This is a genomic window from Niallia sp. FSL W8-1348, from assembly GCF_038006745.1.
GTDB lineage: Bacteria > Bacillota > Bacilli > Bacillales > Cytobacillaceae > Niallia > Niallia alba.
This window is the reverse complement of sequence record NZ_JBBOVV010000002.1, coordinates 634387-692057: the sequence shown is the minus strand read 5'-3', so window position 1 is coordinate 692057 and position 57671 is coordinate 634387. Positions and strand designations below refer to the sequence as shown.

Annotated in this window: 56 protein-coding genes and 1 pseudogene (1 of these 57 running past the window's edge); 52 read left to right on the top strand and 5 right to left on the bottom strand. The window is 35.2% G+C overall.

The genetic code is table 11. The annotated features are described in order from the left end of the window. From cotJC to NST60_RS21840, 3 genes and pseudogenes are all read right to left on the bottom strand, one after another. Positions 1-24 (bottom strand): annotated as a pseudogene (gene cotJC / locus NST60_RS21850) (spore coat protein CotJC) (its annotated part extends 216 nt beyond the left edge of the window); the annotation flags it as partial. Positions 25-65: 41 nt separating this feature from the next. Next, on the bottom strand, positions 66-326 hold the full coding sequence (locus NST60_RS21845; RefSeq protein WP_016203149.1) for a spore coat protein CotJB: 261 nt from the start codon (positions 324-326) through the stop codon (positions 66-68). Positions 327-340: 14 nt separating this feature from the next. Continuing rightward, positions 341-556: a spore coat associated protein CotJA gene (locus NST60_RS21840; RefSeq protein WP_016203148.1), complete on the bottom strand. Its 216-nt coding sequence runs from the start codon at positions 554-556 to the stop codon at positions 341-343. 296 nt (positions 557-852) lie between these two features. Here NST60_RS21840 and NST60_RS21835 point away from each other — a divergent pair, with 296 nt between their 5' ends. From NST60_RS21835 to rpsA, 11 genes are all read left to right on the top strand, one after another. Beyond that, the gene (locus NST60_RS21835) at positions 853-1641 is read left to right on the top strand and encodes a metallophosphoesterase (RefSeq protein WP_169188787.1); all 789 of its coding nucleotides are present in this window, start codon (positions 853-855) and stop codon (positions 1639-1641) included. A 157-nt stretch (positions 1642-1798) separates the two neighbouring features. Further along, positions 1799-2380: an adaptor protein MecA gene (locus NST60_RS21830; protein ID WP_169188786.1), complete on the top strand. Its 582-nt coding sequence runs from the start codon at positions 1799-1801 to the stop codon at positions 2378-2380. A gap of 781 nt (positions 2381-3161) precedes the next feature. Continuing rightward, a complete protein-coding gene (locus NST60_RS21825) occupies positions 3162-4439 on the top strand; it encodes a Glu/Leu/Phe/Val family dehydrogenase (RefSeq protein WP_169188785.1) in 1278 nt (425 codons plus the stop codon). 286 nt (positions 4440-4725) lie between these two features. Continuing rightward, a complete protein-coding gene (locus tag NST60_RS21820) occupies positions 4726-5694 on the top strand; it encodes a YpdA family putative bacillithiol disulfide reductase (protein ID WP_016203143.1) in 969 nt (322 codons plus the stop codon). 36 nt (positions 5695-5730) lie between these two features. Next, positions 5731-6399 (top strand): glutamic-type intramembrane protease PrsW, encoded by a 669-nt coding sequence (prsW, locus tag NST60_RS21815; RefSeq protein ID WP_016203142.1) that lies wholly within the window; start codon positions 5731-5733, stop codon positions 6397-6399. Between the two features lie 200 nt (positions 6400-6599). Beyond that, entirely contained in the window at positions 6600-7658 is a 1059-nt protein-coding gene (gene sleB / locus NST60_RS21810; RefSeq protein ID WP_445304418.1) for a spore cortex-lytic enzyme, read from the top strand. Between the two features lie 12 nt (positions 7659-7670). Further along, positions 7671-9017: a germination protein YpeB gene (ypeB, locus tag NST60_RS21805; protein WP_101730951.1), complete on the top strand. Its 1347-nt coding sequence runs from the start codon at positions 7671-7673 to the stop codon at positions 9015-9017. Positions 9018-9473: 456 nt separating this feature from the next. Beyond that, positions 9474-10145: a flagellar brake protein gene (locus NST60_RS21800; protein ID WP_016203023.1), complete on the top strand. Its 672-nt coding sequence runs from the start codon at positions 9474-9476 to the stop codon at positions 10143-10145. A gap of 115 nt (positions 10146-10260) precedes the next feature. Further along, complete coding sequence (locus NST60_RS21795; protein ID WP_212120128.1) at positions 10261-10434, top strand: DUF5359 family protein; 174 nt, start codon at positions 10261-10263, stop codon at positions 10432-10434. Positions 10435-10704: 270 nt separating this feature from the next. Next, positions 10705-11382, top strand: a complete 678-nt coding sequence (gene cmk, locus NST60_RS21790; protein ID WP_016203024.1) for a (d)CMP kinase — start codon at positions 10705-10707, stop codon at positions 11380-11382. Between the two features lie 190 nt (positions 11383-11572). Next, positions 11573-12712, top strand: coding sequence for a 30S ribosomal protein S1 (gene rpsA, locus NST60_RS21785; RefSeq protein WP_016203025.1), 1140 nt, complete (start codon positions 11573-11575; stop codon positions 12710-12712). Between the two features lie 71 nt (positions 12713-12783). Here rpsA and NST60_RS21780 read toward each other — a convergent pair whose 3' ends face one another. Continuing rightward, entirely contained in the window at positions 12784-12921 is a 138-nt protein-coding gene (locus tag NST60_RS21780) for a YpzI family protein (protein ID WP_341100123.1), read from the bottom strand. 205 nt (positions 12922-13126) lie between these two features. Here NST60_RS21780 and NST60_RS21775 point away from each other — a divergent pair, with 205 nt between their 5' ends. The 26 genes from NST60_RS21775 (at position 13127) to NST60_RS21650 (ending at position 39688) form a co-directional block, all read left to right on the top strand. Continuing rightward, a complete protein-coding gene (locus NST60_RS21775; RefSeq protein ID WP_101730953.1) occupies positions 13127-13738 on the top strand; it encodes a YphA family membrane protein in 612 nt (203 codons plus the stop codon). Further along, positions 13735-14625 (top strand): YIEGIA family protein, encoded by an 891-nt coding sequence (locus NST60_RS21770; RefSeq protein ID WP_016203028.1) that lies wholly within the window; start codon positions 13735-13737, stop codon positions 14623-14625. Before NST60_RS21775 ends, NST60_RS21770 begins: the two co-directional genes overlap by 4 nt. Beyond that, a complete protein-coding gene (locus NST60_RS21765) occupies positions 14622-14807 on the top strand; it encodes a capping complex subunit for YIEGIA (protein ID WP_016203029.1) in 186 nt (61 codons plus the stop codon). Before NST60_RS21770 ends, NST60_RS21765 begins: the two co-directional genes overlap by 4 nt. Positions 14808-15202: 395 nt before the next feature. Then, entirely contained in the window at positions 15203-16513 is a 1311-nt protein-coding gene (der, locus tag NST60_RS21760) for a ribosome biogenesis GTPase Der (protein ID WP_101731380.1), read from the top strand. Positions 16514-16523: 10 nt separating this feature from the next. After that, entirely contained in the window at positions 16524-17576 is a 1053-nt protein-coding gene (locus NST60_RS21755) for an NAD(P)H-dependent glycerol-3-phosphate dehydrogenase (protein WP_040343296.1), read from the top strand. 777 nt (positions 17577-18353) lie between these two features. After that, positions 18354-19832: a stage IV sporulation protein A gene (spoIVA, locus tag NST60_RS21750; RefSeq protein WP_016203033.1), complete on the top strand. Its 1479-nt coding sequence runs from the start codon at positions 18354-18356 to the stop codon at positions 19830-19832. Between the two features lie 479 nt (positions 19833-20311). Further along, the gene (locus tag NST60_RS21745; protein ID WP_016203034.1) at positions 20312-20584 is read left to right on the top strand and encodes an HU family DNA-binding protein; all 273 of its coding nucleotides are present in this window, start codon (positions 20312-20314) and stop codon (positions 20582-20584) included. A 394-nt stretch (positions 20585-20978) separates the two neighbouring features. Continuing rightward, on the top strand, positions 20979-21770 hold the full coding sequence (locus NST60_RS21740; RefSeq protein ID WP_016203035.1) for a heptaprenyl diphosphate synthase component 1: 792 nt from the start codon (positions 20979-20981) through the stop codon (positions 21768-21770). A 4-nt stretch (positions 21771-21774) separates the two neighbouring features. Continuing rightward, a complete protein-coding gene (locus tag NST60_RS21735; protein WP_101730955.1) occupies positions 21775-22476 on the top strand; it encodes a demethylmenaquinone methyltransferase in 702 nt (233 codons plus the stop codon). Positions 22477-22709: 233 nt separating this feature from the next. Further along, positions 22710-23672 (top strand): heptaprenyl diphosphate synthase component II, encoded by a 963-nt coding sequence (hepT, locus tag NST60_RS21730; RefSeq protein ID WP_016203038.1) that lies wholly within the window; start codon positions 22710-22712, stop codon positions 23670-23672. Between the two features lie 137 nt (positions 23673-23809). Next, positions 23810-24256 carry a nucleoside-diphosphate kinase gene (ndk, locus tag NST60_RS21725; protein ID WP_016203039.1) on the top strand — a complete coding sequence of 149 codons (447 nt, stop codon included), beginning with the start codon at positions 23810-23812 and terminating at the stop codon, positions 24254-24256. 211 nt (positions 24257-24467) lie between these two features. Further along, positions 24468-25241, top strand: a complete 774-nt coding sequence (locus NST60_RS21720) for a CheR family methyltransferase (RefSeq protein ID WP_016203040.1) — start codon at positions 24468-24470, stop codon at positions 25239-25241. A gap of 339 nt (positions 25242-25580) precedes the next feature. Then, positions 25581-26753: a chorismate synthase gene (gene aroC, locus NST60_RS21715; protein ID WP_016203041.1), complete on the top strand. Its 1173-nt coding sequence runs from the start codon at positions 25581-25583 to the stop codon at positions 26751-26753. After that, entirely contained in the window at positions 26753-27835 is a 1083-nt protein-coding gene (aroB, locus tag NST60_RS21710) for a 3-dehydroquinate synthase (protein ID WP_169188774.1), read from the top strand. Before aroC ends, aroB begins: the two co-directional genes overlap by 1 nt. After that, positions 27836-28201 (top strand): chorismate mutase, encoded by a 366-nt coding sequence (aroH, locus tag NST60_RS21705; protein ID WP_016203043.1) that lies wholly within the window; start codon positions 27836-27838, stop codon positions 28199-28201. Positions 28202-28221: 20 nt separating this feature from the next. After that, positions 28222-29325 (top strand): histidinol-phosphate transaminase, encoded by a 1104-nt coding sequence (hisC, locus tag NST60_RS21700; protein WP_341100122.1) that lies wholly within the window; start codon positions 28222-28224, stop codon positions 29323-29325. A 26-nt stretch (positions 29326-29351) separates the two neighbouring features. Next, complete coding sequence (locus NST60_RS21695; RefSeq protein WP_016203045.1) at positions 29352-30455, top strand: prephenate dehydrogenase; 1104 nt, start codon at positions 29352-29354, stop codon at positions 30453-30455. 16 nt (positions 30456-30471) lie between these two features. Next, positions 30472-31761 (top strand): 3-phosphoshikimate 1-carboxyvinyltransferase, encoded by a 1290-nt coding sequence (gene aroA / locus NST60_RS21690; protein WP_016203046.1) that lies wholly within the window; start codon positions 30472-30474, stop codon positions 31759-31761. Between the two features lie 135 nt (positions 31762-31896). Continuing rightward, entirely contained in the window at positions 31897-32796 is a 900-nt protein-coding gene (locus tag NST60_RS21685; RefSeq protein ID WP_016203047.1) for a hypothetical protein, read from the top strand. Between the two features lie 23 nt (positions 32797-32819). Continuing rightward, positions 32820-34082: a tetratricopeptide repeat protein gene (locus NST60_RS21680; RefSeq protein ID WP_016203048.1), complete on the top strand. Its 1263-nt coding sequence runs from the start codon at positions 32820-32822 to the stop codon at positions 34080-34082. A gap of 140 nt (positions 34083-34222) precedes the next feature. Next, positions 34223-34768 carry a ReoY family proteolytic degradation factor gene (locus NST60_RS21675; protein WP_101730957.1) on the top strand — a complete coding sequence of 182 codons (546 nt, stop codon included), beginning with the start codon at positions 34223-34225 and terminating at the stop codon, positions 34766-34768. A gap of 133 nt (positions 34769-34901) precedes the next feature. Next, positions 34902-35495: a DUF1405 domain-containing protein gene (locus NST60_RS21670; RefSeq protein WP_016203051.1), complete on the top strand. Its 594-nt coding sequence runs from the start codon at positions 34902-34904 to the stop codon at positions 35493-35495. 72 nt (positions 35496-35567) lie between these two features. After that, positions 35568-36380 (top strand): sporulation protein YpjB, encoded by an 813-nt coding sequence (ypjB, locus tag NST60_RS21665; RefSeq protein ID WP_212120145.1) that lies wholly within the window; start codon positions 35568-35570, stop codon positions 36378-36380. A 60-nt stretch (positions 36381-36440) separates the two neighbouring features. Next, the gene (locus tag NST60_RS21660) at positions 36441-37115 is read left to right on the top strand and encodes a zinc metallopeptidase (protein WP_016203053.1); all 675 of its coding nucleotides are present in this window, start codon (positions 36441-36443) and stop codon (positions 37113-37115) included. Positions 37116-37282: 167 nt separating this feature from the next. Then, the gene (locus NST60_RS21655; protein WP_224427804.1) at positions 37283-38509 is read left to right on the top strand and encodes an MFS transporter; all 1227 of its coding nucleotides are present in this window, start codon (positions 37283-37285) and stop codon (positions 38507-38509) included. 153 nt (positions 38510-38662) lie between these two features. Continuing rightward, positions 38663-39688: a serine hydrolase domain-containing protein gene (locus tag NST60_RS21650; RefSeq protein WP_445304421.1), complete on the top strand. Its 1026-nt coding sequence runs from the start codon at positions 38663-38665 to the stop codon at positions 39686-39688. 73 nt (positions 39689-39761) lie between these two features. Here the strand turns inward: NST60_RS21650 and NST60_RS21645 are convergent, their stop codons facing one another. Next, the gene (locus NST60_RS21645) at positions 39762-40640 is read right to left on the bottom strand and encodes a YitT family protein (RefSeq protein ID WP_101730958.1); all 879 of its coding nucleotides are present in this window, start codon (positions 40638-40640) and stop codon (positions 39762-39764) included. 697 nt (positions 40641-41337) lie between these two features. On the opposite strand from NST60_RS21645, the gene NST60_RS21640 reads away from it, so the two are divergent. The 15 genes from NST60_RS21640 to NST60_RS21570 all read left to right on the top strand — a co-directional run bounded on the left by NST60_RS21640 (position 41338) and on the right by NST60_RS21570 (position 57405). After that, positions 41338-41670 (top strand): nucleotide pyrophosphohydrolase, encoded by a 333-nt coding sequence (locus NST60_RS21640; RefSeq protein ID WP_016203057.1) that lies wholly within the window; start codon positions 41338-41340, stop codon positions 41668-41670. A 224-nt stretch (positions 41671-41894) separates the two neighbouring features. After that, positions 41895-42695, top strand: a complete 801-nt coding sequence (gene dapB, locus NST60_RS21635; protein ID WP_169188771.1) for a 4-hydroxy-tetrahydrodipicolinate reductase — start codon at positions 41895-41897, stop codon at positions 42693-42695. Between the two features lie 13 nt (positions 42696-42708). Then, positions 42709-43155, top strand: a complete 447-nt coding sequence (gene mgsA, locus NST60_RS21630) for a methylglyoxal synthase (RefSeq protein WP_169188770.1) — start codon at positions 42709-42711, stop codon at positions 43153-43155. Beyond that, on the top strand, positions 43145-43858 hold the full coding sequence (bshB1, locus tag NST60_RS21625; RefSeq protein WP_169188769.1) for a bacillithiol biosynthesis deacetylase BshB1: 714 nt from the start codon (positions 43145-43147) through the stop codon (positions 43856-43858). The genes mgsA and bshB1 overlap by 11 nt, the downstream gene beginning before the upstream one ends. Beyond that, complete coding sequence (gene bshA, locus NST60_RS21620) at positions 43855-45009, top strand: N-acetyl-alpha-D-glucosaminyl L-malate synthase BshA (RefSeq protein ID WP_169188768.1); 1155 nt, start codon at positions 43855-43857, stop codon at positions 45007-45009. Before bshB1 ends, bshA begins: the two co-directional genes overlap by 4 nt. Next, entirely contained in the window at positions 44993-46198 is a 1206-nt protein-coding gene (locus NST60_RS21615; protein WP_169188767.1) for a CCA tRNA nucleotidyltransferase, read from the top strand. Before bshA ends, NST60_RS21615 begins: the two co-directional genes overlap by 17 nt. Continuing rightward, positions 46183-47166 (top strand): biotin--[acetyl-CoA-carboxylase] ligase, encoded by a 984-nt coding sequence (locus NST60_RS21610; RefSeq protein WP_169188766.1) that lies wholly within the window; start codon positions 46183-46185, stop codon positions 47164-47166. Before NST60_RS21615 ends, NST60_RS21610 begins: the two co-directional genes overlap by 16 nt. Before the next feature lie 456 nt (positions 47167-47622). Next, positions 47623-48459 carry a 3-methyl-2-oxobutanoate hydroxymethyltransferase gene (gene panB, locus NST60_RS21605; RefSeq protein ID WP_169188765.1) on the top strand — a complete coding sequence of 279 codons (837 nt, stop codon included), beginning with the start codon at positions 47623-47625 and terminating at the stop codon, positions 48457-48459. Further along, positions 48459-49319, top strand: coding sequence for a pantoate--beta-alanine ligase (gene panC / locus NST60_RS21600; protein ID WP_016203065.1), 861 nt, complete (start codon positions 48459-48461; stop codon positions 49317-49319). The genes panB and panC overlap by 1 nt, the downstream gene beginning before the upstream one ends. A gap of 29 nt (positions 49320-49348) precedes the next feature. Next, positions 49349-49732, top strand: coding sequence for an aspartate 1-decarboxylase (gene panD, locus NST60_RS21595; RefSeq protein ID WP_016203066.1), 384 nt, complete (start codon positions 49349-49351; stop codon positions 49730-49732). A gap of 231 nt (positions 49733-49963) precedes the next feature. Then, complete coding sequence (gene dinG / locus NST60_RS21590; protein WP_101730966.1) at positions 49964-52744, top strand: ATP-dependent DNA helicase DinG; 2781 nt, start codon at positions 49964-49966, stop codon at positions 52742-52744. A gap of 369 nt (positions 52745-53113) precedes the next feature. Continuing rightward, positions 53114-53587, top strand: coding sequence for a cell wall elongation regulator TseB-like domain-containing protein (locus NST60_RS21585; protein WP_016203068.1), 474 nt, complete (start codon positions 53114-53116; stop codon positions 53585-53587). Positions 53588-53609: 22 nt separating this feature from the next. Continuing rightward, a complete protein-coding gene (locus NST60_RS21580; protein WP_101730968.1) occupies positions 53610-54809 on the top strand; it encodes an aminotransferase class I/II-fold pyridoxal phosphate-dependent enzyme in 1200 nt (399 codons plus the stop codon). Positions 54810-55158: 349 nt separating this feature from the next. Next, positions 55159-56454: an asparagine--tRNA ligase gene (gene asnS / locus NST60_RS21575; protein WP_016203070.1), complete on the top strand. Its 1296-nt coding sequence runs from the start codon at positions 55159-55161 to the stop codon at positions 56452-56454. A 240-nt stretch (positions 56455-56694) separates the two neighbouring features. Continuing rightward, positions 56695-57405: a DnaD domain-containing protein gene (locus NST60_RS21570; RefSeq protein ID WP_016203071.1), complete on the top strand. Its 711-nt coding sequence runs from the start codon at positions 56695-56697 to the stop codon at positions 57403-57405. The last annotated feature ends 266 nt before the right edge of the window (positions 57406-57671 follow it).

Genomic DNA, 57671 nt, shown 5'->3' with positions numbered 1-57671 from the left:
TAATTTTTTTTCATATAACCACATAAGATTCCATTCTCCTTTATCGCAAAATTAAATTTTTGACATCATACTTGCCAAGGCCAAGGGGCAGAATCCCAATCCCATGGTGAACCAGATGGGCTGTTTCCATATTGCAATAAAGGACCATAGTTACTTTCATATAATTTTTTGAACTTTTCACGTTCTTTCACATAATGATTAAATTGATTAATGGCATCTTGATCATAATGGTGGGTATCTAAGTATAAGGTGAGTTCAACTAGTACAAAATCGATTGCTTGGAGTTGTTCTAATAATTGATAGTATTCCGGTGGAAGCTGCTTCATTCAATATCACTCCCTTAGCTCTTTTTTTCGTTAGGACCGTAGTAAGGATCGTAAAATGTTTTCCATAAGGTTCCTGCTTTTAATGCTTCCATTGGACTAAACTGAGGAAGATGTGGTGGCTGAAAACCTAAGTATAAATTCGGCGGGGTTGAATATACTTTTGTTTTTATTGGTGGACAAGGATCAAATGGGCTGATATAAGGGTGATATTCTTTGTAGAATGACGGCATAGAATTCCCTCCTTTTCTGGGGTTTACTTTACATCCTATGATAAAATTTTTATTTCCATGCTTGCTTTTAAAAAAGCTTCAACTACCCTTGTTGTTTTAGTAAAAAACATTTAAAAGGTAAAAAAAAGCGGGCAACTTTATATTTTGCCGATAAATATTCAGCAATCGTAATAAAAGAACTTAAACAGTGGTATATAAAGGGGAGAAGATTTTTCTTAAAAATGGTAATTCATGTAGAAGGTGTATTAAAATATAAGAATCATTCAATGAAAAAAGAGGAATTTTAGGGGGACTTTATGATATTCTTACTTGTTACTTTCATTTTACTTGTTTTTTTAGGGGTGGCTTTATTAATATATATGAGAAAAATTGCAAATGAGAATAATGTAAAATATGAGATTTTTTATTTTCCAAACTTTCCATCTTCAATCCGAGAAATTACCCTTTTCTTTATTTCAGATATTCATCGAAGAACTGTTGATGATACCATCATTAATGAAGCAATCAATGTTGCGGAGATTGTCATAATAGGAGGAGATCTTTTAGAAAAGGGTGTAAAGTTGGAAAAAACCCGGGAGAATCTACGGAAGTTAAAAAAAATTGGTCCTGTTTATTTTGTTTGGGGGAATAATGATTACGAAATTGATCGAGATGTTTTAGAAACTTTATTGAAAGAAGAGGACATTATCTTATTGGATAATAAAGCAATTTCTTTCCAATCAGATAAAGAAGAAAGTTGGTCCTTAATTGGGATTGAAGATTATTCTTTAGAGCATGATGATTTAGAAAAAGCGTTAGAGCAAACAAATGCCAATGATTTTAAACTCTTAGTGAGCCATAATCCGAAAATAATAGAAAAAATGAATGAGGTAGAACAGATTCCCCTCATATTAAGCGGGCATACTCATGGAGGGCAAATACGAATATTTGGTTTCGGACCATATGAATTAGGTGGAGCAAAAGTAATTGAAAATACGACTGTATTTGTTAGTAATGGGTATGGAACAACTAGTATTCCGTTAAGATTAGGAGCAAAGCCAGAAACACATATTATAAGTATTAAACATAAACAAAATGATGAATGAATTAAGATGTTTGTAGTAAGTACAATCAACCGTTCTTAGCGAAATATTGGCTTTTCAAGCAAAGCCTGAACCACTTTGGAATATTACTCACCGATTACTCCTTCCTTTCATAAACTGCAGTAAGAGTTTTTTCAAGGAGCAGGCAGGAGGCGTAGTCATGCGTTTGGAGAGATTAAATAGCAACAGAATTAAAATCCATCTGACCACCGATGATTTGTATGAACGTGGATTGACAAAGGAAGATATATGGAAAGACTCGATAAAGTGGCAGTATTTTTTTCATGAAATGCTTGAAGAAGCCAATGATTTATTTGACATGGAGATACACGGATCGGTAGCTGTTGAGATATTTTCAATGAAAGCTCAAGGCATGGTTATGATTTTAACAATAAGTGAAAGTGAATTGGATACGGAAGAATTATTATCTGAAGGTTTCTTAGAGATGCAAGTAACAGTAGAAGAAACAGTGGATATATTATATGAGTTTAAGGATATAGAAGATGTAATAAATGCCGCAAAGCAGTTAGTGCAAAATGCCTTTTATGGCGGTTCTTTATATCATTTTAATGGAATGTATTATTTATGCTTTGTTGATATTTCTTCGTTTAAAGAGGAACAAATTATTGCCATCCTAAGCGAGTATGGAGAAGTAAGTTTAAAGAGCATATACATCATTGAAGAATATGGAAATATAATAAAAAAAGAGAATGCATTGGAGACATTGGTGCATTATTTTTAATCCTCCATAAAGTAGATAGAATGATTCCATTTTTTTGAAGTTGTTCTCGGAGACACGAGATATGGAAACTTCAGCAGTTTATTGGAATTGTCTATCTTTTTTATGTGTTTAAAAGAACTTTAATACATAAAAATTTAAAACTTGATGATTGGTAAAACTTGTTGAAAGTGTTAAAATGAAATAGGGAAGATACATAAGATTATTCCCATCCTTTCATCTTTTTTGTTTAGCCACAAGTATTTTTATCGTATAAGGAAATAAGTTTTAGAGACTAATGAATTGATGATAATTAAATGAGGGTGAGGTAGGACAAAGAATCGTTTAATTGAATATACTGATATTAGAACAAGGAATAAAAAACAGTTATCCACAGTGAAAAAATGATATTTGTAGACCTTCCGTAACGAATAATCGCAAGATGATAGTGGAACTAACAAGTTCCTGAATAATTATGTTATTTCAATTGTATAATTTTGCTTGCATCTTGCAGGTAAAGGTGTATACTATGCTTTGAATTAGCTATTAAGCCCAAAATTATGTTTTCCATTTATCCCACTCTTAACGGACAGTAAGACTCCCCCCTCAAGGTTTTGAGAATACGAGGAAGATAGGTGGGAGATCAACTGTCCGTAAAGGTCCGATTGGTTCAACTAACCATCAGTGGGGGAGGAAGGAAAACCCCCGCTGATAGAAGTTTCACTTTATTAAAAATGCTAAATAATTATTCTTATAAAGAAGAACTACGGTTTATAAACTAGTAGTTTTTTAGGAGGATTTATTAATGGTAGCCAAAAAATCTAATGAGAAGAATCATGTAGAAGAGCAACACGATGTTTTGAAATCAACACAAACAGTAATTCATAAGGCTTTAAACAAACTTGGTTATTCAGATGAAGTTTATGAATTATTAAAAGAGCCGATTCGAATGATGACAGTTAAAATTCCTGTGAGAATGGATGATGGAACTGTAAAAATCTTCACAGGCTACCGTGCTCAACATAATGATGCAGTTGGTCCAACAAAGGGTGGTATTCGTTTTCATCCTAATGTTACCGAAACAGAAGTGAAAGCACTCTCTATCTGGATGAGTTTAAAATGTGGCATTGTCGACCTTCCTTATGGTGGCGGAAAAGGAGGAATTGTTTGTGATCCTCGTGATATGTCTTTTAGAGAATTAGAAAGATTAAGTAGAGGCTATGTACGAGCAATTAGTCAGATCGTCGGCCCAACAAAAGATATTCCTGCTCCAGATGTTTTTACTAATTCGCAGATAATGGCATGGATGATGGACGAGTATAGCCGAATTGATGAATTTAACTCTCCAGGTTTTATAACAGGTAAGCCACTTGTATTAGGTGGATCACAAGGACGAGAAACAGCTACTGCAAAAGGTGTAACCATTTGTATTCGTGAAGCAGCAAAAAGAAGAGGCATTTCCATTGAAGGAGCACGAGTAGTTGTCCAAGGATTTGGAAATGCAGGGAGTTTTCTAGCAAAATTCATGTATGATGCGGGTGCAAAGATAATTGGAATTTCTGATGCGTATGGAGCATTGCATGATCCTGAAGGGTTAGATATAGATTATTTATTGGATAGAAGAGACAGCTTTGGTACTGTTACAAACTTATTTAACAATACCATTTCGAATAAAGAATTATTAGAATTAGATTGCGATATCTTGGTTCCAGCAGCAATTGAAAACCAAATAACAGAACAAAATGCGCCGAATATTAAAGCAAGCATTGTTGTGGAAGCTGCTAATGGACCGACAACATTAGAAGCTACTCGTATTTTAACAGAAAGAGGAATTTTATTAGTTCCAGATGTATTAGCTTCAGCTGGCGGGGTAACTGTTTCTTATTTCGAATGGGTTCAAAATAATCAAGGATACTACTGGACAGAAGAAGAAGTGGAAGAAAGATTAGAAAAAGTAATGAGCAAATCATTTAAAAATATTTATGATACTGCTGAAATACGTCGTGTCGATATGAGACTAGCAGCATATATGGTGGGAGTTAGAAAAATGGCGGAAGCATCTAGATTCCGCGGTTGGATATAAATTTAACTAAACCTATTGCTGATTTTTTATTTTGGAGCTTTTTGGGGAAAACTTTAATCTTATTTATCCCACTCTTAACGGACAGTAAGACTCCCCCCTCAAGCATATGAGAATACAAGGAAGATAGGTGGGAGATCAACTGTCCGTAAAGGTCCGATTGGTTCAACTAACCATCAGTGGGGGATGAAGGAAAACCCCCACTGATGGCAGTTTCACTTTATAATTTTGTTAAAGGTTTAAAGGGGAAGTAATCCCGTTTTTTGTAAAAGGTTAGGAGTGAACGGTTTTGAAAAGAGAACAAGCAATTATCATTGGTGCAGGTCCATGCGGTCTTGCAGCAGCGATCGCTTTAAAGGAAATAAATATAAATCCACTAATTATTGAAAAAGGAAATGTCGTAAATGCGATACATGGTTATCCTACACATCAGACATTTTTCAGTACAAGTGAAAAATTAGAAATTGGCGATGTCGCTTTCTTAACAGAACAATATAAGCCTAATCGCAATCAAGCGCTCGTTTATTATCGAGAAGTAGTAAAAAGAAAAGAACTTCGTATAAATGCATATGAAGAAGTAATAGAAGTACAAAAAACAGAGGAACAGGATTTTATTGTAAAAACGAAAAAGTCCGAATACTTAGCTCCATATATTATTGTTGCAACTGGTTATTATGATCATCCGAACTATATGAATATTCCGGGCGAAGAATCGGCTAAGGTAATGCATTATTTTAAAGAAGCACATCCTTATTTTAACCATGATGTAACAGTAATCGGCGGGAAAAATTCAAGCGTGGATGCTGCGATTGAACTTGTGAAAGCCGGAGCAAGAGTAACGGTTTTATACAGGGGCAGCGAATATTCTTCTAGTATCAAGCCTTGGATTTTACCAGAATTTGAGTCCTTAGTGCGAAAAGGAACTATTAAAATGGAATTCCAAGCAAGTGTTGTAGAAATAAAAGAAACCTCTCTTTTATATGAAGTAAATGGAAAGCTTCATGAAATTAAAAATGATTTTGTGTTTGCGATGACAGGATATCATCCTGATCACGAATTTCTGAAAAAAATGGGAGTGGAAATCGAAAAGGAAACGGGGAGACCTGTGTTTGATCCAGAAACAATGGAAACAAATGTGAATGGTATATTTATTGCTGGGGTAATTGCAGCAGGAAATAACGCAAATGAAATCTTTATTGAAAATGGAAGGTTTCATGGTGTGCAAATTGCGAATGCTATTCTAGAAAAAACTAGATAGTCGAACACTCAGAAACAGGGGAAAAGGGGAAATGAAATGTTGGCGATTTTTTCAGCCGGAATAGCACCTGGTTTAGCATTGTTAAGCTATTTCTATTTAAAAGACCAATACGATTCCGAGCCAATATCGCTTGTCATGCGGTCTTTTATAACAGGTGCACTTCTTGTTTTTCCAATCATGTTTATTCAATACGTTTTTCAAGCAGAGAATGTCATTCCAGAAGGGATTTGGAGTGCTCTACTTACAACCAGTTTATTAGAAGAATTTTTTAAATGGTTTATTCTTTTTTATACGGCAGTAAAGCATGCTGATTTTGATGAGCCTTATGATGGAATAGTATATGGCGTTGCAGTGTCATTAGGGTTTGCAACCATGGAAAATATTCTATATTTAGTGGCAAATGGACTGGAGTATGCGATTGGAAGAGCTTTGCTTCCTGTATCAAGTCATGCCCTTTTTGGGGTTATAATGGGTTATTATTTTGGAAAGGGTAAATTTATTGTGCCTAGAGGGAAATGGCTTGTTTATTCCCTGCTTGTTCCTTTTCTGCTTCACGCTGTGTATGATTATATTGTATCTTTAGAGAAAAATTGGCTGATCTTGATTACCCCATTTATGTTTTATTTATGGTGGTTAGGCCTTAGAAAAGTAAAAAGCGCAAGAGAACTAAGTAATGAACCTATTCAAAAAATGACAGGAACTTAACGTTAAAAAGGCTAAAGGGTAATATTTACCACCTGGTAAAAGGAAGTTTCACAATCCTCTTTGGAATAGGATTGTGAAGCATATAGTATGTAAGAAAGTAGAGTGGAGTACATCCCTCTACTTTTTTTTTTGTATAAAAAACCAATTGCTACAAAAAATACAGTTAATGTTAATAGTAATTAGTTATGGGGGTAATAAGCATGAATAAAAAGTTTTTACTCACAAAAATAGCGATCATCTTTTTTGTTATGACAGGATTACTAGCTGTTCCTTTACATGAACAAAAAGTACATGCTTTTTCCGATCAAGTTATTCAGCATGGAGCGGTAGGGGATGACGTTATTGAATTACAAGCTAGACTACAATATGTAGGATTTTATAATGGGAAAATTGATGGTGTATTTGGTTGGCAAACCTATTGGGCATTAAGGCACTTTCAATATGAATTTGGATTGCCGATTGATGGTTTAGCTGGCGCGAAAACGAAAGATAAGTTAGCTCGCGCAACTAAATACAATGAGCAATTTGTAAAAGAACAAATAAATCGTGGGAAAAAGTTCTCCCATTATGGAGGGGTTGATTTAAATAAACAAAAGACTCCTTCTCCTAAAAAAGGAACAACACAAAATCAAGGAAAAAAACAAACGAATAACACAGCAAAAAAACCAAGCAATAACAAAACAAAAAAACCAAATACTACTGCGCAAAAAAAGAAAAATCAAAATGGTGCTGCACAAAAGCAAACAAATAATGCAGCAAAACCAAAAAACGCAACAGAAAACAAATCTGGTCAGACAGGAACAAATAATAATAACACTCCTGCACCGCAAAATACTGCCAATACGAATGGCGGCGAAAACACAACTGGGAAAAAAGTAACTGCAGCAAATGTTCCGAATGGGTTCTCGCAAAATGATATTCAATTAATGGCAAATGCAGTATATGGTGAAGCAAGAGGAGAGCCATATGTAGGTCAAGTAGCTGTTGCAGCAGTTATTCTCAACCGAGTTAACAGTCCAACATTTCCAAATACGGTTTCAGGAGTTATTTTTGAACCACGCGCATTCACTGCTGTTGCTGACGGACAAATTTGGTTAACTCCAAATGAAAGGGCAAAAGAAGCAGTATTAGATGCTATTAATGGATGGGATCCTACTGGACATGCTTTGTATTATTTTAATCCGGATACCGCAACAAGCGGATGGATTTGGGGTCGACCACAAATTAAACAAATAGGAAAGCATATATTCTGTAAATAGTGGGGTGAGACGATGTTAAGAGGAATATTAATAGGAGTATTAACACTCGGGATCGCAGGGGTAGCCTTTTGGGGCTATCAGGAGCACAAAGAGAAAAATGCAGTTTTATTAAACGCAGAGAATAACTATCAAAGGGCTTTCCATGATTTAACGTATCAAGTAGATTTGCTACATGATCAGATTGGTACAACTTTAGCAATGAATTCACAGGAATCCCTATCTCCTGCGTTGGCAGAAGTATGGCGAATTACTTCAGAAGCACATTCAGATGTAGGTCAACTACCATTGACACTGCTCCCGTTTAATAAAACAGAGGAATTTTTAGCGAACATTGGTGATTTTAGTTATCGGACAGCGGTGAGAGACTTAAATAAAGAGCCATTATCGGAAGATGAGTATAAAACGTTAAAGAAATTGTATAAAGAAGCTGCAGATATCCAAGACGAATTACGCAATGTTCAGCATTTAGTGCTGGAAAACAATCTCCGTTGGATGGATGTTGAAATGGCATTGGCAACAGATAAGCAATTAGATAATACCATTATTGACGGTTTGAAAACAGTAGAAGATAAAGTAAAAGGATATCAGGAAACTAGCTTTGGCGTTACAAGTGTAAATATGGAAAAGAAAGATGAAAACTTTAAAAATTTAAAGGGAAAGACAATATCAGAAAAAGAAGCAGAAAAAATCGCGAAAGAATTTGCGGAATTTAAAAATCCAGTTGAAGTGAAAATTATGGAAAATGGAAAAGGATCAAATTATGGCTTTTATAGTGTTACATTAAAAGAAGAGGGAACAGATGTAGAAGCAAGCATGGATATCACAAAAAAAGGAGGATATCCAATCTGGTCCATCGTATCCCGAGAAGTGAAAGAAGATAAGATAAGCCTTAATGAAGCGAATAATCAAGCAGTTAAGTTTTTAAAAGATCATGATTTTAAAAACTTAGCACTATTTGAGAGTATGCAATATGAAAATATGGGTGTATTTAATTTTGTTACCGAGATTGATGGGGTAAAAATTTATCCAGATAGTATTAAAATGAAAGTGGCCCTAGATAATGGAAATGTTATTGGGTTTGCTGCAGAAGATTACTTGATGGCAAATACAGAAAGAGAAATCAAAGATCCAGCGATTTCTAAAGAGGAAGCATTAAAGAAAATCAACAAACAGGTCGATATTATGGATGATGGTTTAGCAATAATCCTAAATGATCTGAATGAAGAAGTTTTATGTTATGAATTTATTGGAACATTAGGGGAAGATACCTATCGGATTTATATTAATGCCGATAATGGAATCGAGGAAAAGGTAGAGAAATTAAAGAATGCTGAACCAGTTTATGAAGAAGTAGTTTAAAGAAAAAAAGCTGTCGACATACTCTAATACGAGAATGTTGGCAGTTTTTTTATCCTTCAAATCAAGTGGAAAGACCTGCATGGATAGAAGTTTGACTTTCTGAATGGGTAGTATTGCCAAATATAAAACATTCATGCAATAATGATACTTAAATATAGGTATTTTGTTATAGTTATAAAAAATATGTGAGTCTTAATGACTATTATTAAGATATCGGTTTATTAAGTGATTGTGATAATTTACTCGTTTTTTAAAGAGGGGTAAGACTCAACCGCAAGCTGAGGAGAATCGAATCGAGGAAGCTAGCTTCTGTAAACGTCCGATAAACGCAATTAGCCATCAGGAAAGGGGCAGGAAAAACCCCACTGATGGAACTTGTATTTATATAAACATAAATACATCATAGATAAAAAATCTTAAGGTATTCATACCGTTAAAAAGAAAGTGTGAGAAAAAGTGATTTTTATTGGAGATACATTAATTATTGAACCGATTCATGGGGAATCAAACGGTGAACAATATAAAAGTCGTGTATTAGGTAAAGCAGAAAAATCGATATACATAGAGTATCCTATTCATCTTGTAACAAATAAACTGCTTTTTCTTATGAATGGTGCTCAATTGAGGGTTAATTTTGTGACAAGTGAAGGGATTGCTTATTTATTTCATTCCGAAGTGATTGGAAGGAAAAAGGATAATAATGTACCAATGCTTATTCTTTCATTGCCTGCAGAAAATCAAATGGTTAAAATTCAGCGTAGACAATTTGTAAGAATTGAAACGAGTGTTGATATCGCAATCCATCCATATGAGAAGGACGGTCAATTTGAACCATTTACAACCGTTTCTTTAGATTTTAGTGCCGGTGGGGCTGCTGTTATTGTGCCTAAGCATATAAGCTTACAGGAAAATAGTAAATTAAAAGTTTCATTAGTTCTGCCTTTGCAAAATGGAGAGTATAATTATTTGCATTTGTTGGCAGAAAGCAAAAAAATCTTTGATTATAATGAACATAGCAATAAAATGACGATTGAATTTTTAGAAGTTGATCCTGCGGATCGCCAATCAATGTTAAGGTTTAGCTTTGACCGTCAACTTTCCTTGAAAAAGAAAGGGATTGAAATCTGAATAAAGGCTTATAAATACTCCGATACTAGTCATATAAACTAAAAACGAAAAAGCAAAATAGCTAAGTTTTTAAGTATATGAAAGCTTTTTGGAAAGCAAAAAGGAGTTGCGTAAAGTGAAAACGGTGGAAAGAATTATAATGAAGATTATCATGTTTCAAATCGTTTTTTTTATGGTTGGTCAAATGCTTCATCAGTGGGATTTTATCCCGGAAATAAGAACAATCACTCAATATGAAGGTGTTATGGATTCTAATTTTATTTCCTTTCTCGAGACATTCGGAAGATAATAGCGATGTTTATTTTTTGTTGTCATATAGAAGAGATACATAAAAGAGAAGATATTTTTAATAAAAAAGTCTAGAGATTATGGTAAAATAAAAGATAAGTAAGCCATTTAAAAATAAGGGCTAGGCTTGTACTCCACATTAAAAATCATGTTTGGATGTAAAAATGCTACAAGCATAATAAATGCCTACTATACTTTAGGAGGCATTAATAGTGTAGAGTGAATATTATAAGAGAATTGGTATAATTGAGCCAGTAGTTCAGGAGGATTTATGGAAAAGAAAATTAGCATTGCAATAGATGGACCAGCAGCAGCAGGGAAAAGTACTGTTGCAAAGATTGTTGCCGAACAATTAGGATACATTTATATTGATACAGGAGCGATGTATAGAGCTTTAACCTATAAAGCAATAAACCATAACTTAAATTTAGAAGATGAAAAAAGTTTAATAAATATGTTAAATGAAACAGTTATTGAATTGTTCCCAGGTGAACAAGGTCAATTAATTTTTCTAGATAACAAAGATGTTACAAAGGAAATTCGTTCAAGTGAAGTGACGAACTCGGTTTCTATCGTTTCCAAGCATAAACTTGTTAGGGAAGAAATGGTAAGAAGACAACAAATGTTTGCAGTAAACGGTGGTGTGGTAATGGATGGTAGGGATATTGGTACCCATGTGATTCCAACCGCTGAAGTAAAAATATTTCTTTTAGCTTCTGTAGATGAAAGAGCAATTAGAAGACATAAAGAGAATGTACTAAAAGGTTATGAATCCGATTTAGAACAATTGAAACAAGAAATTGCTGCCCGGGATAAATTAGATTCAGAGCGTGAAATTGCTCCGTTAAAGAAGGCGGATGATGCAATTGAAATGGATACGACTTCACTATCTATAAATGATGTAGTTGAAAAAATCATGGAGCTAACACGAGAAAAAATTAGTAATTGATCTTTAACATATGCAAGCTTCAGGTAATCTTATAAACTAGTCTAGTAGTTCTTACTTGACAAAAAAACAAGTTTGTAAGAACTTTAAAGAGAAGGATTATAAAAATCGTATGCATGATTAATTTATTTTAAGCTGCATGTTCATTTTCGAAAGAGAGTGCATGCAGCATAGAGTCGAAGGAGGAGTACATATGTCTGAGGAATTAAATGATGTAGTTGTAAATAATTATACTGTTGGAGACGTAGTAAATGGTCAGATCACGAAGGTGGAAGAAAAACAGGTAATTGTTGCAATTACGGACAGTAAACTCGATGGGATTATACCAATAAGTGAATTATCTAGCTTGCACATTGAAAAGGCAAGTGATGTTGTTTCAGAAGGGGATCAGCTTGAATTAGAAGTGATAAAAGTAGAAGAAGATGCTCTTGTTTTATCCAAAAGAAAAGTTGATGCAGAAAAAGCTTGGGATCAACTTGAAGAGAAATTTAAAGCAGGCGAAGTTTTTGAAGCAGAAGTAAAAGACGTTGTAAAAGGCGGACTTGTTGTTGATCTTGGTGTAAGAGGCTTTGTACCTGCCTCCTTAGTAGAAGCTCATTATGTAGAAGATTTTTCTGATTACAAGGGTAAAACAATTTCTTTTAAAATTGTGGAATTGGAGAAAGATAAAAGTCGTCTTATTTTATCCCATCGTGCCGTTGTAGAGGAAGAGAAAAGCAAACAAAAGCAAAATCTCCTAGACTCAATAGAAGTTGGACAAACCCTAACAGGAACTGTTCAAAGAATCACGGATTTTGGTGCATTTGTTGATTTAGGGGGCATTGATGGATTAGTCCATATTTCTCAATTGTCATATGATCACATTTCTAGTCCAACAGATGTCGTTCAAGAAGGGCAAGAAGTAAAAGTAAAGGTGTTAAGTGTAGACCGTAATAATGATCGCATCTCTTTATCTATTAAAGAAACACAACCTGGACCTTGGGCGAACATTGCAGAACGTGCAGAAAAAGGTAGTGTACTAGATGGAACAGTCAAACGTATTGTTTCCTATGGTGCGTTTGTTGAAGTGTTCCCAGGTGTCGAAGGACTTGTTCATATATCCCAAATTGCACATAAGCATATTGGAACACCTCATGAAGTGTTGAAAGAGGGGCAAGAAGTCCAAGTAAAAGTATTAGATGTAAATGAAGCGGAACAGCGTCTTTCTTTAAGCATTAAAGAACTAACAGAAAAAGAAGTAGACGAGGAAGAAGTCTATGAACTTCCAGAAGAGTCAAAAGGATTCCAATTAGGTGATATGATTGGGGAACAATTGAAGAAATTGAAAAACTAATCATTTCTTACTCTTAATCCGAAAAGAAATTTGTAGGGGTGGCCATTGAGGTCACCCTTATTGTGTGTTTTCTACTTATTATCGTTTAATAATCTGCCTTCTTCTGGACTTTGTAATCTAGTTGCGCCATTGTAATGAAGTGCTTGATCACGGTCTGATTCAACTCTGTTGCTTTTTTTAAATTTTTTTTCCTGTCTATCCTTACCCATAAAAAAACTCCTCCTACCAATAATAAATTTAAAACGTTCGACTTCCTTTACAGAAGTTTAATTTTATTATTCTACATCGTGCAGAAAACTACTTAATGAAAAAAATTCCTACATAAATATACAAATACAGTTCCATTTATTACTTCTATCTTTTTCGTTTAAATTACATACTTCCGAGACATAATGGAAAAATAGGAGAGTGAGAATGATGGCAGGATCAATTTTTTTATTTTGTACCTGGTTTCTTTGGATATTTACGACTTTTTTTATGGATAAAAGGAACCAAAAGCGAACGGAATATTCCATTTATTTATTATTAGCGATTATTTTAAGTGAGTTGAATTGGGAGTGGCAACATGTGCGTTTTTCGATTTTACCCCTAGTTGTATTGGTCATTTCATTTTTTTATACAAGTCGTCTACACTGGAAAAAATCTATGTACTGTATAGTTTCGTCTTTTTTTGTGATGTTAGCTTATATTACATATGAGCTAATGGCGATTATTGATCCGATATGGGTATTTATCCCGGGAGTATGGCTTAAGGCAAGTATATTATTTATACTAGTCATCCTTTTACATAGAAATATCGTTTGTCAAATCCTTATTCTGTCAATCGGAAGTATGATGGGGGATATAGTATTAAGTTTTGTTTTAAGGAGCTATCAGATGAATTATTCGATTGGCTCTATTCATTTTTTTGATTCTTTTATGCTTGGTATGCTGGGAATGATATCTCTTTTTTATCTAAAAATGACGCTTGCAAGATGGGAACAGTATGTATTTATGCTTGAAAAGGAGAGACAAAAAAACGTATGAGTAATTTCGCTTATCCAATTCTATTTGGGGTAATTGTCGGGACACTATTAAGGATATATATGCTTCGAACTGATTATAGACAATATCCTACTTATTTACATGGAAAAATAATTCACATTGCCTTAGGCTTTATCGCTGCTGGTTTAGGTTCAGTAGCTATTCCATCTATTTTAAACAAAGACTTTACGGCAGTAACATTCTTAACTGTTGCTGCTTCCCAATTTCGTGAAGTTAGGAACATGGAAAGAAATACACTTACTGAATTAGATAGTTTTGAGATGGTTCCAAGAGGAAAAACATATATTGAAGGAATAGCCATTGCTTTTGAAAGTCGAAATTATTTAGTGATGTTTGCAGGTCTAGTCAGTACATTTGGCTATATTGCTTTCAACATCTGGACAGGAATCCTCGCAGCTATTTTCTCGGCAGTGGTAGCAAAAAAACTAATGTCTGGTGGACATTTAAAAGATATAGTAGATATTGAATATGTACAACCAACGTTTGCAGGTGCTGGTTTACATGTTGATACAATTTATATCATGAACATTGGTTTACCAGAGCGACAGAAGGAAGTATTAAAATATGGAATGGGGTTTATTTTAACCCCTAAGAATTTTAATGCAAGAGCGACTATTGCAAACTTAGGTCAAAGACAAGCTATTCTTTATGATGTTACTACAGCACTAGGCGTTTACCGCGACTCAGGAACACCTGCGTTAGTACCGCTAGCTAAAAGAGATCTGGAAGATGGGAGAGTAGCAATTTTCGTATTACCACAAATACAAAATGAAAAGAAAGCCATTCGAATTATCGGTGCAGTCCCAACATTAGAAAATGCTATTCGAATGCCAAGTAAGCGTGAAGAAAGAGAGGAAGAGTTAGAATGAATGTAGAAAAATACATTTTAGCCTCCATAACTACGAATCCTAATAAAGTTGCACCAGGCAGTGGTGTGTTTTATTGTGAAGATACAAAGGAACTGGAAACAATAGCGACTAATTTAGAAGCTATACTAGATGGGATTGCGCATAAAATCAGTGAAGAAGTCTTTATAATTGTTAAGCATTAATATCGAAACAACGCTATATAAATGATTGTTATGGAAAGAAATGCAGTTTTATGTTGCTAGGATAACTTCTCTTTGATAAAATGTTTTAGTTAGGGGTCTACCTTACAGTTTTCGGGTTAGCCCCTATTTTACTATTTTTTGTTAAAGGGTATTACTTGAACAGTCGATTATTGGTTTCGTTCTTGATAGAATTTAGGAATAAGTTTAAATAATTTCTACTAAAAAACGGAGCTGTAAAAACGGAAACTACTAAAAAAATTAGTAGTTACGTTCATAAAAGCAAGAAATAATCTAAGAATGTTCTTTAACATCGTGATTACCTTACGCTTGAAAGCATTTAATCGTAGGAATCATGTTGCATGGATAGAATGATTATGTATGAAGGGATGATAGCGATGGCTAAACCAGTTATTGCAATAGTTGGACGACCGAATGTCGGTAAATCAACTATTTTTAATCGGATAGTAGGAGAACGTATCTCCATTGTAGAAGATATACCAGGAGTAACAAGAGATCGTATCTATAGCTCAGCAGAATGGTTGAATCATGATTTTAACCTTATTGATACAGGTGGAATTGATATTGGAGATGAACCTTTTTTAGATCAAATACGTATGCAAGCGGAAATTGCAATTGAGGAAGCGGATGTAATCATCTTTATAACAAATGGTCGTGAAGGCGTTACAGCTGCAGATGAAGAAGTGGCAAAAATTTTATATAAAGCGAAAAAGCCTGTTGTCTTAGCTGTAAATAAAGTAGATAACCCAGATATGCGAGAACAAATTTATGATTTTTACGCATTAGGTTTTGGAGAGCCATTCCCAATTTCTGGATCACATGGTTTAGGATTAGGGGATTTATTAGACGAGGCGGCAAATCACTTTCCAAAGCGTGATACGAAGGATTATGATGATGATGTCATTAAGTTTTCCCTGATTGGGAGACCGAATGTCGGTAAATCTTCGTTAGTAAATGCAATGCTAGGTGAAGAAAGAGTAATTGTTAGTAATGTGGCTGGTACTACACGAGACGCAATTGATTCTGAAGTTACGGTTAATGGCGAAAAGTTTGTTATTATCGATACAGCAGGAATGAGAAAAAAAGGTAAAGTATATGAGTCTACAGAAAAATATAGTGTATTAAGAGCGTTACGTGCCATCGAACGATCCGATGTCGTTTTAGTGGTTATTGATGGAGAAGAAGGAATTATTGAGCAGGATAAAAAAATTGCAGGTTATGCTCATGAGGCTGGAAGAGCAATTATTATTGTCGTGAATAAATGGGATGCTGTAGAAAAAGATGAAAAAACAATGAAAACATTTGAACAAACAATTAGAGAACATTTCCTATTCTTAGACTATGCACCAATTGTTTTCCTTTCTGCAAAAACGAAAAAACGTATTCATACATTAATACCGATGATCAAGGTTGCCAGTGAAAATCATACACGCAGAGTAGAAACAAGTGTGTTAAATGATGTTATTATGGACGCTGTTGCAATGAATCCTACTCCAACTGATAAAGGAAAAAGATTGAAAATATACTATACTACCCAAGTTGCGGTAGGACCACCTACTTTTGTTGTATTTGTGAATGATCCAGAATTGCTTCACTTTTCTTATGAGCGATTTTTAGAAAATCGGGTTAGAGATGCCTTTGGTTTTGAAGGAACACCGATTAAAATATTTGCAAGAGAAAGAAAATAAAGAGGTGTAAATGATGAAAGATAAGAAATCCGTAGCAATGATTGGTGCTGGTAGCTGGGGAACAGCGCTATCATTAGTTCTTGGCGACAATGGTCATACTGTTCGACTTTGGGGAAAAGATGAGAAAAACATTGCAGAGATAAATAGCTTACATCAAAATAGCAAATATTTGCCTGGGATTACCCTGCCTAACGAAGTAGTTGGAACAACTTCGTTAGAACAGTGTATTCAGGAAGCAGATATCATTGTATTGGCCATACCAACCAAAGCAATGCGTGAGGTTATTCCGCAAATGCTTCCTTACATTAAAAAGCAGAAAACATTCGTTCATGTTAGTAAAGGAATTGAGCCAGGCACATTAATGAGAATTTCTGAAATAATGGAGGAAGAGATACCTGAAAGCATGCGTAAAAGTATTGTTGTGCTCTCAGGTCCTAGTCATGCGGAGGAAGTAAGCCTACGTCATCCAACAACAGTTACAGTATCTTCTAAGAAGATGGATGAAGCTGAACTTGTTCAAGATTTATTTATCAATCATAATTTCCGAGTATATACAAATCCGGATCTTATTGGGGTCGAAATTGGCGGTGCCTTGAAAAATATCATTGCAGTATGTGCAGGAATTGCAGATGGATTAGGATTTGGCGATAATGCTAAGGCGGCATTAATTACAAGAGGTCTTGCTGAGATGGCAAGATTAGGAACAAGAATGGGTGCAAATCCTCTTACCTTTGCTGGTTTAACAGGGATTGGAGATTTGATTGTTACTTGTACAAGTGTTCATTCTAGAAACTGGAGAGCAGGCAACATGCTTGGAAAAGGTCATGCGCTAGAAGAAGTGCTGGACCAAATGGGAATGGTTGTGGAAGGTATACGTACTACAAAAGCAGCACATCAGCTTTCTGAAAAATATGGAGTAACGATGCCTATTACAAATGCTTTGTTCCAGATTTTATTTAATGGACAAGATGCCAAAGCAGCAGTAGAGAGCCTGATGGCAAGAGGGAAAACGAATGAAATGGAAGATTTAATAAACATTCTTGCCTCTCAGTACATAGAATAAAAAAAGATGTTTAATACATAAAGCCTTTCTTTAGAAAGGAAGAAACAAACAAAATCTTTTTATGGAAATTTAGGCGTTTTAATGGTTCGAAAATGTATGTTATAACATAAAATGCTTTGAAGCAACCTAGTGGAATGAACAGGGTTTGGGTCAAATAGTCGATGGAAAATCAAAGTAAAAAGTTTCCCCTACTTTTTACTTTGATTTTTTTTATTTTCCATTTTTTAATCTAATCGATTGGTTTCACTCTCTATTGGGTCATGTGCACCCTTTTTATCCCACTCTTAACGGGCAGCCATCCATGAAGCAAACTTCACCAACAAGGATGAAAATCGAGGTGACAACCGTTTATTTTCATGGGAGTAAGAAGCCCATTGATGGAAGTTTAAATGAATGTTTGTACACCATGTGGGCTCGTTTTAATAGACTGGCTGCCCTGCTTTATGGTTATTTACTTGTCTTCCTAGCTGTTTTCCTAACAAAAAGTGTCATATCCCTTCTCTTCTTGTATATATTGAAGAGAAGGTTTTTTATTTTATGCATAAAGAAACAAATAGTCTTATGCTAGTTTCAATAAATATAACGTATGGATGGATATCATTTTTACGTTCATAAACAGAGAAAATGCTACTTTCAAATAAAACTAGCAAAAAAAAGGAGGAGAAAATAAAAAATAAGTCATAAAGAGATAGGACAACATCATAAATATATATTGTCTAATAGTATTAAATGGATAATTCTATCCCATGTACTAGGAAAAGTTCAGGAGGGGATCACTTGGAAAAGGTAAATATTTTTAAAGATATTGCCGAAAGAACGGGCGGTGATATTTACTTAGGTGTAGTAGGTGCAGTACGTACTGGAAAATCAACTTTTATAAAAAAATTCATGGAATTGGTTGTTATCCCGAACATGGAAAATGAAGGAGATAGAGCTCGTACAAAAGATGAGCTTCCTCAAAGTGCAGCAGGAAAAACAATTATGACAACAGAACCAAAGTTCGTTCCTAATCAAGCGGCCTCTATTAAAGTAGATGAGGGATTAGAAGTGAATATTAGGCTTGTTGATTGTGTTGGGTACACTGTACCAGGAGCACAAGGCTACGAGGATGAGAATGGTCCTAGAATGATCAATACACCTTGGTATGAGGAACCTATTCCGTTTCATGAAGCTGCTGAAATAGGAACAAGAAAGGTTATTCAAGAGCACAGCACAATTGGAGTGGTGATTACAACCGATGGTACGATTGGTGACATTCCAAGAAGTAACTATTTGGAAGCTGAGAATAGAGTAATTGAAGAATTAAAAGAGGTTGGAAAGCCGTTTATCATGATTATAAACAGTGCGCAACCATATCATCCTAATACGGAAGCTTTAAAAACAGAGCTTTCTGAAAAATATGATATCCCGGTTATTGCTATGAGCGTAGAAAGTATGCGTGAAGCAGATGTATTAAATGTTATGCGTGAAGCATTATTCGAGTTTCCGGTCTTAGAAGTAAATGTTAACTTACCAAGCTGGGTAATGGTTTTAAGAGAAAATCATTGGTTAAGAGATAATTATCAAGAAGCAGTTAAAGAAACGGTAAAAGATATTAAGAGATTAAGAGATGTAGATAGAGTTGTTTCACAATTTAGTGAATATGAATTTATTGAAAATGCTGGTCTGGCTGGCATTGAAATGGGGCAAGGAATTGCGGAAATTGATCTATTTGCACCAGATGAGTTATATGATGACATCCTGAAAGAAATTGTTGGGGTAGAAATTAGAGGAAAAGACCACTTATTAGAATTAATGCAAGATTTTGCTCATGCAAAAACGGAGTATGACCAAATATCAGATGCATTAAAAATGGTAAAACAAACAGGTTATGGCATAGCTGCACCATCATTAGTGGACATGAGTTTAGATGAACCAGAGATTATTCGTCAAGGCTCGAGATTTGGAGTCAGACTGAAGGCTGTTGCACCTTCTATTCATATGATTAAAGTAGATGTAGAGAGTGAATTTGCTCCTATTATTGGATCAGAAAAGCAAAGTGAGGAATTAGTAAGATACTTAATGCAAGATTTTGAGGATGATCCGTTATCCATTTGGAATTCAGATATTTTTGGAAGAAGCCTAAGTTCCATCGTGCGGGAAGGAATCCAAGCCAAACTTTCATTAATGCCAGAAAATGCCCGTTATAAACTAAAAGAAACATTAGAAAGAATCATCAATGAAGGTTCTGGTGGATTAATAGCAATTATTTTGTAAGAACTCTATTTTAGAGTTCTTTTTTTTGTGTATTTAAAGAACAAAAATTTTTAAAAGGTAGATGAGATTTTAGAAAAAATATCCTATATTTGTTTATATACCCGCTATTGATATAACGGAAACTACAGAAATATAGTAACATTTTCGCTCGGTTTTTGGATGTAAATGGAAATTTTATGGTTTTAATGTTACGCTTTTATTTCAAAATAAGAAAATATTGCTATCAATATATAAAATTTCTTGATATGCACAAATGATTATGATAATCTTTTAAAGGAATTAGCGTTATAAAAGGAGTCTTAATCTTTTTTATAAAAGTTAAGTCTCTTAATACTTGAATAGTTCTTAGTGTGATCAAATGCATGACATTTAAGAAAAAATTCAGTAGGACGTATATAATTCCGTTAATTTGTTTACAAATAAAGATATGAAACTAATTTTAAGCTTTTATTTGAAACACTCGGGAGGAGGTGAAAGGCATGAACAAGACAGAATTAATCAATGCAGTTGCTGAAGCAAGTGAACTATCAAAAAAGGACGCTACTAAAGCAGTTGACGCTGTTTTCGATACAATTTTGAATGCTTTAAAAGATGGTGATAAAGTACAACTTATCGGTTTTGGTAACTTTGAAGTACGTGAGCGTGCGGCTCGTAAAGGTCGTAACCCACAAACTGGTGAAGAAATTGAAATCGCAGCAAGTAAAGTTCCTGCTTTTAAACCAGGTAAAGCACTTAAAGACGCAGTGAAATAATTACATACAATAATAGTATTTCACTAAAACCGCGAAATTATCGCGGTTTTTTTATGTTATTTTTTAGTATAGTAAAGAAAAGATACTGCATTTTGATGCTGTAGATTAAATTAGTTACAACAAAACAGAGAGTGGAATCTTTCCCAAGTGGCTATTGTATCCCTTTACTTTCTGTTGTGATATAATATTTAAAATATATGATAGAAATTCAAATGAACTTTTACGTAAAGTTGTTGCACGGAACTTTAAGTTAAGTCTAATGAAGATGGCTTTGGCTTTTTACTTCTGTGCGTAGCAATAAACAGCTTTATACTTATTAAGCTATAAAGCAAAAGTGAGGATATTTATTTTCCAGAAACGATAATCAGGAATAAATGGGAACAAGGGTGATGTTATGGCTATTCAAGAATTATTAGAAAGTGTAAAAAGAAGAGTGGTTGAAAAAACCTCGAATCATTATTTGCAAAAGCATATACCAAATCCAATTTTAGATGAACATAAGCTTCTACTAACAATATCTGTTCTGTTACAGGTAAAGATAAAAAAACAAGACATTATTACATATGCAACAACAATTACACTTATTCAGATTGCCCTTGATACCCATGAGCTTATTACAAATGAAAAGATGCATAAAGGGAACGAAAGAAATAGACAGCTAACTGTATTAGCAGGGGATTTATATAGTGGGCAATATTATAAAATATTAGCCGAAATCGAAGACTTTAGAATGCTAAAATTCCTAGCGGAAGGAATTAAAGAGGTTAACGAGAATAAAATATTCTTTTATCACCAGAATGCAAACTCAATCGAGCAGCTAAAAGAAAGTCTGAAAACTATTGAGGGAGCGTTAATCCAAAAACTTGTCGACTATTATCAATTAGATGGATGGAAATTATTCGTCAGAGAATTTTTATTTCTTTCTCGAATCCGAAAAGAAAAAGAGGAATACAATCATACAAATAGTTCAATAGTAGTCGATGCTTTTTGTGAGTATGAGAATAAGAAATTATTACCTATAAATAGTAATAAAGTAGCGGTGTTAGATAAACATATAAAAGAGACAAGTTTTCGCTTAGAAGAGTTGCTAGAAAATCTTCCTGATTTACAAGCAGAGTTGAGAGAAAATGTCTATCAATTATTGAAAGTAATAAACAAACAACAATTGTACGTAGAGGAAGGGTAATAAAATGCAAGAGCAGCAATCTAAAGAAGAAAAGGTACATAATGTATTTGAAAAGATTTATGGTAATTACGATAAAATGAATTCTGTTATTAGTTTTCAACAACATAAATTGTGGCGAAAAGACACAATGAAAAAAATGAATGTACCAAAAGGAGCAGCATGTCTGGATGTATGCTGTGGAACAGCTGATTGGACAATTAGTCTAGCCGATCAGGTTGGGCCTTCTGGTAAAGTGATTGGGCTTGATTTTAGTGAAAATATGTTGAGTATTGGGAAAGAAAAAACAGCTGATTATCAAAATATAGAACTTCTTCATGGTAATGCAATGGAATTACCCTTTCCTGACAATCATTTTGATTTCGTGACAATTGGCTTTGGCTTACGAAATGTTCCTGACTATTTAACTGTTTTAAAAGAAATGAGAAGAGTAGTAAAACCAGGAGGGATGGTAGTATGTTTGGAAACATCTCAGCCAACAATGCCGATTTTTAAACAAGGATATTATGTATATTTTCGATATATCATGCCTCTTTTTGGTAAATTATTTGCGAAAAGTTATAAAGAATATTCTTGGCTCCAAGAATCTGCACGTGATTTTCCAGGAATGAAAGAACTTGCTACTATGTTTAAAGAGGCTGGTCTACATAAAGTGACTTATAAACCGTATTTCGGCGGAGTTGCTGCAGTTCATTTAGGTTATAAGTAAACGAGTCAGAATTAGGATTTAAACAGTCTAAATACGTGTGCACTTATAGTGTCTAATCGTGAAAATCTTACAACACAAATGTTGAGTATTTCAGTAAACTTATCATCATGTATTTAGACTACATGTTAATAATCCTAAACCATTTGAGACAGATTATTTTTACTTAAGCATTTTATAATGTGAAACAATACATAATTATTTCAAAATATCGATACAAGTTGGGTGAGTAGTTGGTGAAATTAAAAATGATGTACTCATTTTTGAATTCGGATATAGAAAAAATTGAGCGAGCATTGGAAGAAACAGTACAGGCAAACTCTTCCATATTACATGAATCTTCCTTGCATTTATTGCAAGCGGGCGGAAAAAGAATTCGACCGATATTCGTATTGCTTGCTGGACAATTTGGGAACTATGATATTCAAAAAATAGAGAAAGCAGCAATTTCTTTAGAATTAATTCACATGGCTTCTTTAGTTCATGATGATGTTATAGATGATTCGGATTTAAGAAGAGGACAACCTACGATTAAAGCAAAATGGGATAATAAAGTTGCCATGTATACAGGGGATTATATTTTTGCCAGGTCAATGGAAATAATGAGTGAGATAGATAAGCCTGCTGCTCACCGAGTCCTTGCTAATACAATAGTGGAAGTATGTATCGGAGAAATACAGCAAATTAAAGACAAATATCGATTTGATCAGAATATCAGAGATTATTTTCGGAGAATAAAACGGAAAACGGCTCTATTAATATCAGCAAGCTCTTTAGTTGGTGCAATAGTCTCTGATGTAGAGGAAAAGTATCAGCAAAAGTTATATCAATTTGGCTACTATGTGGGAATGTCCTATCAAATCATTGATGATGTGCTTGATTTTGTCGGGACGGAACAAGAATTAGGGAAACCTGCTGGAGGAGATTTACTTCAAGGCAATATTACCTTACCTGTTTTGTTTGCGATGGAATATGAGCAGGTTAGGCAAAAAGTGATAACTGTTCACGAAACGATGCCTAAGAACGAATTAATGGACATTATTGATAGTATTAAAAGTACAGATGCTATTGATCGATCTTTACAGGTTAGTGATATGTATTTAAACAAAGCGTTGCATACCATTCGTGATTTACCAAGCGGAAAAGCAAAATCAGCACTTACTAATATTGCAAAGTATTTAGGAAAACGCAAATTTTAGAAGAAATGGGAATTTCCCAAAGTAATCATCCTATATGAAAGCGTTTGAAAAACCTTTTGCAAAATTTGGATTTTTATGTTAAGTTTTTCATGAATGACCATGTTTACTAGTCTAATACATATGGTAGGAGTGAGCTTATGGAAAGAACATTTCTAATGGTAAAGCCAGATGGGGTACAAAGAAATCTAATAGGAAAAATAGTAACCCGATTCGAAGAAAAAGGTTTTCAGCTTGTTGGCGCAAAGTTTATCCATGTTTCTGAAAATATAGCTGAACAACATTATGCAGAGCATAAGGAAAAGCCTTTTTTTACAGAATTAGTAGATTTTATCACTTCTGGTCCTGTTTTTGCTATGGTTTGGCAAGGAGAGGGAGTAATTGCAAAATCAAGACTAATGATGGGCAAAACCGATCCTTTAGAAGCTTTACCAGGAACCATTCGAGGAGATTTTGGCGTAGTAAAACATAAAAATATTATCCATGGATCAGATGGAAGAGAAAGTGCGCAAAGAGAAATTTCCCTTTTCTTTCGAGAAGAAGAGATAGTAGAGTATAACAAATTATTAGATAGTTGGATTTACTAATATTAGCTTACGATAGCTGTCCTATGCAGGGCAGCTATTTTATTTCACTACACACGCCACTAACCGGGTCCCTGCGCTTTTCTTGTCTCCCAAGGGCTGATGGGCTTTTCTAGTAATTATATGAATTATCGGAATAAAATTTGGCCCTTTTGCGGGAAAATCGTATATACTAAAAAAGAAGTAGATATTATGATGGTTGAGAGGAATTTACATGGAGAAGGATTTTCAAGATTTTATAAAGAATTTCTATCGAATATCAGGAATAGATTTATCTTTATATAAAGAAGCTCAAATGAAAAGAAGGTTAACCTCTCTTTATGAAAAAAGAGGCTTTACTTCCTTTGCAGAGTATTTTAAGGCAATACATACAGATAAAAATTTGTTAGACGAGTTATTAGATCGAATGACAATCAATGTCTCCGAGTTTTATCGAAACTTTAAACGCTGGGAGGTATTGGAGAAAAAAATATTGCCCGATCTCCTCCAATCAAAATCACAGCTAAAGGTTTGGAGTGCAGCTTGCTCAACAGGAGAAGAGCCGTATACTTTATCCATGCTCTTAATGAATGAAATGAAGGCAAGGGACTTCCAAATTCTTGCGACAGATATTGATATTAACGCACTAGAAAGAGCGAAAAAGGGTGTTTATTTAGAACGAGCATTGAATGAAGTGCCAATTGCTCAAAAGGATAAGTGTTTTGAAAAAGAAGGTACAATGTACAAAGTTAAAGAAGAAGTGAAAAAAAATGTTATGTTTAAGCAGCAAAATTTATTATCTGATTCGTTTGGTGGACCATTTGACTTAATTGTTTGCAGGAATGTTCTGATCTATTTTACAGAGGAAGCGAAAGATCAGCTTTATCATAAATTTGCCCAAGCATTAAGACCTGGTGGGATATTCTTTGTCGGTAGTACGGAACAGATTTTTACACCTGCCAAATATGGATTAGAAACAGCGGATACTTTTTTCTATCGAAAAATATAAAAAATTTCCATCCATGGAGTTTTTTTCTTCATCCTCCCCGGATGGTTAGTTGCACTTATCGAATCTTTACGGGAAAGTTCCAGTCTCGCTTCATCGATTTTCGGCAGTTAGCTGACTGGTTAGCTGCTCGTTAAGAGTGAGGAAAATAATGGCAAAACAATGATGTCATTTTGTCGTTGTTTTGCCATTGTTTGAATCAGTGTTTTTTTCTTATGTGATAGGAAAACGATATTCTAATATTTTGCAAAGATTTTTAGATTTTCTCTATTCATAACAGGATTGGTATGTTATATTGGAACATAATCACTTTAAAGCGTTGAAGGGAGAAAGGATTTATTTATGAGATACTTAACATCTGGGGAGTCGCATGGTCCCAAATTAATTACGATTATAGAAGGACTTCCTGCTGGAATGCCTTTATTAGCAGAAGATATAAATGAGGAACTAGCTAGAAGGCAAAAGGGGCATGGCAGAGGAAGAAGAATGCAAATTGAAACAGATACTGTTGAAATTGGCGGTGGTATTAGACATGGCTATACATTAGGTTCACCTGTTTCTCTAATCGTAGAAAATAATGATTGGAAGCATTGGACCAAAATTATGGGGCAGGATCCGCTTGATGATGCAGAAGCAAATGATATAAAAAGAAAGATTAGCCGTCCAAGACCTGGGCATGCCGATCTAAACGGGGCCATTAAATATGGTCATCGTGATATGAGAAACGTGTTAGAGCGTTCGTCAGCACGTGAAACGACAGTTCGTGTGGCAGCAGGAGCGGTAGCGAAGAAATTACTTGCTTTGTTAGGGATTAAAGTTGCTTCTCATGTAGTGGAAATTGGTGGTATAAAATCAAAAGTTGCAGATTATGAATCGATTGAAAAGCTTAAGGAAATCACAGAAAATTCTCCAGTTCGCTGTTTAGATGAAGAAGCGGGACTGGAAATGATGAAGGCGATTGATGAGGCAAAAGCGAATGGCGATTCGATTGGCGGAGTTGTCGAAGTGATTGTGGAAGGCATGCCGATTGGTGTTGGCAGCTATGTTCATTATGATCGTAAGCTAGATGCAAAGCTTGCCGCTGCCATAATGAGTATTAATGCATTTAAAGGAGTAGAGATTGGCATTGGTTTTGAAGCTGCGAGAATGCCTGGAAGTGAAGTCCATGATGAAATTATCTGGGATAAAGAAACCGGTTATTCACGTAGAACGAACCGTTTAGGTGGTTTAGAAGGTGGAATGACTAATGGAATGCCGCTAGTTGTAAGAGGAGTAATGAAGCCGATTCCGACCTTGTACAAACCGTTAAAGAGTGTTGATATCGATACAAAAGAAGAATTTACAGCAAGTATTGAACGAAGTGATAGTTGCGCGGTTCCAGCTGCGTCAGTAGTAGCAGAGCACGCTGTTGCTTGGGAGCTTGCTTCAGCCATTGTTGATCAGTTTTATTCTGATCGTTTCGAAGGACTTGTAGCTAATATTGCTGAGCACAATAGACATGCGAGGGAATTCTAATGCACACTGTTTCTATTCAAACAGCGTCAAAACAATACGATGTATGGATTGGGGAACATGTTATTAATCAGCTAACTTTTTTTATACAAAAGAATTTTGCTGACGCAACAAAAATCTTGATTATTACAGATGAATCGGTAGAAAAGCTGCATTTGAAGACAGTAGAAAATAAACTTTCCTCTTTTCCTGTTATTACATATACAGTACCAGCAGGAGAAAAGGCGAAAACTTTTGACGTTTTTTATGCTTGTTTGACTTATATGCTCGAACAACATTTAGACCGTAAATCATTAGTGCTAGCATTGGGTGGGGGTGCGGTTGGTGATTTAGCTGGTTATGTAGCTGCGTCCTTTATGAGAGGAATTCCTTTCATTCAGATACCTACAACTATTTTAGCTCATGATAGTGCGGTTGGGGGGAAAGTCGCTATTAATCATCCTCTTGGAAAAAATATGATTGGTGTTTTTAATCAGCCAGAAGCAGTTATCTATGATACAACTTTTCTAACTACGCTACCACTTCAAGAGCTGCGTTCAGGGTTTGGAGAGGTAATCAAGCACGCATTAATAAGTGATGTAGCGTTTTATCATGAATTGCAAAGTCAGATAAGTGATTTATCAAAAGTAAATGTAGGTTATTGGTCAGCGATTCTGGAAAAAGGAATTCTTGTTAAACGGGCAATTGTAGAAAAGGATGAAAGAGAAGCAAATGTACGTGCCTTTTTGAATTTTGGTCATACGTTAGGTCATGCAATTGAAGCTGAGATGGGTTATGGGAAATTTACGCACGGGGAAGCAATTGTTATAGGAATGATTTTTGCGTTAAGATTAAGCAAACAGAAATGCGACTTAGTATTTTCTATTGAGGAATTCATAAAGTGGCTTAAACAGCTTGGATATGCCTATGATATTCCAGAAAATTTAGAAATAGACCGTTTGATTGATCGAATGAGACAGGATAAAAAATCGGTAAATGGAACGATCCGTTTTGTCCTTTTGAAAGAATTAGGAATTCCTGTTCTAGTAGAGATGAATGAAGAGGAAATAAGAAAAGAATTAGCGTTATTCAAAGGTGGGAAGTAGATGATTAGAGGAGTTAGGGGAGCTATAACGGTTGAAAATAATATCGAAGCAGAAATATTATCAGCTACAGAAAGCCTTTTTAAAGAGATGATTAAGGCAAATAAGATAAAAGCAGTTGATGTAGCATCAGTATTCTTATCGGTAACAGATGATATAAATGCTGCTTTTCCAGCTAAAGTTATTCGAATGCAAGAAGATTGGACCTACGTTCCAGTAATGTGCATGAAGGAAATAGCTGTTCCGCAGGCGTTAGAAAAGTGCATTCGTATTATGATGCATTGGAACACTGAGCTTCGTCAAGATGAAATCCAGCATACTTATTTAGAAAAGGCTATTCAATTAAGACCAGATTTAACAAAACAATAAAACTACTCGGGGTGAAAAAAATGAAATGGAAACAGCAGCTTTTAGGTTTAAAAGCTTATCAACCAGGTAGAACGATAGAAGAAGTGAAAAAACAATTTAATTTAGAACATATTGTAAAACTTGCGTCTAATGAGAATCCATTTGGAAGCTCTCCCAAAGTATTAGACGCCTTAAAAAAAGTCGATGGTTCTTATGCTTTATATCCGGATGGATATGCTACAAACCTTCGTTATGCGCTAGCTGATTTCTTAAAGGTTACACTAGAAGAATTAATACTAGGAAATGGTTCAGATGAAATCATTTTAATGATATCTAGAGCTTTACTAAGACCAGGTTTAAATACGGTAATGGCTTGCCATACGTTCGGCCAGTATAAGCATAATGCAATTGTTGATGGGGCAGAAGTCAGAGAAGTTCCACTTACAGAAAAAGCGGAACATGATTTGCCTGCTATGCTTGCAGCAATTGATGATAATACAAGTGTTGTTTGGCTATGCAGTCCGAATAATCCAACTGGCACATATATTCCTGAAAAGGAATTACTCACTTTTCTAGAAAAGGTTCCAGAAGACATTCTTGTTGTGCTGGATGAAGCATATTACGAGTATGTAGTTGCAGGCGATTATTATGATTCTATTTCTCTAACTAGACAGTTTAGTAATCTTATCGTGTTACGAACATTTTCAAAAATATATGGTCTTGCGAGCTTCCGTGTAGGATATGGTGTTGCGAATGCTACACTATTAAACACGTTAGATCCGATTAGAGAACCGTTTAATGTCAATACATTAGGTCAAATCGCAACAGAAGAAGCATTAAAGGATCAGGAGTTTGTGGAAAGTTGTAGACAGAAAAATAGAGAAGGATTAGAGCAATTATATCGTTTTTGTGAGGAAAATAACTTATCCTACTACCCATCACAAACAAACTTTGTTTTAGTTGATTTTAAAATAGACGGCGATGAAGTATTCCATTATTTAATGAGTAAAGGATTTATCGTACGTTCTGGAGTTCCTTTGAAATTCCCTACTTCTGTTCGTATTACAGTCGGATCAAAAGAAGAGAATGAAGGATTGATTAAAGTTATGACGCAATTTCTTACTGAAAAGAAAGTAGCGAAATAATAATGCGAATAGAAGGCGGTGCTAGAATGAACGGTCGCGTCTTCATAATAGGTTTAGGACTTATAGGTGGATCGTTAGCTTTATGCATAAAAAAAGAACACCCAGAAAGCATCATCACTGGTTACGATATTTCACAGGATAATTTGAAATTAGCGAGCATGCTAGGTGTTATTGATGAACGCTCAACAACAATTGAAGAAGGAGCAAAATCGGCTGATCTCATTATTCTTTCTACACCAGTTAAAGAAACAGAAAAAATCATGGAAACTCTTTCTAAAATGGAGTTAAAACAAAATGTATTAATAACAGATGTTGGGAGCACCAAGTCTGTTATAACGAAAAAATCGCAAGTGCTATTAGATAAAGGCATAACCTTTATAGGAGGACATCCGATGGCGGGATCTCATAAAAGTGGAGTGTCTGCTTCAAAAGTGATACTTTTTGAAAATGCATTTTATTTATTAACTCCTCCTGAAAGAGTTAATGATCAGCATGTTCAACACTTGCTGAAATGGTTACAAGGAACGAATGCAAAATTTCTTGTTATTTCTCCAGAAGAGCATGATTTATTAGCAGGTGCAATCAGTCATATGCCTCATATAGTTGCGGCATCTTTAGTTCACCAGGCAGATCATATTAGTGAACAACATAAACTGGTAACAAGATTAGCTGCTGGTGGATTCAGAGACATAACTAGAATTGCCTCTAGCAGTCCTTCTATGTGGCGAGACATATTAATACATAACAAAAACGTATTAATGGAGTTAATGAATGACTGGAAAAAGGAAATGGATAAAGTCCTCTCATTTATTGAAAAGGAACAAGCAGAGGAATTATATGACTATTTCGCTAGAGCTAAAAAGGTAAGGGATGGCTTGCCTCAAGATCAAAAGGGTGCGATACCGGCGTTTTATGATTTATTTGTTGATGTACCCGATTATCCAGGGGTAATATCTGAAATTACTGGTTATTTAGCAAAAGAAAATATAAGTATAACTAATATTCGAATAATGGAAACTCGGGAAGAGATTTTTGGAATCTTGGTTATTAGTTTTCAGACAGAGGAAGATAGAGTAAGAGCACAAAAGTGTATTGCTTCTTATTCAAATTATGATACTACGATTGGATAGAACGAAGGTGAATCAATTGAATTTAATAACACTTAAACAAAATACTTACGGATTAAAAGGAGAAATTACAGTACCAGGTGATAAATCAATTTCTCATCGTTCCATTATGTTTGGATCGATAGCAAAGGGGAAGACGAGGGTTACCAATTTCCTTTTAGGGGACGATTGCTTAAGCACTATCTCTTGTTTTCGAAAATTAGGAGTATTAATAGAACAGAATGAAGAAGAAGTAGTTATCCACGGAAAAGGTACAGAAGGACTACAAGAACCAAAAGAAATTTTAGATGTTGGGAATTCTGGTACAACTATCAGGTTATTAGCGGGAATATTATCAGGTTTGCACTTTCATAGTACATTAATCGGTGATTCTTCGATTGGTAAGCGTCCAATGACAAGAGTGGTTACTCCATTAAGAGAAATGGGTGCGAAAATTGATGGAAGAGAAGATGGTAAGTATACTCCTTTATCTGTTCGCGGGGGCGACTTACAAAGTATAACTTATCGTTTGCCAGTAGCAAGTGCCCAAGTAAAATCCGCTATTCTATTTGCTGGTCTAAATGCAGATGGTGTTACAAAAGTAATTGAGCCAGTCGCTACAAGGGATCATACCGAAAGAATGATAGAGCGATTCGGTGGAGAGATTAGCAGACAAGGAAATGAAATTTATGTAACAGGTGGTCAGAAGCTTACCGGAACGGACATTCATGTTCCTGGGGATATCTCTTCAGCGGCATTCTTCCTAGTGGCTGGTTGTATTGTTCCTAACAGCTATATTACGTTGAAAAATGTTGGCCTAAATCCGACGAGAACAGGAATATTGGAAGTTCTTCAAAACATGGGAGCAACCATGGAATTTCAAAAAAATGATGCTGATATTTTTGAACCTACAGCAACCATTACAGTATCAACAAGTGATTTGAAGGGAACTACGATTGGAGGAAACATCATTCCGAAATTAATCGATGAAATCCCGATTATTGCTTTGTTGGCAACACAAGCAGATGGTGTAACGATAATAAAAGATGCCCATGAATTAAAGGTAAAGGAAACAAATAGGATTGATACAGTAGTGTCAGAGCTAAAAAAATTAGGTGCAGATATACAAGCAACAGATGACGGAATGATCATCAAGGGAGGAAAGAAGCTCACTGGAGCGAAAGTAGACTCTCATGGTGACCATCGTATTGGCATGATGCTTGCAATTGCTTCACAGATTTGCGAAGGAGAACTTATCCTTGAAAATGCGAATGCGATTGCAGTATCCTATCCCTCTTTCTTTTTGCATCTTAATAACTTAGCTGTTTAAAGATAAAAAATCGTCGATGAACTTTATGTTTATCGACGATTTTTTGCTTCTACAGAAAATCAGAAAATCTTGATTTGTGGAATATTTGCTAACTCTAAATCATAGCTTGTCTAAAAGACTAGGTGGTGATTTGGGATGCAATATATTATTGAAGATATACATTTATTAAAGCGGCAAAGGGTAAAAAAGACTTCAATCCTTATCGAGGAAAATCGAATTGAATTGTTGAAAGAAAAATTCCACTCCTACCAATACATGCGAATGGATGGAAATCCTTATATAATGACTCCCACTACAGTTATTTTAGAAAATCAAGTGAAGCAAATTACTTCTACTTCTCAACAAAGAAATTATATAGAAGAGAATTTAATCAAAAAAGGATGTACAACCTTTCTTTTTTATTTAGAAGTAAAAAGAGAAAGGGAATTGCCCATACAATTAAAGAAAATGAAGAATCAACTACTAAATTGTGCAATTGATTATGTAACAGGAGTAAAAATTCCTTTGAAATTATTGTCACCTAGTTTTGTCCGCGCTTGCAAAAGAGAAAAACTTCCCGTCTTATTTATAGAAATTGAGGAAGTAAAGGCATTGTATCAAGTTCCATGGGGCTGGATTAAAGAGGCGCTATTCCCTTATAATGCACCATTAGTTCCGATTTTTTTAATGGAAGATGAGCAAGAAAAGAAAATGGCTCAAAATATATGGTCAAGATTAATGAGAGATGTTAAAATACCATCTATTCCCCATGAAATAAAAGAAGGGATAGCAATTGCCTATCCTGATTTAGTAAAAATGGGGATATATCCATTTAAAGGAAATATTTATCAAGGTGGAGAAGTAACATATAATTTATTTGCTTTCGACGATTCAATCATAAATATTGAAGAAAATGATTTGTTTCATTATCATTATGATAGAATACAAATGACTATTCACAAAGGAAAATGTATTCGAGCAGGGGATAAAGTATTTTACCGTCCCGGCTATGGTGAATTACTTGAAGTAAAAGTACCTTCCTTCCTGACAATATAGAAGGAGATTAGAGAGGATATCATATGGAAAGAGTTAATGAAATTATCGCTTTATTAGAAGACGGACAACAAGAGAAAGCGTTGAAATATTATCAAGATGTATTGAAATCGGGTAATAATGAAGAAAGATTTGTGCTAGGAGAGGAACTATTTCAGCTAGGATTTTTGGAAGAAGCAAAAGATCTCTTTTTAGTTTTACTGGAAGGTTATCCCGAAGAAGGAGAATTGCTTGTCTTAGTTGCAGAAGCGGAAATGGAACTAGGGAATGAGGAAATAGCAATTTCTTATTTAGAACAAATCAACCCGAATGATCCTTCTTTCCCTCAAGCATTGCTATTGCTTGCAGATCTTTATCAAATGGATGGGCTGTATGAGGTCAGTGAACAGAAATTGAAAGAAGCAAAAAAAATCCTGCCAGATGAAGTGATTATTGATTTTGCGTTAGGGGAATTATATGCCGAACAAGGGAAAATTACCGACGCAATTAAGTCCTATCAAAAGGTATTACCTACAGAGGAAAATATCGCTGGAGTAAATATCAATGGAAGAATCGCGGATAATCTAAGTGCTGGAGGAGCATTTGAGGATGCTATTTCTTATTATGAAAAAGCATTAGAAGAAAAAATCGAGATAAATACACTTTTTAATCTGGCTTTGACAGCTTCGCAAGCTGGTTTATATACGATTGCTATTAATCGCTTTGAAGAGGTAAAAGGTTTGGATCCCTCTTACCATTCTTTATATCTATATTTGGCTCGTGCGTATGAACATGAAGAAATGCTTGATGATGCGTATAATACGGTAGTCGAAGGGATAAAGCAAGATGAGTTTAATAAAGATTTATACCTATATGGTGGTAAATTAGCTTTAAAACTTGGGGACGAACAAAAAGCGGAGGAACAATTTAGAGAAGCGCTTGCGATTGATCCTGAATTTACAGAAGCAGTTCTTTTGTTGAATAAGTTATTTTTAACACAAGATCGATTTGAAGATGTTCTAGAGCTAATTGAGATGATGGATAAGCTCGAAATAGAAGAGCCACAGCTACATTGGGATGCTGCCAAAGCATTTCATGGAATTGAAAAATATTCAGAGGCATTAAACAAATATCAATTAGCATATACTTTCTTTAAAGAACTTCCAGATTTTCTATATGATTATGGATATTTTCTTTTAGAAGAAGGAAAAAGAAGGGATGCTGCCGAAATTTTTAATATGCTTTTACAAACAGATCCAAGTAATGAGGAGTATATTGAAATATTGCAACGCCTTATGGATAACGAATAAGTGTTTGGATGAAAATCTTTGAAAATCATTGTACCAAGAGGCTTATTGGCCGCTTAAGAATTGTCATTTCCTTAGGAGCGATGCAGGTAAAACAGGTTGGATAATAAAAATTTGTTGCAAGCAGAGGAGGGAATTACAAAATGAAAACCCCTGTATCTGTCAACGAAAAAAAAGACTTCATTCGTTGGTTTTTGAATCACTATCAATTGAAGAGACGGGAATGTGTATGGATTTTAAATTATCTTATGAGTCATGATCAATTGATGGAAAAAGTCCATTTTGTTGAAAATGCAGAAAAATGTCCAAGAGGTTTAATTATGTCCACGCATTGTGTAGATGAAGTACCTTTTAGATTTTATAAAGAAAATGTGATGACAACAGATGCAGAAAAGTCTTTTCATGATATTAGACTAAATCGAGATGAAGATATTTACATTCAGCTCAACTTTTACGCATCAAATCAAGTTCATCAGTATGCGGCTGTGTTGGTAGAAAATCCATTTATGCCGAAAAAGCTGCAAATTACCGAAAAAGATAAAATGATTGCAGAACAGTTTTTAGTAAACAGTATAGAAAAATTCCAAAAGGAAAAAATTCTCCAGTTAATTGATGAAGCGTTAGATAATGGCGATAAAGAGATGTTTAACACCTTAACGAATCAATTAAAATACTTGCAAAATAAATAAAAAATAAATAGTTAATCCCGAATGGTTAGAAACTATTCGGGATTTTTGTATGTACTCTCCCATTTTCCTGTTCATAGTAAACTATGGTAAAATAGTATGAGAAGGAAAAGGAAAAGGAAAAGGGGAAAATAGAGTGAGATATATTTATATGATATTAAGCAATCGATCTTTTTTAGGATTATTGCTCATTATTAATATAGTTGGAACGGCATATGGGTATTATTGGTACAAAACTCAGTTAGCAGAAACACCGACGAGGTTTCTACTCTTCGTTCCTGATAGCCCGACAGCTAGTCTTTTTTTCGTGTTTGTATTAATAGCATTTCTGTGGAAAAAGAACTGGCGGCTTATGGAAGCATTAGCATTAGTTACATTGTTTAAATACGGAATTTGGGCGGTTGTAATGAATTTTCTTGTCTATTTTGAAACAGGAACAATCGGGATTGATTCATGGATGCTCATTTTTTCACATGGGGCTATGGCGATTCAAGGTTTGCTGTACATTCCTTTTTATCGTTTTAAATGGGTTCACATCATTCTTGCAGCTATATGGACTTTACATAATGATGTAATAGATTATGTGTTTAAAATGATGCCGAAATATAGTGTCTTGGATCAATATATGGCAAATATCGGCTACTTTACATTCTGGCTGAGTATTTTAAGTCTAATGATCGCATTCTACGCATTTAAAAAAAGCGAACAAATGCAGTGGAAGATTCAATAGAATTATGATTTTTTAGTCTAACCTTGTCCAACTCATCATACATTTTTAATAGTAGATAGAGGAGGGACAAGAATGAAGGCTAAATTGGTTATGTTGTTAATGATATTGATTTTACTTTTGCCTATCTCTTATTCTGTGTATGCAGACCAAAAATCGCCTGCTAAAGAATTAGATGAACTAGATACACTGTCAGATGAGGTATTGCAGCTTGTACGATCAGAACGCTATGAGGATGCAAAAAAAATTCTTGACTATTTTTCGAATCAATTTAGCTCAGCAACGGTAAATGGGAGTGCATTTACGCTTGATGAGCGGAGAATTTTAACTGGTACACATGATGAAGCGGTAGAGGCAATTACCAATCCATCGATTAATAATGATGAACGGATTAATTCAGTGACGAAATTTCGATTGGCAGTTGATGCTGTTTCATCAGGGGAGCAACCTTTGTGGACACAAATGGAAGAGCCTGTAATGACAACTTATCGAGATATGAAGGATGCTATTATTTCCGAAGATAAAGAAAGATATAACGAGAAGTTAGATTCTTTCCTATCTTTATATCAAATTATTCATCCGAGTCTTAAGCTAGATGTTTCTACTACGCAATTTCAAGAATTAAATTCCCTCGTTGAATTTATGAATACGTATCGCTTACAAGTCTTTAATCAAAAAGGTCAGCTAGAAGAAGTAAGTCAATTAGAAGGCGAATTACAAGATGTTTTCAATCAGTTGTATGAAGATGAGGCAGATCCTTCTTTATGGTGGGTGATTATTTCTACAGGAAGTATTATCATCCTTACTTTATCATATGTAGGGTGGCGAAAATACCTCGGGGATAAAGCGGAAAAAAGGCAAGCTAAACAAAAAAGGGATAATATTTGACTTTGGTGTTTTTCCTGCTTACAATAAAAATATACTACAAGATGAAATAGGGGGAAAAACATGATTTTTGTATATTTCATATTAATAATTCTCATACCTATTTGGGCACAAATGAAGGTGAAAAGCGCATATAAAAAATATTCAAAAGTAGCTTCTTCTTCACAAATGTCTGGTAGAGAGGTAGCGAGAAGAGTATTGGATTCCAATGGGCTATATGATGTATCTGTAGAAGAAACAAGAGGCGTCTTGTCAGACCATTATGATCCTCGCTCTAAAGTGGTACGTTTATCCACTGAAAATTATCACGGCCATTCTGTTGCAGCAGCAGCTATCGCAGCACACGAAGTTGGTCACGCTATCCAAGATCAACAAGAATATTCTTTCTTGCGATTCCGTTCGGCATTAGTACCAGTGGCTAGTTTTGGAAGTAATGCATCTTGGATTTTTATCATGATTGGCATCTTCGCAAGATTGGATGGAATGTTATTACTTGGTATTATCTTAATGGCTGCCGGTGTGTTGTTCCAATTTGTTACACTTCCAGTAGAATTTAATGCTTCAAACCGTGCAATGGATCAGGTGGTTTCATTAGGGATTATTAGAAATGATGAAGAGAGAGAAACGAAGAAAGTACTTAATGCAGCAGCACTAACCTATGTAGCAGCAGCAGCAGTAGCGGTTCTCGAGCTAGTTCGTTTACTTTTAATTTATACAGGTATGTCGAGAGACGAATAGAAAATAAAAAAGATGCAAAAGGACTTACCTTTTTGCATCTTTTTTTTGTTGTGATTAATATCTATTTATTTTGATTCTTCGAAAAAATATAGATTCCAAACTTTTCTAGGTGTATAATTAACAATGCCATTTACATAAACGAATAACAAGGAGAAAGAAGGGTTTTTTTGCAAACTGCTGAATATTTACAAGGTAAAAAGCAACAGGAGCTGACGGTTTATCGGATTTTATTTGCGATTAGCCTAGGGCATTTTTTGAATGATTGTATGCAATCTGTTGTGCCAGCTTTGTTTCCTGTTATCCAGCAGTCGATGGGGTTAAATTATACTCAAATTGGCTGGATTGCTTTTACCTTAAACATTACATCATCTATTCTACAGCCGTTTTTTGGGGTTTTGGCAGACAAAAGGCCTACACCTTACTTATTGCCAATTGCTATGTTCTCCAGCTTAATAGGGATGTTTGGGCTTGCACTTGCACCCAATTTTTATTTAGTTTTATTATCGGTTTTATTTATTGGTTTTGGCTCAGCAATTTTTCATCCAGAAGGTTCACGTGTTTCCTATATGGCAGCAGGAGCAAAACGAGGGCTTGCCCAATCGATTTATCAAGTCGGCGGGAATGCTGGTCAATCATTAGCGCCAGTTTTTACGGCATTTATTTTTGTAAGAACAGGCCAATTTGGAACTATTTGGTTTACGCTTCTGGCTACAATAGGAATCATAGTATTATTTCAAGTATCCACTTGGTATAAAAAAGAACTGTATATTAGAAATCCACAAAAGAAACAACAAACGAAGCGTGCATTTGTTGTCAATAAAGAAATTATTGTTGCGATATGCTTATTGATTTTCCTAGTATTTGCTCGTTCTTGGTATGGTGCGGGGATCAGCAACTTTCTTCACTTTTATTTAATTGAGAAGTTTGGTTTAAGCATCGAAAATGCACAAATATTTGTTTTTGTGTTTTTACTTGCTGGTGTTATCGGAACTTTCCTTGGTGGGCCGCTGGCAGATCGTTTTGGAAAAAGAACTATTCTTCTATTTTCACTAGTAGGCTCTGCTCCCTTTGCCTTACTTCTACCACATATGCCTTTTTGGCTAATTGGACCTTTATTATTTATAATTGGTTTTATTTTGCAGTCTAGCTTTAGTGTAACCGTAGTTTATGCTCAAGAGCTGCTCCCAGGTATGATTGGTCTTGTATCAGGATTAATTGTCGGATTAGCGTTTGGTATGGGAGCTCTTGGTGCAGTAATCTTTGGCGTTATCGGAGATGCATTTAGCTTGCAAGCGATTATGATTATCTGTAGTATTCTCCCACTTCTGGGGATATTAACGTATTTACTGCCAAGTGATAAGCGTGTTAGTGAAATTCATTCCACATTAAAATAAGAAAACAGGATAGAAAAGTAATCCTGTAATAGATAGCTTAATTAGATTAGCCTTGAGACAAATACGGTCGATTTTTTGTGTGAAAAAACCACAGAATCGATCGTATGTTCGTTTTGTGTGATATAATAGTTTTAAAAACATAGGAGGGCTATGATGATGTTTGCCGCTTTAAATGTGAAGGAACGAATGGAGCATTATAAAATAGCTGGCTTAAGTCTAGCGCTAATCCAAGATGGTAAGATTAATGGTACTGAACAATATGGTTTAAAGGAAGCGGATACAGAAGATAGAGTTAATGAAAATACAAGCTTCCATTCCTGTTCCATTAGTAAATTCATGACAGCAATCCTTGTTTTGAAACTAGTAGAACAAGGTTATCTTGATTTAGATGAAGAAATTAATGCTAAACTTACTTCTTGGAAGTTAAAAGCTAGTGAGCAGATAAAAGGAAAAACGGTTACTTTAAGAGATCTTCTGAGCCATCAATCAGGAATTATTGATCCTGAAGGAAGTTTTAGCGAATGGAAAGAAAACGATGAAGTTCCTACTATATTAGATATTTTGAAGGGGAGCACAACCTATTGTAGGGGGCCGATTAAGGTAGAATGCGAGCCAAAAAGTGAATTTCATTACTCGGATGCAGGATTTTGTATTATTCAACAATTGATTGAAGATACTTTAAAGAAATCTTTTAAAGAAGTGATTAAAGAATCCCTCTTCCAGCCGTTGCAAATGAATAAAAGTTTTATTGATATAACTGGTCTTGAAAATATCTCTTCTGGTCATAACAAAAATGGAGAGCTTATCTCCAGAAAATACCCTTTTTATCCATATCCAGCAGCCTGTGGTATTTGGACAACGCCTTCCGATTTAGCAATATTAGTGTTGGAATTAATGAATGCTTTGGAAGGAACAAGTCAATTAGGAATATCGATAAAAAATGCGAAGGAGTTGGTTAGCCCTCAAGGAAATGTAAATTGGACAGGACTCGGTGTATTTTTAGACAGTTTCGATAAAGATGTTGAAATTTCTTCATTAGGATGGGGGATTGGTTTTCAGTGTATGCTTGTTGCCTACCCGTCATTAAAAAAGGGTGCGGTAATTATGACAAATACAGATTTAGGTGTTCATCAAATGAAAGGGCTGATAGGAGAAATTTATTCTTCCTTTTTTGGTTAATAGTAAAAAATTGTATCCACTTTATATCTATTAAAAAAAGATAGATGTAAAGCTGAATACAATTTTTTAAAAATTATTTCTCGAGAGGCTGTTTATACTCATCTAAAGTAAAACCTTCGCCCATTACATCATGAACGACACTAACAGACACAAATGCATGTGGATCAATGCTTGTAATAATACTTTTTAAACGAACAATTTCTGTTTTTGCTACAACACAATAAAGGACTTCCCGGTCTTGTTTAGTGAAAGAACCATGTCCTTTTAATACTGTAACCCCACGATCCATTTCGCTCATAATTTTATTAGCAATTTTCTCATTTGAGTCAGAAATAATCATCGCTCCTCTTGCCGCATATGCGCCTTCTTGAATGAAATCAATGACTCTTGTTCCTACAAAAACAGCTACTAATGTATACATCGCTTCTCTGTATGAAAGATAGGTAAGTAGTGACAGAGCGATAACACAAAAGTCGAAAACGAACATTGTTTTTCCCATACTCCATCCAAAATACTTAAAACCTAATCTCGCAATAATATCTACTCCCCCAGTTGTCCCGCCATAGCGGAAAATAATTCCTAAGCCGACACCAATAAACGTTCCTGCAAATAATGCCGCAAGAGTTAAATCTTCAGTGAGAGGAATATGTAACTCGATTTTTGGAAGTTGAAAAAACCATAGGAAAATAGACACCGCTACTGTTCCAATAATCGTGTAAATAAACACATTTTTACCTAATAATTTCCACCCGATAAGAAATAAAGGAATATTTAGCAGTAAATTTGTGATCGAAGGATCCCAATTCCATAGTGCGTATAATAATAGTGTAATTCCTGTAAAACCGCCTTCAGCCAAATTGTTTTGCATATTAAAATGAACAATACCGAAGGAAAATATCGCAGATCCTAATAGGATAAATAAGACATTTTTGATTTTAATATTTTTAAACATCGACTCGCCTACTTTCTCTCTGTACAAAATGCATTGCTATTAGCGTATCCATTATATCGAATCACATTCAGTTGGGCAATGGAGGAAGAATAAATGAAACATAATAAGAGATGGAACATAAAGTTAGTACATTTTTTACGTAGTTATAGATTTATCCCACTCTTAACGGACAGTAAGACTCAACCGTAAGCTTATGAGAATACGAGGAAGATAGGTGGGAGATCAACTGTCCGTAAAGGTCCGATTGGTTCAACTAACCATCAGTGGGGGAGGAGGGAAAACCCCCACAGATGGAAGTTTCACTTTATCCCACTCTTAACGGACAGTAAGACTCAACCGTAAGCTTATGAGAATACGAGGAAGATAGGTGGGAGATCAACTGTCCGTAAAGGTCCGATTGGTTCAACTAACCATCAGTGGGGGATGAAAGAAAACCCCCACAGATGGAAGTTTCACTTTATCCCACTCTTAACGGACAGTAAGACTCAACCGTAAGCTTATGAGAATACGAGGAAGATAGGTGGGAGATCAACTGTCCGTAAAGGTCCGATTGGTTCAACTAACCATCAGTGAGGGATGAAAGAAAACCCCCACTGATGGAAGTTTCACTTTATCGTCAAAAATATTTGTAAAAATGGTTTAGATTAGCTAACATGGAATTGGATAAGATTACTTATTGACTTAAGAGGTGCTTATATTGAATCAGGATAAAACAGTTAAAGATATTCAAAGAGAAGTAGATGAATACATAGGACAATTTAAAGAAGGCTATTTTAGCCCGCTGGCAATGCTTGCTCGTTTGACCGAAGAGTTAGGAGAATTGGCAAGAGAAGTAAATCATTACTATGGAGAAAAGCCAAAAAAAGAAACGGAAAAAGAAAAAGAAATTACGGATGAGATTGGTGATATGCTGTTCGTGTTAACTTGTTTAGCTAATTCTCTAAATATTGATTTGGAAGAAGCACATAATCGTGTTATGCATAAATTTAATACACGTGATAAAGATCGCTGGACAAGGAAAGACCAATAAAAAGCTGTTTTCTAAAGGATTGTTGTTATTCAATAGGAAAAAAGGAGCAGCCGGAATACATGTAGACTCCTGTGGGATTAGCGAGACAGATGAACCCCGGAGGCGAAGCTGAGGAGGCTCATCGCGAGCCCTACGGAGAGCGAATTGTATTTCAGTTGCGGGGATTAGTCACAAACTTTACGAAAACAACCTAAAGAAAAAATACATAGTAAGGAGATAACACATTGAGTAAAGTAAAAATCGTAATCGCAGGACCTAGAGGCAGAATGGGAAAAGAAGCTGTTTATTTAATGGGAAGAACGGAGCAATTTGAGCTTGTTGCAGTTTTAGACCACAAGAATGAAGGGAAAAGCTTAAAGGAGATAGAAGGCTTTTCCTCCTATGATGTACCAATTTATACGGATATTGAAAAATGTTTACAAACAGAAAAGCCGGATGTCCTTATTGATTTGACAACGCCAGAATTTGGAATGCACCATGCAAAAACTGCTTTAAGCTATGGAGTTAGACCAGTAGTTGGAACAACTGGATTTACAAAAGAAAATTTAGCTGAATTAGAAAATTTATGTGAAGAAATGGATCGTGGCTGTATCATAGCTCCAAACTTTGCTTTAGGTGCTGTGCTAATGATGAAATTCTCTAAAATGGCTGCACGCTATTTTGCAGATGTGGAAATTATGGAAATGCATCATGATCAAAAGTTAGATGCACCATCAGGGACTGCTGTAAAAACAGCCGAGCTTATTGCGGAAGTCAGAGAAAGTAAAAAACAGGGTCATCCAGACGAAAAAGAAACAATTCTAGGAGCAAGAGGGGCTGACTTTGATGGTATGCGAATCCATTCCACTCGTTTACCAGGTTTAATTGCCCATCAACAGGTAATGTTCGGGGCAGAAGGAGAATCGCTAACGATTAAACATGATTCCTTTAATCGCACTTCGTTTATGTCAGGCGTTAAATTTGCGGTAGAAGAGGTATTGAAAGTTAATGTATTGATATATGGGTTAGAAAATATAATGGAGTAGGAGTGGATTTAGGATGAACATTGCTTTAATTGCTCATGATAAAAAGAAAAATGATATGGTCGCTTTTGTCGTTGCTTATAAAAAGATATTTGCAAAGCATACATTATACGCAACAGGAACAACAGGTGCGAGAATTCAAGAAGCAACAGGGTTAGATGTACATCGATTTCATTCAGGGCCGCTCGGCGGAGACCAAGAAATAGGTTCATACATCGCTAATAATGATATGGATATGGTGTTTTTCTTTAGGGATCCTTTAACAGCGCAGCCTCATGAACCTGATGTTACAGCATTAATCCGTTTATGTGATGTTTATTCTGTCCCACTAGCAACAAATATGGGAACTGGAGAAGTATTAATTCGAGGACTCGAGCAAGGAGATATAGATTGGAGAAAAATAGTTCATGGAAAGACAGAACCAGTGGCAAAAAAATTCACAGAAAAACTCAATGACAAGTAATGAAATCGATATACTAGCATTTGGTGCTCATGCCGATGATGTTGAAATCGGTATGGGAGCAACCATTGCAAAATATGCTTCACAAGGCAAAAAAATTATCATTTGTGATTTAACAGAAAGCAATCTTTCTTCAAATGGAACGGTAGAAAGACGCAAACAAGAAGCAAAAGAAGCAGGAAAAGTGTTAGGAATTGTTGATAGAATCACATTACAGATTCCTGATCGTGGATTATATTTAGAGGAAGACATCATTCAACAAGTGGTGGAAGTAATACGTGCGTATAAACCTAAGATAGTTTTCTCCCCTTACTGGGAAGATAGACATCCAGATCATGGGAATTGCACGAATATTGTGAAAGAAGCTGTTTTTTCTGCAGGAATAAGAAACTACAGTGCAGGTAACACAAATGCGCATAAAGTTCAAAATCAATACTATTACATGATAAATGGTTTTCATAAACCCGATTTTGTCATTGATACAAGTGAGTATATGAAGAAGAAGGAAGCTAGTTTAAATTGTTATCAAAGCCAATTTGTAAAAGGCGAAAACAGTGTGGACACTCCGTTGACAAATGGTTACATCGATACAATTGAAGCAAGGGAAAAGCTTTTTGGAAAAGAAGTAGGTGTCCTTTATGCGGAAGGATTTATTAAATCTAACCCAATATTATTAAATCAAGATTTATTAGGTGGAGACAAATGAAAAAATTAAAAATTGGCATAACCTGTTATCCGACAGTTGGCGGCTCAGGCGTTATAGCAACAGAATTAGGAAAAATGTTGGCAGAAAGAGGGCATGAAATTCACTTTATCTCCTCCAGCATTCCTTTTCGTTTAAATAAAATGTATCCCAATATTTATTACCATCAAGTGGAAGTAAATCAATATGCTGTTTTTCAATATCCGCCATATGATTTAGCGCTAAGCAGTAAAATGGCTGAAGTAATTAATCGAGAAGAGTTAGATTTGCTACATGTTCACTATGCGATCCCTCATGCTGTTTGTGCTATATTAGCTAAACAGATGAGCAACAGGGATGTCAAAATAGTTACAACCCTACACGGAACCGATATAACAGTATTAGGATATGATCCATCCCTTGCAATGGGAATTCGCTTCGGAATTGAAAAATCTGATCTTGTAACAGCTGTTTCAAATTCTTTGATTGCACAAACATATGAGGTAATTGAGCCAAATAAAGAAATTATACCTGTTTATAATTTTATTGACGAGCGAATTTATCGAAAGGTCGATGTAAGTCATTTGAAAAAAGAATTCGCTATTTTGGATACGGAAAAAGTCGTTATTCACGTCTCGAATTTTAGAGGTGTGAAAAGAGTTACAGATGTTGTAAAAGCATTTAAACATATATCTGATCAAATTCCAGCAAGATTATTGCTTGTTGGTGATGGTCCTGAAATGTCGAAAGTAACCAAATTAGTAGATGAATTCCAATTGAGACATAAAGTATTGTTTCTTGGAAAACAAGAAAATTTGGAGGAATTATATTCTTTAAGTGATTTAATGCTTCTTCTATCGGAAAAAGAAAGTTTCGGCTTAGTAGCGTTAGAAGCGATGGCATGTGGGGTTCCGGTTATAGGGACGAATGTTGGCGGTATTCCAGAAGTAATCGTTCCAAATGAGACAGGATTTATTTGTGAACTTGGCGATGTGGAAGATATTGCGGAGCATTCAATTAAGCTTTTGACAGATGAAAAGAAACATGCGCAATTTGCGCAAAATTCTATTTCGAGAGTGCGCGATTATTTCCGTGCAGATATCATAGTTGACCATTATATAGAGATTTATAAATCAATCTTAGAAACTGGTGAACCGAATGATAAATCCTTTTAAAGAAGCTCTCCCCATTATTAAAAAAATCGAGGAAGCTGGTTATGAAGCTTATTTTGTAGGAGGAGCAGTACGAGATTATTTATTAAATATACAAATTAATGATATCGACATTGCATCCTCTGCTACACCGGAAGAAATTAAAGCTATCTTTCCTCATACCATTGATGTCGGGATTGCCCACGGGACAGTTATGGTAATATGGAACCAAGATACATATGAAATAACAACTTTTCGAACAGAGTCCACGTATCTAGATTATCGCAGACCCGAGCAAGTATTCTTTGTACGCGAATTAAAAGAAGACTTAAAACGCCGAGATTTTACGATAAATGCAATGGCGATGGACAAAAATGGTCAAATTATCGATTATTTTAATGGCGAAGATGCCTTAAAAAAGAAAGAAATTAAAACAGTCGGCAATCCAAACGAACGCTTTCAGGAAGATGCTTTAAGAATGATGCGGGGAATTCGATTTGTCAGTACCTTAGGCTTCCAGGTAGAGATGGAAACACTAAAGGGGATCGTTGACAATCAGCAATTGCTTTCGAAAATAGCAGTAGAAAGAATAACCGCTGAATTTGAAAAACTTTTACAAGGTCGATGGTGTTCTGACGCTCTAGAAATCATGATAGAAACAAAGCTGTATCGATTTTTACCAATGCTTGAATCAGCTGAAAAAGCGATTTCTCAGTTAGCGAAATTGCATCTGACCAAACTCGAATTGCCTGAAAAATGGGCTGTTTTACTCTTATGTTTGGGAGTAAAGGATAAGCAGCAGATAGAGCTGTTTTTGCGAGCGTGGAAGCTGTCAGTTAAGCAAATAAAGACTGTTCAAAAAATAATCTATTGGATTTTGCAAAGAGAACAGATGTCAACTTGGTCAAGACAAGCGCTTTATTTTGCTACATTATCTATTGCAGTTAGTGCAGAGAAAATATATCACCTTCTATGGAATCAAGATATATGTTCAGATATTTCTAGCTTAGAAGAGCAATACAGGAAGCTGCCAATTAAATCAAAGGAAGAGCTTGCGATTAGTGGGAATGATCTTTTAAGATGGACAGAAAAAAGGCCTGGACCGTGGATAAAAGATGTGCTGTCACTAGTTGAGTCGAAAGTCGTGGAACAAAAACTTCCTAATGACAAGCAATTAATAAAGGAGTGGCTACAACGATGTCATCAGATATAAGAAAAGGATTGATTGAAGCCTTTACTAACAGCCCTGATACGTATTTATCTGGTGAATCACTTGCTGAACTTTTAGGCTGTTCACGAACAGCGATTTGGAAACATATTGAGGCATTACGAAAAGATGGCTTTATTTTAGAGGCTGTCCGTAAAAAAGGTTATCGAATTATAAGTTCACCGGAAAAAATTGTCCCAAATAAAATTTTATTTGGATTAAATACAAAGTTCACAGGAAGAAATATCTATTTTGAAGAATCAGTAAATTCGACTCAAAATATTGCCCAGAGACTTGCGCTAGAAGGGGCAGAGGAAGGCACGATAGTTGTAGCAGAAGAGCAATTAGGTGGTAGAGGGCGTTTAGAAAGAAAGTGGCAATCACCTAAATATAAAGGAATATGGATGAGCTTAATTCTAAAGCCTAGTATACCGATAATGAAAACGCCACAGCTAACACTGCTTACAGCTGTGGCAGTCGTTCAAGGGATCCAAGAAGTAACTGGAGTACAAGCAGATATCAAATGGCCCAATGATCTATTGGTGAATGGAAAAAAGTTAACAGGTATCTTAACAGAGATGCAAGCTGATAGCGATAGGGTCCATTCTTTAATCATCGGAATAGGGATAAATGTTAATCAACAACTTGAAGACTTTGCCGCAGAACTTCAGCCTAGTGCAACTTCTATTTATCTTGAAACAAAAACAAGCTGGGATCGAGCAAAAATTATTCAAGGGATTATGATGCACCTTGAAAAATTATATCTTCTATATTTAGAGAAAGGCTTTTATCCTATAAAAATATTGTGGGAAAGCTATTCCATCAGTTTAGGGCAAAAGGTGACTGCCAATACGCTAAATGGAAGTATTGTTGGGTTTGCTAAAGGAATTACTGATGATGGTGTTTTATTGCTTGAAGATGAGCAAGGTGTAATCCATTCCATTTATTCAGCGGATATTTTAATGGAAACATAAATTGCCCATAGTCAGTAGAGTAAGGTTTTTGTTATAATGCTTTTGTCGGGCAGTATCTTAATGAACTGCACCCATTTGTTTAAATGTGCATGAACCATAATTTAATCTGCCTAGATCCACAATTGGACAAGGACAGAGGGATGAAAATAGAAACATAAAACAATCCTTCTATGCTTTGTAGAAGGTTTTTTGTTTGGCTGTTTTCTAAAAGGATTGTTGTTTTTTCAATCGAAAAAAAGAATTAGTTGGAAAAATGGAGCAGCCGAAATACGCGAAGACGCCACGCGGGGATTAGCGAGACTGTCTGAGACTCCGGAGGCGAAGCTGAGGAGACTTAAGCCTAGCCCCACGAAAAGCGAAGTGTGTTCTGGCTACGTGTAATCGCAACAAACTTTACGAAAACAGCCTTTCGTTTAAAACCATTCCCTCTTCCTATTTAAAAGGAGGAAAAACTTAGTGAAAGCTACAACAGACTTTATCAAAATGAAGCAGAAGGCTGAAAAGATTACGATGATCACAGCATATGATTATCCTTCAGCTAAATTAGTTGAACAAGCAGGAACAGATTTAATTTTAGTAGGCGATTCTTTGGGAATGGTTGTACTTGGATATGAGTCAACAGTACCTGTAACGATGGAAGATATGATTCACCATGGAAAAGCGGTAAAACGCGGAGCTAAAGATACGTTTATCGTAATGGATATGCCGTTTATGAGCTATCATTTATCTAGTCGCGATACACTAATTAATGCAACACGCTTAATGCAAGAAACTGGCGCTAATGCTGTGAAAGTAGAGGGCGCGGATGATGTTATTGACCAAATAAAAATCTTAACAAATGCCGGGATACCAGTTATGGCACACTTAGGTTTAACACCTCAATCAGTAGGTGTATTAGGTGGATATAAAGTACAAGGGAAAAGTTCAGATGAAGCAAAACTGCTTGTTGAAAATGCATTGAAATGTCAAGCGGCAGGAGCCTTTGCGATTGTATTAGAGTGTGTGCCGATGCAAGTTGCGAAAGAAGTAAGTGAAAGGCTGGAGATTCCAATAATCGGTATTGGTGCTGGAAGCGATACAGACGGGCAAGTTCTTGTTTACCATGACATTATCACATATGGTGTTGAGCGTGTTGCAAAATTTGTGAAGCAATATACGAATGTGAACGAAGCGATTTCTCTTGCTATCGACCAATATATTTCTGAGGTTAGAATTGGTGCTTTTCCTGAATTAAAGCATAGTTTTCAAATGAAACCTGAAGAAGTGAAAAGCTTATATGGAGGAAAAGCCTAATGAACATTATCACTAACCCACAGCAATTGCAGGAGCTTTCAACTCAATTAAAAAAGGATCAAGTAACAATTGGATTTGTTCCAACGATGGGTTATCTTCATGATGGTCATCGAGCACTTCTCAGAGCTGCCAGAGAGCAAAATGATATTGTTATCATGAGTGTGTTTGTGAATCCATTGCAGTTTGGACCAAAGGAAGATTTAGCTTCATATCCACGAGACTTTGAGCATGATAAACAGGTGGCAATGGAAGAAGGCGTAGATTATTTATTTCATCCAGCTGTCGAAGCAATGTATCCTGTGCAAATGTCTGTGACAGTAAAAGTGGAACGACGTACAGATTGTCTATGTGGCAGATCGAGACCGGGTCATTTTGATGGGGTAGCAACGGTTTTGATGAAACTGTTCCATTTAGCACAACCGACAAATGTTTATTTTGGCAAAAAAGATGCACAGCAAGTTGCTGTTGTAGATGGATTAATTGAAGACTTTCATTTTCCTATTAATCTAGTTGCTGTTAATACTGTTAGAGAAGAAGATGGATTAGCAAAGAGCTCTAGAAATATTCGCTTAACTCCAACGGAAAGGCAAGAAGCTGGAATTCTATATAAATCGCTTAGTATTGCTAGAGGTGAATTAATAAAAGGGAATGTTGATGTAGAAGCACTAAAGAATTCCATTATTGCACTCGTCGAAAAAGAGTCAAGTGGAAAGGTCGACTACTTTGAGATACTAACCTATCCTCAATTAGAGCAGCTAAAGGAGCGAACAGGGAAGGTTATAATTGCGATTGCAGTTCAATTTAGTAATGCGAGATTAATAGATAATATTATCTTTGAATTAAGCAATGCACCTAGATAAACATATTACGATAATGGAGGGTTATCCAAATGTTTCGGATAATGATGAACGGAAAAATCCATCGAGCAACTGTAACGGAAGCAAACTTAAATTATGTTGGCAGTATTACAATCGATGAGGATATTTTAGATGCAGTTGGAATGGTAGCGAATGAAAAAGTCCAAATTGTAAATAACAATAATGGAGCAAGATTAGAAACATATATTATCCCTGGAAAGAGAGGAACCGGGACTATTTGTTTAAATGGAGCAGCAGCAAGACTTGTACAAGTCGGTGATATCGTTATTATTATTTCTTATTGTTATGTTTCAAACGAAGAGCTAATTCATCATCAACCTAAAGTTGCTATTATGGATGAATATAATCGCATTACAACTATTCTTCACCAAGAACCAGAAAAGACAGTCTTGTAATAAATCGAGGCTGGAATATAAATCTTTCAGCTAAAGATAACCCCCAACAATCATACGAAGTGTTAACAAAATTTCGTATGATTGTTGGGATTTTTTATTGTGTTTTTTCTAATTTTGAATTCAAACTATAGGAAGAACAATAAAAAGAATTCTTACATAAAGAACTAACATCTTTCCCTTTTCTCATTTTTATGATACCGTTTGAATGACTGAAAGTTTGAGGTGGACGTAATGAGTAACAAATTTGTAGTAGTTGATTTGGAGACAAACGGTAATTCACCGAGAAAAGGGGATCGAATTATCCAGTTTGCCGCGGTTGTTATCGAGAATGGGAAAATAGTAGAGGAATACTCTTCGTTATTAAATCCTCTCCAGCCGATTTCACCGTTTATTGAAGAATTGACTGGGATAACAGATGAAATGGTGGATTCAGCACCAATTTTTGAAGAGATAGCTGATAAAATTGTTTGTTTATTAGAAGATGCATATTTTGTCGCACATAATGTGTTGTTTGATTTATCTTTTCTAAATGAAGAGTTAGAACAAGCTGGCTTCAGGCAATTTTATGGACCTATTCTTGACACAGTCGAACTAGCAAGGATTTTATACCCAACTGCAGACAGTTATAAATTAACGGATCTTGCAGCACAAGAAGGGATTGTCCATAGTAGACCACATCAGGCAGATAGTGATGCTTATGTGACAGCAGAACTATTGCTATTATTATTGGAGAAGCTGAACGCACTGCCTCAAGTAACAACAAAAAAATTAGAATTCTTAAGCTCATCGCTAAAAAGCGATTTAGATATTTATTTACAAGCTCTGCTGCAAGAGAAACAATCAAAAGTAGAATATATACCTGAAAACTGGGAGGTATATCGGGGATTAACCCTTAAACGCTTGCCTAATAACCTAGCTGGTAATCAAGGAAAAGACTATTCAGTTTCTTTTGATATGGATATAATTGAAAAACGCATGAGAGATTCATTGTCTTTTTATCAGAAAAGAGAAGGGCAATTAAAAATGATGAATGTGGTTCATCGAGCACTAATGGATAATCAGCATGGACTTATTGAAGCTGGAACGGGCGTTGGAAAGTCACTTGGCTATTTAGTACCGGCTGCTTATTTTGCGATAGAGCATAAAAAACAAGTAATTATTAGTACATTTACTACTCAATTACAAGAACAACTTTTTCGTAAGGATTTGCCGTTGCTTAAAAATCTTCTTCCTTTTCCCATTACTTATACCTTGTTAAAGGGAAGAAATCATTATATTAGTTTAGATAAATTTGAAGTCTCTTTAAAAGAACAAGAAGATAACTATGATATTGTCTTAACGAAAATGCAAATTTTAATTTGGTTAACGGAAACAGAAACAGGCGATAAAGATGAATTGAATTTAACGAGTGGTGGCAATAATTATTGGGAAAAAATTAAAAATGACGGCAATTTTTCGTTGCCTATTTCAAAAGAGTGGGCACAGAAGGATTTTTATAGAAGGACTCGTAATGCTGCTCAAAAAGCGAATTTGATTATTACGAATCATGCTTTGCTAGTAAAAGATCTTACAGCAGATCAACATTTACTTCCTGCCTATGATTATGTCATTGTCGATGAAGGTCATCACTTTGAAAAAACAGCGATAAAGCATTTTGGCTTCCGTTTTTCCTATATAGCTGTTCGTTTAAGTATTAATGCAATTGGAACGACTGATCAAAAGCAGCTTATGTACCATTTAGAAAATATGATTGGTGATTCATCTACATCTGAAAAGATCGAGTTCAATCAGTTTATCCTTGCTCTCCATGTAGAATTAGATGAGCTATTTCGATCGGTGCTTTGTTATGTGAAGAAAACAAATCAGCCAAGAAGAGATGGAAAAGGAAGCTATCGTATAAAGAAAAATGATTTGGGAGATTGGAATGGGGTTAAAAGTGTTGCAGAAAGGCTTGTGTTTCTTTGGAAAGATGCAAGAGAGGCTCTTTTAGAAAAAGTTCAGCGGCTAAAAGATCAAGATAGAAAGATCACCTCATCGCAAATGCTCGTAGTGGAAAGAATTGAGTCTATTTTAAATGATTGGTTAGTGTATATAAATCATTTGCGGGAAATGTTCTTACGAGAAGGAGACCATATTGCATGGTTAGAATCAGATAGAAACAACTACCCGAATAATGCCGTTTTATATACGCAACCTTCATCTGTAGCAGAAACTTTGCAAGATATGTTCTTTAGTAAGAAAAAAAGTGTTGTTTTTACATCAGCAACTATAACTGTTAATAATTCATTTGAATATTATATAAAGGTTTTAGGATTAGGAAAAGATTTATTGCAAGTGCAAATCGATTCGCCGTTTAACTACTCTCAACAGGTACAATTGCTTATCCCAACGGATGTACCAGAAGTTAATACGGTATCATTAAATGAGTATGTGTCAACTATTGGTGAACAAATAATTAAAATCGCTCAAGCTACAAAAGGGAGAATGCTAATTCTTTTCACGGCAAATGATATGCTGAGAAAAACGTATGATTATATGAAAGAAAGTGGCTGTCTAGAAGAGTATGCCATCTTGGCGCAAGGGATAACAAATGGAAGTAGAATGAGATTAACACGTAATTTTCAACGTTACGATAAAGCGATATTATTGGGAACAAATAGTTTTTGGGAAGGGATTGATATTCCTGGAGAGGATTTAACCTGCTTAATCATTGTTCGATTGCCGTTTTCCTCACCGGAAGACCCGCTTACTGAAGCGAAAAATGAGCTAATTAAGAACAAGGGTGGAAACCCGTTTTTAGAAAACAGTCTTCCCGAGGCAGTCTTACGTTTTAAACAAGGATTCGGCAGATTAATTCGTACAGAAGAAGATAAGGGATTTATTATTGTATTTGATCGCCGCATTGTGTCTACATCCTATGGAGAGACTTTTTTGCAGTCCATTCCAGCTGTTCCAATTAAACAGCAAAATAGTGATGAAATGGTTAAGTTTATTGAAAACTGGCTAATGTAGGATATGGTACAAAAGAATGGAGGCATTTTAAGATTGTAATTCTTTTTACATAGGCTGTTTCCCAAAAGATTGTTGTTTTTTCAATAGGAGAAAAGAATTAGTTGAAAAAGTGGAGCAGCCGGAATACATGAAGACGCTACGCGGAAAGCGAAGTGTATTCATGTATTCCGGCTGAGCGTAGTAGGAAACAAGCTTTACGAAACAGCCTTTACTTAAATGCCTAGCAAAACATGAAGGAATCTGTTTGAATAATTAGTTGTTTACAAGACAAAAACAACTAATTATTAAATAAAATAATTTCTTTCTATTTATAAATACTGTTATAATAACCTATGAACAAAATACTGTTTTAAAGAAGTGATATAAAAAATGAAAAAATGGATTTGGATAATTATTGTTGTTTTCCTTATTGGACTAGCTGTAAGTATTAATACATATGTTAAAGCAATGAAGCCTGTTAAATCAGCGAGAGAAACGGCGGAAGAAATTGCTATGAATGAAACAGATTTGAAAAATATGGACAGCTTTCAATTATATAATGGAAAAGAATCCTATTATATTTTAGAAGGAAAAAACGATGATAATGAGGATATTATTGTTTGGATTAATGAAAAAACACATCAAGTAACAGAAAAACGAAAAAAAGATGGGCTGACCAAACAAGAAGCGCTTAATATATTATTATCGAAGCAATCGCCAGAAAAGGTCAATGCTGTCCGACTAGGAATGTATGATGGGTTGCCTGTCTGGGAGATTTTTTCTCATACAGACAAGGATTCCATAAACTATCATTGGATAGATTTTGAAACAGGAGAAATCCTGTTAACAATTGAAAATTATTAACCAATAGGAGTGGTAAATAAAAATGAAAATTCAATTAGCAGAAAGAGTTAATGCTTTAACGCCATCAACAACATTGGCCATTACTGCAAAAGCAGCGAGTTTAAGAGCAGATGGTCATGATGTAATTGGTTTAGGCGCTGGAGAGCCTGACTTTAACACTCCTCAAAATATTATTGATGCCGCTGTTAGAAGCATGAATGAAGGGCATACAAAATACACTCCTGCATCAGGTTTACAAGCATTAAAAAAAGAAATTGCTGCAAAATTAAAGAGAGATCAACAGTTAGAATACGAAGCAAATCAGATTATCGTCACAAATGGTGCTAAACATGGATTATACACTTTGTTCCAGGTTATTTTGGACAAAGGAGACGAAGTTATTATTCCTACTCCATATTGGGTTAGTTATCCAGAACAAGTGAAGCTTGCAGAAGGAGTACCTGTTTTTGTGGAGGGGTATGAAGCAAATGAGTTTAAAATTACTCCAGACCAATTAAAAAAGGCAATAACTTCTAAAACAAAAGCTGTTATCATTAATTCACCAAGTAATCCAACTGGAATGATTTACACGGAAAAAGAATTACAGGCGATTGGTGATATTTGTCTAGAACATAATATCTTGATTATTTCAGATGAAATTTACGAGAAATTAGTTTATGGAGATAGTAAGCATGTGTCGATTGCCTCTTTATCACCATCACTAAAAGAAGTAACCATTATAATAAATGGTGTTTCCAAATCACATTCGATGACAGGCTGGAGAATTGGGTATGCGGCGGGTTCTAAAGAAATAATAACAGCAATGACTAATCTTGCCAGTCATAGTACTTCGAATCCAACAACACCATCTCAGTATGCTACGATTGAGGCATATGCAGGTCCACAAGATTCAGTGGAAGAAATGCGCCAAGCGTTTAATGAGCGCTTAGATATTATTCATGGGAAATTAAATAATATTCCTGGTTTTTCTTGCTTAAAGCCGAAAGGGGCATTTTATTTATTTCCAAATGTGCAAAAGGCAGTTGAATTAACAGGCTTTAAGTCTGTTGATGAGTTTTCCACAGCATTGTTAGAAGAAGCACTCGTTGCGGTTGTCCCAGGGTCAGGGTTTGGAGCAGATAGCTATATCCGTCTTTCTTACGCGACGTCCTTGGAAAAGTTAGAAGCTGCTGTAAGTCGAATGGAACAGTTTGTAGAAAAGAAAATGGTCGTTAACAAATAAGCGATTTTTGTAGAGGATGTCAATAAGGATTATCGAATCTTACTTGGCATTCTCTTTTCTATTCACCATTTTTAATGGGAGGACGTGTGAAAATCGCTTTAATAGAGATAGAGGTATTGGTTTTTAAATATGAATTTTGTTACCTAGAAGGATCGATAGTGTTGATTGTCTTAGGATGTAAAGGTATAATGTTTTGGTAGAATATTTTTTATCTTAACTAGTATGTTTTCTACTAAGTCTTCTACTAACGGTAGGAAGAAGCGGTTTTAGATATCCTTTATTTTCGTATAGAGAGAACCGCAGTCTCTATTTAAGTACATATATTTATTTGTTTTTGGAGGAGTTAATTGTGATTAAAGCAACTATTGCCGAGTTACCAAAATATGTTGATAAAGAGGTTAAAGTAGGTGCATGGATTGCCAACAAGCGATCTAGTGGTAAAATTGCCTTTTTACAGCTTCGTGATGGATCAGGATTTGTACAAGGAGTAATTGTTAAAAGTGATGTAGCGGAAGAAGTATTCCAAACAGCTAAATCTATTACACAGGAATCATCTGTATATGTTACTGGTACGGTCCAAAAGGATGAACGTTCTCCGTTTGGATATGAATTACTTGTAACAAATGTGGAATTGATTCATACTTCTACAGACTATCCTATTACGCCAAAAGAGCATGGAACAGAATTTTTAATGGATAATCGTCACTTATGGCTGCGTTCAAAACGTCAGCATGCAGTAATGAAAGTAAGAAATGAAATAATTCGTGCTACTTATGAATTTTTCAATGAAAATGGATTTGTGAAGGTAGATCCGCCAATTTTAACTGGAAGTGCTCCAGAAGGTACAACGGAACTATTTGCAACAAAGTACTTTGAAGAAGATGCATATCTGTCACAAAGTGGACAGCTTTATATGGAAGCTGCAGCAATGGCGTTAGGAAAAGTGTTTTCATTCGGACCAACTTTCCGTGCAGAAAAATCAAAAACGCGTCGCCATCTAATTGAATTCTGGATGATCGAACCAGAAATGGCGTTTGTAGAGTTTGAAGAAAACTTAGAAGTTCAAGAACAATATGTTTCTTATGTCGTTCAGTCCGTGTTGAAAAATTGTCAATTAGAGCTTAAAACACTAGGAAGAGATATTTCTAAATTAGAGAATATTACTGCGCCATTCCCAAGAATAAGCTATGATGATGCGATTACATTCTTACATGAAAAAGGTTTTGATGATATTGAGTGGGGAGATGATTTTGGGTCTCCACACGAAACGGCTATTGCGGAAAGTTTTGATAAACCTGTGTTTATTACACATTATCCAACTAAAATTAAACCTTTTTATATGCAGCCACATCCAGAAAGAGAAGATGTTGTGCTTTGTGCAGATTTAATTGCTCCTGAAGGCTATGGAGAAATTATTGGTGGTTCTGAGCGTATTCATGATATGGATCTTTTAAGTAAGCGCGTCGAAGAGCATCAATTAGATCCAGAAACTTATAAATGGTATTTAGAGCTAAGACAATATGGTTCGGTGCCACATTCTGGTTTTGGTCTAGGGCTAGAAAGAACAGTTGCTTGGATTTCGGGAGTAGAGCACGTTCGTGAAACGATTCCTTTCCCAAGACTATTAAATCGTCTATATCCATGATCAAAGAGTAGGGTAGAAAATACGGAAAGTTAGTCTAAGGAAAACCTCACATCGAATTTTCAATGTGAGGTTTCACCTTGTTCACAATCCTCATTTTCTCCCTTCTTCTTTTTGGTAAGCTCCTCACTTCTAGCAACAAATATTACAAAATAATCTTTTGTTAACTATTGCTAGGTTTGGGTGATTTTCATTATTACATGCTTATGGCCAACATGATATACTTGATTAGAGGTGTCTTTAATGAATCAAACAATTTTTTTAAAATGGTTGCAAGAAGGGAATATCAATATTCCTTCCACACTTCTAACAAATTACAAACAATTGAAAATAAATGAAAAAGAATTAGTCCTTTTGTTACAGGTGCACTATTATTTAGAGCGAGGTAATGATTTTCCGACACCGGCGGAAATATCTGCACAAATGACTATAGATATTAATGAATGTCATGAATTATTGAGCCAGTTAATCAGAAAAGGTTTTATTGAAATACTGGACGGTAACAGTGATACCGGAATTCGGTATGAACGCTATTCATTAGAGCCTCTTTGGAATAAATTAATAGAACAATTTTTGCTAAATAATAAAAAAGAAGAAGAAGCTTTAATAGAAAAAGAGGAATCAGATTTATATACTTGCTTTGAACAGGAATTTGGAAGACCTCTATCTCCTTTTGAAATTGAAACGCTAAATATGTGGGTAGACGATGATCAGCATGAAATGGTTATTATTAAAGCAGCTCTTCGTGAAGCAGTAATTTCGGGTAAATTAAATTTTCGTTATATTGATCGGATTTTGTTTGAATGGAAGAAGAATGGTATTAAGACAATCGAACAAGCGAAAAGCCACGGGAAAAAGTTTAGACAGCATCAGACAGCTGGATATAAAGTCGAGCAGAGAGAGGAATCATCAAGTAAAAAAGCAGTACCGTTTTATAATTGGTTAGATCAATAATGCTAAGATTGATACAGTAAGTAAATGTAAGTGAATGACTGATTATTGTGAAGTGGAAGGCTGACTATTAGAGATAATAGGAAAGTAGGTTGCTTCCTTCCTTTACACAATGTTCATTCATATAAAAGTTTGACTACGTAAAACTGGGATTGTTATAAGAATAAATGGTTTAGACTTCATTACAAGACATATCTAGTAGAAAAAAACTACTTGGATAAATGAAAGAATCTCAATCTATTCTTAGGACGACCTTTTTTTGTATGGTT

Bases quoted from the DNA above. Each gene is read 5' to 3' on its own strand.
- NST60_RS21845 (WP_016203149.1), bottom strand. From the start codon at position 326: ATGAAGCAGCTTCCACCGGAATACTATCAATTATTAGAACAACTCCAA.
- NST60_RS21840 (WP_016203148.1), bottom strand. From the start codon at position 556: ATGCCGTCATTCTACAAAGAATATCACCCTTATATCAGCCCATTTGAT.
- NST60_RS21835 (WP_169188787.1), top strand. From the start codon at position 853: ATGATATTCTTACTTGTTACTTTCATTTTACTTGTTTTTTTAGGGGTG.
- NST60_RS21830 (WP_169188786.1), top strand. From the start codon at position 1,799: ATGCGTTTGGAGAGATTAAATAGCAACAGAATTAAAATCCATCTGACC.
- NST60_RS21825 (WP_169188785.1), top strand. From the start codon at position 3,162: ATGGTAGCCAAAAAATCTAATGAGAAGAATCATGTAGAAGAGCAACAC.
- prsW (WP_016203142.1), top strand. From the start codon at position 5,731: ATGTTGGCGATTTTTTCAGCCGGAATAGCACCTGGTTTAGCATTGTTA.
- sleB (WP_445304418.1), top strand. From the start codon at position 6,600: ATGAATAAAAAGTTTTTACTCACAAAAATAGCGATCATCTTTTTTGTT.
- ypeB (WP_101730951.1), top strand. From the start codon at position 7,671: ATGTTAAGAGGAATATTAATAGGAGTATTAACACTCGGGATCGCAGGG.
- cmk (WP_016203024.1), top strand. From the start codon at position 10,705: ATGGAAAAGAAAATTAGCATTGCAATAGATGGACCAGCAGCAGCAGGG.
- rpsA (WP_016203025.1), top strand. From the start codon at position 11,573: ATGTCTGAGGAATTAAATGATGTAGTTGTAAATAATTATACTGTTGGA.
- NST60_RS21780 (WP_341100123.1), bottom strand. From the start codon at position 12,921: ATGGGTAAGGATAGACAGGAAAAAAAATTTAAAAAAAGCAACAGAGTT.
- NST60_RS21775 (WP_101730953.1), top strand. From the start codon at position 13,127: ATGATGGCAGGATCAATTTTTTTATTTTGTACCTGGTTTCTTTGGATA.
- NST60_RS21770 (WP_016203028.1), top strand. From the start codon at position 13,735: ATGAGTAATTTCGCTTATCCAATTCTATTTGGGGTAATTGTCGGGACA.
- NST60_RS21765 (WP_016203029.1), top strand. From the start codon at position 14,622: ATGAATGTAGAAAAATACATTTTAGCCTCCATAACTACGAATCCTAAT.
- der (WP_101731380.1), top strand. From the start codon at position 15,203: ATGGCTAAACCAGTTATTGCAATAGTTGGACGACCGAATGTCGGTAAA.
- NST60_RS21755 (WP_040343296.1), top strand. From the start codon at position 16,524: ATGATGAAAGATAAGAAATCCGTAGCAATGATTGGTGCTGGTAGCTGG.
- NST60_RS21745 (WP_016203034.1), top strand. From the start codon at position 20,312: ATGAACAAGACAGAATTAATCAATGCAGTTGCTGAAGCAAGTGAACTA.
- NST60_RS21740 (WP_016203035.1), top strand. From the start codon at position 20,979: ATGGCTATTCAAGAATTATTAGAAAGTGTAAAAAGAAGAGTGGTTGAA.
- NST60_RS21735 (WP_101730955.1), top strand. From the start codon at position 21,775: ATGCAAGAGCAGCAATCTAAAGAAGAAAAGGTACATAATGTATTTGAA.
- ndk (WP_016203039.1), top strand. From the start codon at position 23,810: ATGGAAAGAACATTTCTAATGGTAAAGCCAGATGGGGTACAAAGAAAT.
- NST60_RS21720 (WP_016203040.1), top strand. From the start codon at position 24,468: ATGGAGAAGGATTTTCAAGATTTTATAAAGAATTTCTATCGAATATCA.
- aroC (WP_016203041.1), top strand. From the start codon at position 25,581: ATGAGATACTTAACATCTGGGGAGTCGCATGGTCCCAAATTAATTACG.
- aroB (WP_169188774.1), top strand. From the start codon at position 26,753: ATGCACACTGTTTCTATTCAAACAGCGTCAAAACAATACGATGTATGG.
- aroH (WP_016203043.1), top strand. From the start codon at position 27,836: ATGATTAGAGGAGTTAGGGGAGCTATAACGGTTGAAAATAATATCGAA.
- hisC (WP_341100122.1), top strand. From the start codon at position 28,222: ATGAAATGGAAACAGCAGCTTTTAGGTTTAAAAGCTTATCAACCAGGT.
- NST60_RS21695 (WP_016203045.1), top strand. From the start codon at position 29,352: ATGAACGGTCGCGTCTTCATAATAGGTTTAGGACTTATAGGTGGATCG.
- NST60_RS21685 (WP_016203047.1), top strand. From the start codon at position 31,897: ATGCAATATATTATTGAAGATATACATTTATTAAAGCGGCAAAGGGTA.
- NST60_RS21680 (WP_016203048.1), top strand. From the start codon at position 32,820: ATGGAAAGAGTTAATGAAATTATCGCTTTATTAGAAGACGGACAACAA.
- NST60_RS21675 (WP_101730957.1), top strand. From the start codon at position 34,223: ATGAAAACCCCTGTATCTGTCAACGAAAAAAAAGACTTCATTCGTTGG.
- ypjB (WP_212120145.1), top strand. From the start codon at position 35,568: ATGAAGGCTAAATTGGTTATGTTGTTAATGATATTGATTTTACTTTTG.
- NST60_RS21660 (WP_016203053.1), top strand. From the start codon at position 36,441: ATGATTTTTGTATATTTCATATTAATAATTCTCATACCTATTTGGGCA.
- NST60_RS21650 (WP_445304421.1), top strand. From the start codon at position 38,663: ATGATGTTTGCCGCTTTAAATGTGAAGGAACGAATGGAGCATTATAAA.
- NST60_RS21645 (WP_101730958.1), bottom strand. From the start codon at position 40,640: ATGTTTAAAAATATTAAAATCAAAAATGTCTTATTTATCCTATTAGGA.
- mgsA (WP_169188770.1), top strand. From the start codon at position 42,709: ATGAACATTGCTTTAATTGCTCATGATAAAAAGAAAAATGATATGGTC.
- bshB1 (WP_169188769.1), top strand. From the start codon at position 43,145: ATGACAAGTAATGAAATCGATATACTAGCATTTGGTGCTCATGCCGAT.
- bshA (WP_169188768.1), top strand. From the start codon at position 43,855: ATGAAAAAATTAAAAATTGGCATAACCTGTTATCCGACAGTTGGCGGC.
- NST60_RS21615 (WP_169188767.1), top strand. From the start codon at position 44,993: ATGATAAATCCTTTTAAAGAAGCTCTCCCCATTATTAAAAAAATCGAG.
- NST60_RS21610 (WP_169188766.1), top strand. From the start codon at position 46,183: ATGTCATCAGATATAAGAAAAGGATTGATTGAAGCCTTTACTAACAGC.
- panC (WP_016203065.1), top strand. From the start codon at position 48,459: ATGAACATTATCACTAACCCACAGCAATTGCAGGAGCTTTCAACTCAA.
- panD (WP_016203066.1), top strand. From the start codon at position 49,349: ATGTTTCGGATAATGATGAACGGAAAAATCCATCGAGCAACTGTAACG.
- dinG (WP_101730966.1), top strand. From the start codon at position 49,964: ATGAGTAACAAATTTGTAGTAGTTGATTTGGAGACAAACGGTAATTCA.
- NST60_RS21585 (WP_016203068.1), top strand. From the start codon at position 53,114: ATGAAAAAATGGATTTGGATAATTATTGTTGTTTTCCTTATTGGACTA.
- NST60_RS21580 (WP_101730968.1), top strand. From the start codon at position 53,610: ATGAAAATTCAATTAGCAGAAAGAGTTAATGCTTTAACGCCATCAACA.
- NST60_RS21570 (WP_016203071.1), top strand. From the start codon at position 56,695: ATGAATCAAACAATTTTTTTAAAATGGTTGCAAGAAGGGAATATCAAT.